Below are 57,671 nucleotides of genomic sequence, written 5' to 3'. Positions count from 1 at the left end.
TCGTTTGATATATCGCGGCAGTTCTGGGCATACCTCGTAAGCAACGATCTGATCCGGCTCCCGCTTAACTTTATCAAAAGTATACCGCACATGAGCTTTGTGTGGGGAGATAAAAATGTAGATTTCCTGCGTAAACGCTACGATGAGATGCAGGAATGCCATCTGTTTAAGGGGATGCTTTACTCTGAGGATAAGGAACAGTTAAAGCAATGGATGCCGCTTATTATGAGCGGCCGCGATGATGCGGAGAAAGTAGCCGCAACTTACATGCCTATCGGTACGGATGTAAACTTTGGCGCTCTTACCCGTGGCATGTTTCATTATCTGCAGCAGCAGCCTGGGGTTAATTTATACTTTGGGCAGGAGGTACGTAAGCTGCGGCAGGAGGATAATGGGCGCTGGAGACTAAAGATAAAAAGTGTAGCTACCGGAGATAAAAAGAAAGTGCATGCCGGCTTCGTTTTTATAGGAGCTGGTGGTGGTGCACTGCCACTGCTTATGAAGACGGGTATACCGGAGGGAAAAGGCTACGGCGGTTTCCCGGTAAGCGGACAGTGGCTGAAGTGCACCAATCCTGAGGTGATCGAGAAGCACCATGGCAAAGTATACGGCAAGGCCGCTGTGGGCTCTCCTCCTATGTCGGTACCGCACCTGGATACCCGCTTCATCAACGAAAAGAAAGAGCTGTTATTCGGGCCTTATGCAGGCTTTACTACGCGGTTTCTGAAGCAGGGCTCCTACCTGGACCTGCCTCTCTCGGTTAAAGTAGGCAACCTGCGCCCTATGGTAGCAGCCGGCCTGAAAAATATTCCGTTAACCAAATACCTTATAAACCAGGTAAGGCAAACACCCGAGGATAAGATGATGGCCTTGCGGGAGTATATGCCGGAAGCAAAGCAGGAAGACTGGGTGCTGGAGCATGCCGGTAAACGCGTGCAGGTAATAAAAAAACATCCCGACCATGTGGGCGTGCTGGAGTTTGGTACAGAGGTAGTAAGCGCAGCTGACGGCTCTCTGGCAGCCTTGCTGGGTGCCTCACCGGGGGCATCTACGGCTGTGTCTATTATGCTTACCTTGCTGCATAAGTGTTTTCCGGAAAAGGTAAAAACGACTAAGTGGGAAAGTATGCTGAAGGAGATGATCCCGTCGTATGAACAATCGTTGGCTGATAACCAGGAATTGTTAAGAGAGGTAAGAGCCTATACAGCAGATGTGCTTGGGCTGGAAACACTACAGCATACAACATAACACTACTTATATAATAGCCACAGTTGCCCCTCATAAGGTGCAACTGTGGCTATTATACTTTACAGCTTATAAAGCAGCATTCGAGACAACGCTTGCCTGTTCTACTTCGTAAAGTCAATCCATAAAACACCCTTAACTTACAGTTTATGCAATACATCTTCCAGGACTGGGAAGCGAACAAAGGCAACTTAAAAGGCCGTTTAGTAATGGTACTTTTCCGGTTAGCCCGACCTGCTTCCATCAATAAATTTTTCAGAATCCTCTGGCTGCCATACCTTGCTTTCTATAAAGTGTTTGTAGAGTGGTTTCTCTGCATCGAACTACCCCACTGGACAACTGTAGGCAGTGGTTTTTACCTTGGCCACGGTCATGCACTGGTTGTAAACGGTTGCTCTATAATTGGTAAAAACTGCTTTTTCAGGCACTGTACCACACTTGGCAATGTACGCCGAGAAGACGGTTCTTATTCAGGTTCGCCAATAATCGGAGACAATGTAGAACTTGGGTCTAATGTATGTATCATCGGCGAGATAAGAATTGGTAACAATGTGCGCATCGGGGCCGGTTCTGTTGTAGTAAAGGATATTCCAGATAACTCAGTAGCTGTGGGAAATCCTGCCCGTGTGATCAAAACACTTTCACCAGTACCAGAAGTGACTCACCCGCAGCCAAATTCTCTTGAGCAAACACTACAGTTAAGCTAAGCTTGTTGCTCATTCAGAAAAAATCGCTACTTTTATATATATGCCACCATTGTAAACAGAGAAGGCGATAACTATAGTCTTAAGGTATACAATAGTTAAAGGAAACAATATTAGTAAGTTCAAGAAGTATTTTTGTATGAGGGAACACTAGGATTGATTTTTAGTGTTTAAACATTTATATCATTGTCTATTCTATTTTTGCTTTGCTGCTATAAGGCGGCATAAGCGTGTTTAAAAGCAATTATGAGCTTACAGCCAGAAGCTTTATCTGCGAAGATACAAGCCACTAACTTACCGGAAAACTACTATAAACTGATGATCGAGAACCTTACCGATTACGCAGTTTTTATGTTAGATACTACCGGCCATATTGCCAGCTGGAATGCAGGAGCCGAACTAATTAAGCAGTATAGTGCAGAAGATATTATAGGTAAACACTTTTCCACCTTTTATACGAAAGAGGATATTGATCGGGATTACCCAGCTACAGAGCTGGAAGAGGCAATTAGGTTAGGACGGTACGAAGACGAGGGCTGGCGCATAAAAAAAGATGGCTCTGTTTTCTGGGCGAACGTTATCATCACACCTGTTTATGATCATGATGGTGTGTTAGTCGGTTTTTCGAAAGTAACGCGAGACCAGTCTGCCAAAAAGAAATCGGAAAGCGAGTTATACGAAGCCTTTAAAGGGCTGCAGGAAAGCGAAGAACGATTTAGACTTTTAATTGAAGGCGTAACGGATTATGCCATCTACATGCTGGATCCTGCCGGTAACGTAGCCAGCTGGAACGAAGGAGCCCGAAGAATGAAGGGGTATGAGTCGGAAGAGATCATCGGGAAATATTTTGCGAGGTTCTTTGGCCGTGAAGCCATCAAAAACGGATTTCCGGAGTATGAGCTGAGCAAGGCAAAAGCCGACGGACGCTTTGAAGATGAAGGTTGGCGCTATCGAAAAGACGGGACTGCTTTCTGGGCTAACACCATACTCACTGCCATTTACAACGCTAAAAAGGAACTGGTAGGCTTCTCTAAAATTACCCGCGACCTCTCTGAAAAAAAGAAACTGGAGCAGCAGTTGTTCCGGATAAATGAAGACCTGAAGGAAAGCGAAGAGAAAAGCCGCCTGTTGATCGACAGTGTGAAGGATTATGCTATACTGATGCTTAACCCGGATGGGATTATTATGAGCTGGAACAGCGGCGCAGAGCGTATAAAAGGCTATAAAGCCAGTGAGATAATCGGCAAACACTTTTCTACTTTTTATAACCTTGATGCTGTTAAAAGTGGTTTCCCAGAATTTGAGCTCAGAACAGCACTCGCAAACGGGCAATTTGAAGATGAAGGCTGGCGAATACGCAAGGATGGAACAGCGTTTTGGGCAAATGTGGTGATATCGCCAATCTACAACCAGGATAATCGCCTGCTTGGTTTCGCCAAAGTTACCCGCGACCTTACCGAACGCCGCCGGAACGAAGAGCTGATGCGCCGTAACAAAGAGCTGATGCGCATTAACAACGAGCTGGATAGCTTTGTGTACACAGCCTCTCATGACCTTAAATCACCGATCACAAACCTGGAAGGCTTGCTTACTGCCCTGGAAGAAGACATGGGAACTGATGTTCAAAAGTACAGCCAGATTATAGGTATGATGGGAGGAGCTATAAAATCCTTAAAAACCGTAATCACAGACCTGACAGATATTACAAGGCTACAGCAGGAGGAGCGCTATATAGAATCTATTCATTTGCCTGCACTAGTGGTAGAGGTTAGAGAGACCCTGCGTGATATGATAGCAACAAGTAAAGCAGCTATAACAGTAGATTTTAGTGGGTTTACTAACCTGAGCTTTTCCCGCAAAAACCTACGAAGTATACTTTACAACCTGGTATCTAATGGTATTAAGTACTCTGATCCTACGAGGGCACCAGAGATAAGTATAACTACTACAGTTGCAGAGACAGGAGAATACGTGCTATCCGTTAAAGACAATGGCTTAGGAATTGCAGAGAACCATCAGGATAAGATATTTGCCATGTTTAAGCGAGTGCATGACCATGTGGAGGGCTCAGGAGTTGGTTTATACTTGGTTAAGAAGATACTAGATAACTCAGGAGACAGGATAACTGTGGAAAGCGAATTGGGTAAAGGCTCAGTTTTTAATGTATACTTTAAGCATTAATGAAGGCAGGGCAGGAGGCAAGTTTAAAAGTCCTGCCCCAGCGAGATTTGCCCGATGTGTTTGATTTCGTTCAGGTCTTTGTAAAATTGCTTTACCCGCAGCCCTTCCGGCACAATTACATAAAGCTTTATTGTGGAGTTCTGCTTGTCTTTGGCCTGTACTACGTTTATACTTTTAGTCATCACATCATGCTTCTCCAGTACCGAGATGATCTTACTGGTCTCAATCTTAGCCGACTGAAACCTAATTTTTAGCGTTTTCAAAGACCCGCCGGTAAAGAAGCGTTTCCCCACCTTATCTAAAATAGCGAGCACAAACAGCAGCAGCAGCGTAGCCACCACTGCAGCACCATACATACCCACACCAACCGACAACCCGACAGCTGCCACAGCCCAAATAGTAGCTGCCGTTGTTAAGCCGTGCGTATTGCCTCCCAACCTAAAAATGGCGCCAGCACCCAGAAAGCCTATGCCAGAAACAACCTGGGCAGCAATCCTGCCGGGGTCAACGTTAGGGTAATTATAAAATGTTTGAGGTATATAAATAGAAATGAGCATTAGCAGACAAGAGCCGACACAGATGATCATGTGTGTTCGCAACCCCGCCTGCTGCCGCCTGCTCTCTCTTTCCCAGCCAAGCATACCTCCAAGCAAAGTGCTTAGCAGTAATCTGACAACAACAGTAGTAGTAGTTACTTCAGTAGAATCAAGGGCGAGTAGATCCATAAACATTTTTTAACGCAAGTATTCTGTTAGCATTTACTGTTGCTGCAGCTGAAGGTTGTGCTTAAAAGATGTGTTGAAAAGGCTGTTTTAACAGATAAACGCACAGTTATTTAATGTAGTGCAGCGTATGGTTTTGTAAATGGTTGATACATTTATACTTAATAAATTTACTACACAAAAGGACTGATTTAATTAATTTACTGCCTTCTGTAAGATTTTTAGGTAGAGCGGAGTCTACTGACAAGCTGTTCATTCGTATTTAAATTGTAGGAACTGATAGGGCAGCAAAAGTATGAAGGCAAATATAGTTCACAGGCGCAGGTTGGGTAAAAGCGGAAGTTTGGCCATTGCGTTACTGGCTGGCTATGTTACTGCGCTGTTTGTTTTCCGAAGGGCTTATAAGCAATGGGGAGCCAGTGATGAAGAGGTTGCAAAGCGTTTGCCCGGTGATGAGCTGATGGCCCATGCTTCAGCTAATCATGCCGTCACTATACAAGCGCCGGTAGATGCAGTGTGGCCCTGGCTGGTGCAGATAGGGCAGGACCGTGCTGGTTTTTACAGCTATTCATTCCTCGAAAATCTAGTGCTGGCTGATATTCACAATGCTAACAAGGTAGTGCCCGAGTGGCAGCACCTAAAAGCCGGAGACACAATCAGGTTGGGATCAAAGGAAGTATACGGTGACATAACACTGCTTAAAGTTGTAGCACTTGAGAAAAACCATTACTTCATACTAAAAGACTGGGGTACTTTTATACTTGAGCCTGTAGATGCTAACACTACCCGTTTCCTCATCCGATCGCATGGGCAAAAAGAAAACTGGTTCAGGCAAATATTACTCTTCCTGCTTTTCGATCCGATTCATTTCTTGATGGAGCGAAAAATGATGTTAAGCATAAAGAAACTGGCAGAGCGGAGTTATAGAGGTCATCAAATATAGTAAAACCAGGTTTACCTAAAGCTTAAACATTATAAAAGAGTATCAAAAAGCTATCAGGCACATAGATAGCATCTACTGCAGTATTCTTGTAAATGACAAAGAGTTTTATACTTTAAGCTAATTTTGAGTGGCAGCCAGCTTGTTTTTAGCTGCTTCAGTTGGCGCGTCTTTATCCTGTTCCGGGTACATAAACTGTTGCACATCCTTTAAATACCTTAAGCTACCATTAGGTACGTTGCTTAGCACGATAAGGGCGCTGTGGTCTTTGGGGTTTCGGAGCAGGTAAGTAGTGTAGCCGTGCCACAAGCCAGCATGGTAAACTACGGTGTCGCCGTTATCAACTTGTTTAATGCGCCAGCCAAAGCCATAGTCTTCGTCCCCTTTTTTGTCTTTGCGGGAGCCGGCAAAAGCTTCTTTCAAAGTTTCCCGCTTTACCAGTTGCTGCGTGTATAGTGCCTGATCCCATTTGTACAGGTCATCTACAGTAGAGTACATGCCTTTATCGCCTAGCACAGTATCCAGATAATCAGGCCATCTTTTGCGCCTGCCGCCAGTGTGGCCGGTGGCAACTTTTCCAGTCATCGTGGCTACATCCGGGCTAAAGGTAAAGGTGTTCTTCATTTTAAGCGGACCAAAAATATGCTGCTGCATGAAGGTAGCAAAAGGCATCCCCGAAGCTTTTGTTACAATAGAAGCAAGCAAGGCATATCCGGTGTTACTGTAGTTAAAGCGGGTATCTGGTTGCAGGTAAACAGGTGGCTGGTGTTCTGCCATTAAGTCCAGTACATCCTCGTTAGTGATGGGCACTTTTCGATCTGGCCAAAGTTCATCACTAAAATAAGTATAGTTAGAAAGGCCGGAGCGGTGCGTCAGCAGGTGCCTGATGGTAACGCCGTTGTAAGGGAAATTAGGAATGTACTGCTGCACACTGTCGTCGTACTGAAGTTTGCCCTGCTCTTTTAACATCATGATGGCCATGGCTGTAAACTGCTTCGATACAGATGCTAGCTGGAAAGCCGTTTTTGTGTTGAGGGTGTCTTTGCCAGTAAAATCAGAATATCCGAAAGCGCCTTTGTAAATAACCTGGTCATACTTGGTAACGAGCACGGTGCCGTTAAAGCCTTTTCTCTTGTGGAGGTATGTAAATATAGAATCAAGTTGGTGGCCCATTTGCTGAGCTTTGGCCGCTGTAAAAGAGGCAGGGATCACCACCTTTTCCCTTTCGTCGCGTTGTTCTATTTCTGCCCGGCTTTCTTGTTTGTCTTTTTGGGCATCCTGACAAGAAAAGAGGACAAGAAAACAAAATGAAAAAATAAGACTAAAGATCGTACTTTGTACTTTTTTATGAATGGCCATACTTCGAACTACCAACACAGATTCAAGCTATAAATATAAGCTTTCAACGGTGTGGGTTCAAGGTAAATTATGTGAATATCCAGATTTCTGTTAAATCAAAGGAGTACCTATCTCTGACTTTCTCTTGTAAAAGGTACAAATAACACTGGCATCAGGTTTTTAGTGATTATCTTCCCTTTTCTTTTCTCAATAAGCTTTAGTGTTTGCGTCATGTAAGGAGAGCCTACAGGGATCACCATTTTTCCTCCTTCTTTTAGCTGCGCCAGCAGGGGAGGCGGCACAACTTCGGCACCAGCTGTTACCACAATGGCGTCGTAAGGGGCGTGTTCTTCCCAACCCTGGTACCCATCGCCAATCTTTACTTTAACGTTGCTATAACCCAGGTTCTTTAATTTTTCCGCAGCCATTTTTCCATGCTCCGGCACAATTTCGATGGTAAACACCTCTTTTGCAATATCAGCCAGCACTGCGGCCTGGTAGCCGGAGCCAGTGCCAATTTCGAGTACACGCATATTTGGGTGAGGCTTTATTACAGAGGTCATGTAAGCGACCATGTAAGGCTGCGAAATAGTTTGTCCGTAGCCAATAGGCAGCGGCCTGTCGTCGTAAGCATAAGGCACCTGGTCTGATGGAACAAACAGATGACGTTTTACAGAACGCATAGCATTCAGGACCATGATATTTTTTACGCCTCTGCCTTGTATCTGCTGCTTTACCATGTTCTCCCTCTTCACTTTATAGGCATCATTCTGTGCCGGGAAAAGGATCAGGGCGAACATTAACAATATGGAAAAAGGAGCTAACATAACATGCTTTATCGAATCTAAGGCAAATTAAGCAAAAGCATTTTCTGCTACAAGCTAATTGATGTTACCACTAACTTATACTTTTGTTGATAGATTTGGTTGATGCCTAGAGATATCTGTATTATAACATTTAGATTTATTGAGAAACTACAAATAAGTTTTTGACGGCATAACTCAATGGCTAACTTATGCGGCTGTTACAGGATTATTTTGTTATAGTTAAAGTTAGCTGAATTAATGGCATACGTGATGCATGGATGATTGCCCGTCATTTTAAGAGTTGTAAATAACCTTATCTTAAAATTCTCACTTTACCTACCTGACTGGCTTAAGCATAAAAAAAGAATACTGCTGTGTTTACTCGCGCTGCTTTTTTTAGTAAAGGCACAAAGCAAACCTGCACAGAACCTGGTTAAGTATGTTAATTCGATGATTGGCACTGCGAAAATGGGACACACTTACCTCGGCGCGACAGTACCTTTTGAATGGTGCAACTTAGTCCCGATACTGATACCATACCTTACGAAGTAAACGGTAAGTATAAAAAGGATGTGTACAAGTACTGCAAAAGGATGTGTACAAGTACTGCGCCGGCTACCAACACAACAATAAAACCATTGTAGGCTTAAGTCATACTTACTTCTGCGGCACCGGGCACTCTGTCTGGGGGATTTACTAGTTGAGCGCATCACCTGCTCTAGATAGTGCTGAACTGCCAGAGATTAATCATATTGTGTTAAGAGATGGTACTATTTGGTTTCATACTTATACAACATTAAATATATGAATTGTATTGCTATAGTCAGTAAAATCATTTTGAGATTAACTTTGACTAAATGTTTATGATTTATAACTAATTATATAAGAGTCTTAACTTTCTATTTAAAATAAATATCATTAAAACACAACGTTATAAATTTTGAGTTAGTAAAAAGTAGTAGTACTTAGTTTTTAATCATTATCTTAAGTACTTGTCAATCACATGCTTGTAACTGTGATTGCTCATTTGTTAGTCCACCCGCTGTAATATCAAGATAACTTAAGGTAAATAACTTATTGGTTGATATTTATAAAGTTATATTTCTTCTGTTTGTGGCAGAAGGCTGAAATTGTATTGTTTTAGATTTTATCATTTACCAGATAAGTATGCTATAACCAAGCTTAATGTAAGTTTTAATCCATAAAATACAAATGCTATGAAACAGTTATTACTATTGATTTGCGTATTGTTCGCAACCAATGTCTATGCGAAAATTATCCGGGTTAACAACCAGGAGCCTACAAACCCACAGCAAAGCACTTATGCCAGCTTGCAAGATGCCTATGATAATGCACAGGCAGGAGATACGATTTATATTGAGGGGTCAACTGTAAGTTATGGAAGCTTGACAGTTTCTAAAAAACTTACACTTATAGGACCGGGATACTTTCTGGCAGAGAACGTCAATACCCAGGCAAATGTACAGCCGGCTGTTTTACACCAGGTAACAGTTCAAAGCGGTGCTGAAGGCTCGAAACTTATTGGTCTATCTATTAGCCAAAGTGCCTCAGCTTGTTACGATTGGAAATTGGTGATATTGAAATTGAAAAGAGCTATTTTGGAAATGGAGCAGAAATAGATATTCGCCGAGGTTCACTTAATAATATTAGCATACGTCAAAGTTACTTCGTTTCTCAACCTATCATATGGAACTCACTAACTGAAGCTGCTATAAACCTATTTTTTGCCAACAACATTGTATTAGGTGAATTTAAATTACAGAATAATACAACTGGCACTATTGTCAATAACATATTTGTGAACAGCACTTTTAATGTTGGACCCAATTCTGTACTGGATATGCACAATAATATTCTTTTGGGCACTAACACTTCCGAAGTAGTACTACCTGCTCCACAGTCCAGCATTACCCATAACATTGCTGCTCTCAGCCAGTTCGGTACTGAAAATAATAACCAGGCAAATGTAGCGCCTACAAATATTTTTATAGGAGGTGAATCTCCGGACGGGCAGTACCAGATAAAGGAAAACGGACCAGCTGACAATACCGGCAGAAACGGAGTAGATATAGGAGCCTTTGGAGGACCAGCCCCTTATCGCCTATCTGGTATTCCGAATATCCCTCACATTTACGAGCTTACTACCGATGGTTTTGCCACTGAAGCAGGTGAGCTAAAAGTTCAGATTAAAGTTAACGCTAACTAATATGGCCATGAAAGGATTATTTTTTACACTAGCTGTAAGTATCCTTTGCCATTGTTTCGCCTTAGCACAGCCTAACATAGTTAGCGGGGAATACTTCTTTGATCAGTACGTAGACATTGGTAAAGGACAGCCGCTGCAGGTAACACCGCAGCAAGATCTAACGCTAAACGCCACAATAGATGTTTCAGCCCTCGAGCCAGGTTTACACCAACTTTACCTGCGTTTTAAGAACAGCGAAGGCAGTTGGTCACAATCTTATACTACTGCATTCTTTAAACCAGCACAAAGTATACAGGCTGATGTAATGGGATTCGAATACTTTTTCGATGAGTATGTAGATTTTGGTAAAGGTACGTTTATGGCCGCTAAGGAAGGTGATGAGATGTATACGCTCTCAACAAATGGTTTGGAGCCCGGACTGCATGTGCTGAATATGCGTGCAAAGTCTTCTGAAGGCAACTGGTCTTTTGTTAACCAATCAGTGTTTTATGTACCTGAAGAAGATGAAGTCGTAAATATCGTCCGGTTGGAATATTTATTTAAAGATGCAGCAGGAAATTCTACAGACACTTATGCATTTTCTGATTTTACTCCCGCTCCAACAATAGAACTTACCGGCAACGATTTTAAAGCAAATACCTCAGCCTTAGCAGATGGCCAAACTTATACTTTGTATGTAAGAGCATTCGCCGATAACGGTAAGTCAAGTATGGCAAGTACCACTACATTCACGCTAAAACAAGTGGTTGGGATCAACATAAATGCAATAGAGGTAACAGAAGTGGGTTGTGGAGAAAGCGCAACAGGTAAAATAGTTGTGAATGCAAGTGGGGGACAAGGCACACTGCAGTACAGCCTCAATGGAGTTAATTATGTTACGTCTAACACTTTTGAAGGCCTGGCAGCCGGTGAGTATACTGTTTATATAAAGGGTGACGCAGCAGGTTATGTTGAGACCAGACAAGTTGATGTATCTGCTAAAGAGATGCCTGCAACTCCTAAGGTAGAGTCACGAGAAGAGAAAACCAGATTAATCCTTTTTGTAACCAATCCTGAAGGTACGATTCAATGGTATAAAAACGGTGAGCCGATAGAAGGTGCCACTACACAGGAACTAGAGGCAAGAGGGGATGGATCTTATCATGTTACTGTAACGAGTACTGACGGATGCTCTGTTACATCAGAAGCATTTAGTATTACAGGTAAGGAGGATCTCACTATATCTAATGCGACGATGGTTTATCCTAATCCAGCATCTAAGGAATTATTTATTCAGTTTCCTGAAAAGTTTTCTGAAAAAGGGGCTGTTAAGCTTTCTATGTTTAACATGCAGGGAGCTTTAGTAGCGCAGTCAGATATCTATGTTGGTGTGAATAATACTATTAATTTCAATCTCCCGCCATTAGGAAACGGTGTATATATTTTGCTGTTGCAGGGGGAGAAATACGTCGTGCTTAAGAAAATTCAAAAAGTGGAATAATAAAAATAGCATATTCTTAAAGGTCAAACAGCCGCTTCCTTATCTAAGGAGGCGGCTGTTTTGCTATACTTGCTCAAGTCTGGCAATTATTGGTTCTTTACTAACAGGCTTTGGAAAATGTTTAGAACTAAAAACAGAAGCGACTAGCTATACGAAAGTCTAACATTTGTGATATTACACACGAGTCATCAATTTGTATGACTGCAATTGACTAGTTTCTACTTTCTCATTTGCTGACTGGCTTCATTTACGACTAAATAAGTTAAGCTCTTACTAAATTTGTAGCAAATCACAGCGAATAGCAGTTATTCTTTACTCTGCGCAATTATCTGTTTCAAGTCATTAAAAAAGCGCCTTAGTTTTATACTAAGGCGCTTTAACATTCCCATTAAAGCGGGATGAATTATGGTTTAATTGCTTGAAAGATACCTGCCAACTATTTCCCGTTAACCTCCAACCACTTTCTGGCATTCACAAAGGCTTCCATCCATGGCGATACTTCATCGTGACGGCCTTTCGGGTAATGTGCCCATTGCCACTGCAGGAGTGAACGCTCGATATGCGGCATCATTACCAAGTGGCGGCCTGTCTCATCGCATATCATGGCGGTGTTATAGTCGGAGCCGTTAGGACAAGCCGGATAGCCATCGTACGCATACTTTGAAACGATCTGGTATTTGTCCTCGGTGTGTGGTAAGCTAAAGCGACCTTCACCATGCGATACCCATACACCCAGCGTGCTTCCGGCCAGGCTGGAAAGCATCACAGATTTGTTTTCCCGGATGGTAAGCGACGTGAAAATGCTTTCGTGTTTTTGGCTCACATTATGAAGCATTTTCGCTTTTTGATCATGACCCATTGTGATAAGCCCTAACTCCACGAAAAGCTGGCAACCGTTGCAAATACCTACCGATAGCGTGTCTTCACGGTTAAAGAAGTTTTCAAGGGCTGTCTTCGCTTTCTCGTTGTACATAAAGGCACCCGCCCAACCTTTGGCCGAACCAAGTACGTCCGAGTTAGAGAAACCACCTACAGCGCCAATAAAGCGGATATCTTCCAGCGTCTCTCTTCCGGAAATCAAGTCAGTCATGTGCACGTCCTTCACATCGAAGCCTGCCAGGTACATGGCATTCGCCATTTCGCGCTCAGAGTTACTACCTTTCTCCCGGATGATCGCGGCCTTTATTCTTGGCTTTGAGTTATCAATAACTGGTTTTTTGCCGTCGAATCCTTCCGGAAACTTATACTTCAGTTCCTGTTTTTTGTAGTTATCAAAACGCTCTTTTGCACTTACCGGTCCGCTTTGTTTGATGTCGAGCAAGTATGAAGTTTTAAACCAGGTATCGCGCAGCTGCGCAACATCAAAGCTGTAAGCGTCTTCTCCGTTTTTCAGTTCAAGCGTTGCTGTAGAAGTGCTGGTACCAATCTTGTGGAAAGGAACATTATTTGCTTTTAGAGTTTCTTCTACATCTGGTAATGCCTGAAACACTATACCAATATTTTCAGCAAAAAGCACTTTTATACTATCGGATTCGCCCAGAGATGTTATGTCAACGGATGCGCCCAAGTTGTTGTCAGCAAAGCACATCTCCAGCAGGGTCGTTATCAAACCGCCACTGCCAATGTCATGACCTGCTTCTATCTTACCTTCTTTAATTAAATCTTGCAGTGTGTTGAAGGTAGTCTTGAATAGCGCAGCATCAGTGATATCAGGCGTTTCGTTTCCTATTTTATTGACGATCTGTGCAAAAGAAGAACCTCCTAGTTTGAAGGCATCATTAGACAGGTTGATGTAGTAAATGTTACCGCCATCCCGCTGCAGTACAGGCTCCACCACCTGGCGAATATTGCTGCAATTTCCTGCTGCTGAAATGATCACCGTACCAGGTGCTATTACCTCCTCGTCTTTATACTTCTGCTTCATCGACAGAGAGTCTTTACCTGTCGGGATGTTAATGCCCAGGGCAATCGCAAATTCCGAACAGGCTTCCACTGCTTTGTATAAACGGGCATCTTCACCTTCATTCTTGGAAGCCCACATCCAGTTGGCAGAAAGCGAAACGCTCTTCAGACCATCCTTCAGCGGAGCCCAAACGATGTTCGACAAAGACTCACCAATGGCATTGCGGCTACCAGCTGCCGGATCAATCAGGGCAGAGATAGGAGCATGACCAATGGAAGTAGCAACACCCTCTTTGCCCTGAAAGTCCAGTGCCATCACTCCGCAGTTATTTAGCGGCAATTGCAGCGGACCAGCACACTGCTGTTTCGCCACGCGGCCACCCACGCAACGGTCCACTTTGTTAGTCAGCCAGTCTTTACAAGCTACGGCTTCTAATTGCAACAGCTGCTCCAGGTAAGTATAAAGTTGGCTTTTATCGTAAGTCACTTCCTGGTAATTTCTGGAAACGGACTTATCGTTCATCACCACTTTTGGAGAGCTTCCGAACATATCACTTAGCTCCAGGTCCATTGGTTTTGCGCCCGTAGAGGCTGACTCAAAAGTAAAGCGGTGGTCTCCGGTAACGTCACCCACAGTATACATTGGCGCGCGCTCACGATCTGCTATTTTTTGCAGGGTTTCAATATCATCTTCACCTATCACCAAACCCATTCGCTCCTGCGACTCGTTGCCAATAATCTCTTTGGCAGATAGGGTAGGGTCGCCAACAGGAAGTTTATCTAAATCAATTTTACCGCCTGTTTCTTCAACTAACTCCGAAAGGCAGTTTAAGTGGCCGCCGGCACCATGGTCGTGTATAGAAATGATGGCATTATGCTCGCTCTCCACCATACCACGGATGGCATTAGAGGCACGCTTTTGCATTTCCGGGTTAGAACGCTGGATGGCGTTCAACTCGATGCCTGTTCCGTGCTCGCCAGTGTCGGCAGACGAAACAGCAGCACCACCCATGCCAATGCGGTAGTTTTCACCGCCAAGTATAACAATCTTGTCGCCGGTTTTCGGGTGCTGCTTCTGTGCCTGACTTGCTTTGCCGTAGCCAACGCCACCGGCAAGCATAATTACTTTATCGTAGCCCAGTTTTCTGGGAGACTCAACGGCATCAGCTTTTTCGTCATGCTCAAAAGTAAGAACAGAACCAGTGATCAAAGGCTGTCCAAACTTATTACCGAAATCAGTAGCACCGTTAGAGGCTTTGATCAGAATATCCATTGGCGTCTGATAGAGCCATTTTCTTTCCTGCGTAGCCTTCTCCCACGGACGGTCTTTTTCAAGGCGCGACAAAGCCGTCATGTAAACCGCTGTTCCGGCCAACGGAAGCGCGCCCTGGCCACCAGCCAATCGGTCGCGAATCTCACCACCAGAACCAGTGGCGGCACCGTTGAAGGGCTCTACTGTTGTCGGGAAGTTATGCGTTTCTGCTTTGATAGAGATAACCGATTCGAAATCGCTTACCTGGTAAAAGTCAGGAACATCGGCACGCTTTGGTGCAAACTGCTGCACCACCGGCCCTTTCACAAAGGCCACGTTGTCTTTGTAAGCCGAAACAATATCGTTAGGGTTGGCCTCGGATGTTTTGCGGATTAACTTGAACAGAGAAACCGGTTTTTCTTCGCCATCGATCACAAATTTGCCATTGAAGATCTTGTGGCGGCAGTGCTCTGAGTTAACCTGCGAAAAACCGAATACTTCAGAGTCGGTAAGGGGCCTGCCTAATCTCTCGGAGAGCTGGTTTAAGTACTCAACTTCTTCCTCGCTAAGCGACAGTCCTTCCTGCTTATTGTAAGCGGCAATATCCGTAACCGGTTTCACAGGCTCCGGCTGAATATGGATATCGTAGATATCCTGATCAAGACCGTTATACTTCTGCGAAAGCATCGGGTCAAAATCACTAAAATCTTCTGCTACTATCTTAAACTCCTCTATGCGTATGATTCCCTCGATGCCCATGTTTTGGGTGATTTCCACGGCATTGGTACTCCATGGAGTGATCATGGCAGCACGAGGTCCAACAAAAAAGCCACTCAGCACAGTTTCCTGCTTTAGAGTGGCGTTGCCGAATAACCATTCAAGCTTTTGAATGTCGGTAGGGGTTAGTTTGCCCTCGGATTGTAGGGCATAAACCGTATCTGGGTGGGTATGAAAGAAATGAAGCATGCTTGTTTTTATTTCAAGGCACAAAGTTAAGGTTTATATGTTGGATATGCTTGCTTCTAATGGTAAAACATTTCTTCTGTCTCTTTATAGAAGTATATAGATAAACTAGATTTTAGAAACGAGAATCTATCTAATGGGAGAGTCATCTAATCGTTGTAAGTTTTCTTTAAAATGCGCTTTAGGAATGGAGTAAATTGAGCGAGCATTTAATAAAAGTGCCTGAATCACTAATAAATGTTTAATATTATGTAAGTTATATACTGCAGATTTATACTTAAAAATGGTGTTCCCAATTTGTATAAGAGAAGTTCCTGCTACATAATCAAGAACTAAAAATGCCAGAAAAAACCATGACTATGAAAGTAAAACTGTGGCTGTTTATCTGGATAGTAGGCATTATGCCACTAAAGCTAACAGCCCAAAATAACGAAAAGCAGTTTCCGGCTTCTGCTGTGAAGGCTGACCTTGCCTATATGTACGATCAGATGGAGAAGTCGCATTACAATCTGTATGCGTATGTAGATAAGACAGCGTATAAAGCGACTTTCAACAAGATACTTCAGTCGGTGCCCCAGGACACTATTAGTCTGTTAGACGCAACCAAACTTTTTCAAAGAGTAGCCGCCATTGCAAATGTAGGGCACAACGAAGTTGATTTTCCTGCTCCATCATACATAAATTACCTGCAGCAAGGCGGAACAGTTTTTCCGCTGGAATTAGCGTTGGAAGATGGTAAGGCTTATGTGAGCAGATTATACACAGATAACCCTAATGTTAAATTGGGGGAGCAGGTACTAAGCATTGATAATACTCCTATAAAACAGCTACAGCAAAAAATACATCCTTACCTATCTGCAGAGCGGCCATACTTCAAAGATGTAAAACTAGAACTCTGGTCATTTCCGAGGTATTATTGGTCTGTTTTTGGAGAGAGGGAGGCTTTCAATGTGAAAGTGAAAACACAAGACGGGCAAGTAAAAACTTATACTATCAAAGCCATCCCGGCCTTAGACTATGAAACAACTCGAACCGATGTAGTCCTGAATGAGGATCGCTCTTATAAATTTAACAATGGCGTAGCTTACCTAGACCCCGGCCCATTTAGTTCTTCAGCGGAGAAGGGCGAAGAAAAATTCAAAGCATTTATAGATTCAGCCTTCACAGACATAAACGCTAAAAATAGCCGCACCCTTATTGTAGATTTACGGAACAACAGTGGAGGGCACAACGCCTTTAGCGATTACCTCATTGCCTACTTTGCAGATAAGCCTTTTAAGTGGTATTCTGCATTTAAGCTAAAGACAAGTGAGTTGCTAAAAAAGCAAACAAGGCAAACAACGCCTGGATTAGAATTAGATGATTATGCGCAAGCTATTCTAAATCACCAGAACGGGGAAATATTCGATTTTTCATTTCCTGTACAGGAGCCAATGCCTGAGCAGAAATGTTTCAAGGGAAAAGTATATGTGCTGGTAAACCGCCATACTTATTCTATGGCCGCTGTGAGTGCAGCACTGATACAAGACTATGGTTTTGCAGAGCTTGTGGGAGAAGAAACCGGAGATGTGCCCACGCTATATGCTTCTCAATTTTCTTTTCCTTTACCGGAGACAGGAGTAATTGTGAAAGTGCCGAAAGGTTATATTATTCGCCCCAACGGAGATACACAGCTAAGAGGTGTTGTTCCTGATCACAAAGTAAGGGACCACCTACTGGATGAGCAGGATGAAATACTGAATTATACTTTGCAGAAATTAATTCAGCCCACCCAATCAAGGCACTGATCACCACATCAAATCAGAACGAATGTATAATACAACCACCTTTTCATTGCTAGTCTTATTGGTAGGGGTAAATGATTAATAAAGCTCCTTAGCCAAAAGTAAAGAGTTATATATCAAAAAGCCGCTTTAGTTTACCTGAAGCGGCTTTTTGATGTGAATGAATTAGAGTAATGCAGCCATGTATTTATAAATATCTTAACGATACAGTCATAATCAAAAACCTGCAGTTATATTTCAATTATTCCCAAATACAACCTTAAGCAGCAGGTAGTGGTTAAATGCTATGTACAGGATAAAACTGGTAGATAATCAGGCACTCCTATAGTTAATAAGATAAGTATAAATAGGTTGAGACATGGCAAGTTTACATATGATGCTCCCCTTGCTTCGGTATTCCTAATATTGGTTTGGCCTACCGTGTGGCTTTTTATCTTAATGGGCTTATCCGGATGCTCACCTAGAGTTGCGGATGTACAATTACCCTTCGAACCTGAACAGAAGTTCTCTCTTACTGGCGAAACCGAAGTGCCCGACAGGTGGTGGCAAGCTTTTAACGACTCAACATTGAACATACTCGTCGATTCTGCCTTACAGGCTAACTTGCCTTTGAAAATCGCTTGGTATCAGTTTGATGAAGCGCGGGCATTGGTAGAGATTACCTCATCAGCAAGAGTGCCTGATATATTCTTGCAGTTACAGTCAGGTATTAGTCGGCCGGTGCCTGATTTTGCCGGTGGAGAAAACACGCAGCTCGGTTTGGGTGCCAGGTACGAAGCAGATTTGTGGGGCCGCATCAGGTATAGCATTCATGCAGAAGAGTACCGGTTCAAAGCCAGTTATTACGATTACAAAACGGCAGCCGTTACCCTTACCAGCGAGGTGGCGCTGGCTTGGTTCAGACTAAAGACCAATAGCATTCAGCTGCAGCTGGTAGACGAACAGCTGGAAACTAACCAGCAGGTGCTGGCGTTAATCCGCAACAGATTTGCCAGCGGACAGGTGCGGGGCGTTGACGTGCTGCGGCAGCAACAGCTCATAGAAAGCACCAAACAGCAACGAATTATACTTGAAACGCAACGAGCGTTGTTATATAATCAACTTTCCATACTTCTCGGTCAGCCACCCGGCGAAATAGTTGAAGCGACTCCACAATTACCCAGCTTACCGCCTTTGCCACAAACTGGTGTTCCGCTGCAGCTTGTCAACCGAAGGCCCGATGTGCAAAGCGCTTTTTACCTTCTCCAGGCAACCGACAGAGAAGTGGCCGCAGCCATCAGCAATAAATACCCACGCCTGACTATCTCACTAAATGCCGCCCTCCGGTCTAATGACTTGATCGGCCTATTTGAATCACAAGCCATATCGCTTGGCAGCAGCTTGCTGGCACCGCTTTTTTACGGCGGCAGGTTAAGAGCGCAGGTAGACCAGGCAGAGGCCATACGGCAACAGCAGCTAAACGACTACGGCCAGACGGTGCTTATCGCTTTTCAAGAAATAGAAAATGCTTTGGTGCAGGAAACTAAACAAGTGCAGCAAATCGAAGTATTAGAAAAGCAGGTGGATTTAGCAGAAAAAACCTTTGGGCAGCTTCGAATAGAGTACCTCAACGGCTTTACTCCCTACCTGGATGTATTGGTTACCTTAAACCAACTGCAGCAATTACGCAGGGACTTGGTGAATGCCAGACTGGACCTGCTTGAGATTAGGATTGAATTATACAGAGCTCTGGCTGGTGGCTTTGAAACGGCAAGAGAAGAGCAACTGCAGGGAGAGGTAAAAGATTTATAAAACAGAAGCTGACAGCATTTAGCGCATGTAAATGACCAAAAAGAAGACGATCATAATTAGTGCCGCCATACTTCTGGTTAGTGCCGCTATCACCTTTGTGGTGTTCAGAACGGCCCCGGAAGCGGAGCGTGAAGGCGCAAGTATAATCACGGCCATGCTGGTAGAGGTGGTGCCTGTAAACAGAGGCAACTACACACCTACCGTAGTGGCAACAGGCACCGTGCAGCCAGCCAAAGATATTACCCTAAGTACACAGGTAGGCGGAGAGGTGCTTCGTATTTCTGATAGATTTACCCCGGGCTCTTTTGTAAAAAATGGGGAAGTTCTGCTGCAGATCAATCCTGCTGATTACCGTAACACGCTGCAGCTCCGAAGAAGTGATTTGCAACTAGCCAAAACGGAGCTAAGCGTAGAGATGGGCAGGCAGGAAGTGGCCCGAAAAGACTATGAGCTGATCGGGGAAGATCTTCCAAAAGATAATCAGGAGTTGGTACTACGTAAACCACAGCTGGATGCAGCCAAGGCACGCATAGCTGCTGCCCAGGCTGCCGTAGATCAAGCCCAGCTAAACCTGCAACGCACCACAATTCGGGCACCTTTTGACGCTCATATCATCAGTAGAAATGCCAATGAGGGTTCTCAACTTGCGCCGGGTACGGAGCTGGGGCGCCTGGTCGGGATGGAAGAGTATTGGGTGGCAGCCAATGTTCCCGTATCTAAAGTTAACTGGCTCACTTTTTCTGAAGATGAGGCCAGTACCGGCTCTGATGTTAAAGTGATTAATACCACCAGCTGGCCATCGGGACAGTATAGAAAAGGAAAGCTGTTCCGCTTAGTAGGCGCGCTGGACGCGCAAACACGGCTGGCAAGGGTGCTCGTTTCTGTGAAAGACCCGCTGGTACGCCAGTCAAACGCAGATTCTATTCCACCCTTGATCATCGGCACCTTTGTGGAAGTGCACATTCAAGCAAAAGAAATTCCTAACGTTATCCGGCTTAATCGTGATTATTTAAGGCAGGGTAACACAGTGTGGGTAATGAAAGACGGGAAGCTTAATATTCGAAAAGTAGATATCATTTTTGATGACGCCGAGTATGCCTACATCAGCAAAGGACTTTCTGATGGAGAAATGGTGGTAACAACTGACTTATCAACGGTAGTGGAAGGCTCTAAATTACGTACAGATAGAGGAGGAGCTGCACAGGATACTGCTGCAAGAGAAGGAGATAAGGAGTAAACAAGTATGGCAGACGAACAAGAAAAACCGGCTGAAGACACACGTAAAGGAGCCATCGCCTTTATGGCACGCAATCGCATCATCACTAACCTGCTGATGTTTGTACTTGTAGGTGGTGGTATCTGGACGATGTATAAAGTTCAGAAAGAGGTTTTTCCGCAGTTCCAGCTCGATTACGTAGAAATCAGTGTGATATATCCGGGTGCTGCCCCAACAGAAACAGAGCAAGGCATTGTGCTGCCAGTGGAAGAAGCCATTAAAGGGGTGCAGGGTATAAAAGAGGTTGTCTCTGTCGCCAACGAAGGTTCTGGTAGGGTTACGGTAGAGCTGGTGCCAGGCTCCGACAGGATGAAGGTTTTTCAGGACATTGATCAAGCCGTTAGCCGCATCCAGACTTTTCCGGATGATATTGAGCAGCCACAAGTAACGCTCCTGGATCAGCGGCAGGACGTGATGCAGATAGGGTTGTACGGCGATGTGGATGTATGGACGCTGCGCATATTAGCCGAACGGCTGCGAAACAGGCTGCTGGCGAACGACGAGATTACACAGGTTGAAATAGGCAACGTACCCGATTTTGTGACGCACGTGGAGATACCGGAACACACGCTGCGCGAGTATAATTTTACCCTAGGCCAGGTAGCAGACATTATCCGCAACTCAAGCGAAGATGTGCCGGCAGGCTCCATCGAAACAAAGGCGGGGGAAGTGCTACTACGAATGGAGGAACGGAAACTATGGGCCGAGGAATTGGCCAAAATTGATATCATTTCTTCAGAGTCGGGAGCCACAGTTACGTTAGGTGACATAGCCACGATAACAGATGGATTTGAGGAGACAGGTTTTCATGGGCAGTTTAACCAGCAAAACACCGTAGACCTGGAAATTTTCAGAACCGGTAAGCAGTCGCCGCTTGAGATTGAGGAACTGGTTAAGGAAATTATAGTTGACTACGAGAAGTCTTTGCCACCCAATGTAAATGTACGGATAGACACGAACAGGGCAGAAGACTTTCGGGAGCGTTTGTCGCTTTTAACAGAAAATGGTTTGCTTGCCATTATTATCGTGATGGTAATCCTGGGATTATTCCTGGAGTACCGACTGGCGTTCTGGGTGATGATGGGCATGATCATTTCTTTTATCGGAGCAATGGTGCTGCTGCCAATCGTGGATATCAGCATTAACATGATTTCGATGTTTGGTTTCCTTATTGTGATGGGAATTGTGGTGGATGATGCCATTGTAGTAGGGGAGAACGTGTATGCTTACAGGCAAAAGGGATACAACTACATGGATGCAGCCATACTTGGCGCTAAGGATGTTTCTAAGCCGGTAATTTTTAGTATCCTGACAACCATCATCGCTTTTGTGCCGCTGCTTTTTATGCCCGGTGAAACCGGTAAATATTGGTGGCCTTTGCCGGTAGTTGTTATTGCGGTGCTGGCTGTTTCGCTTTTCGAGGCGCTGTATATACTTCCTCCACATGTGGCGCACAAGCCAAAAGAAAACAAATCCAAAGCCCTACGAAAATTGGAGAGCTGGCAAAATTCCATTGCCGATGCTTTTGGCCGGTTTGCTAAAAAGCGCTACGATCCCTTTCTGGACCTGTGCCTGCGCAACAGGTATATTACCTTGGCTTCTGCGGTTGCCTTGTTGCTTTTGGTTGGCGGCTATGGTTACAGCGACCACATGGGTATGGTACTGATGCCTGAATTGGCTGCTGATGAAATAGAATGCGCCGTAAGATTACCGGTAGGCACCACCACCGATCAGGCCGCTAAAGTGGCCATTGAAGTCACTAACTCGACGCGCCGCATGTTTGATGAGCATAACCTGTACGAAGTAGCTGAAGGTATAAAAACGAACGTGCGTGGCAAAGACTTCATAGACGTGGAGATCGTGATGAAACCACCGGACGAGATAGACATGACAGCAAAAGAAGTGATTGAGCTGTGGCGTGCTGAGATCGGTGACATAGAAGGCGTTGACCAGATTACGTTCGAAGCAGAGCGGGGGCCTGGCGGCGCGCGCCAAGACATAAGTATAGACCTAAGCCATACCGATATAGAAATGCTGGAGAGGGCCAGCGAAGCCTTCGTGGAGCGGCTGGAAACGTTTTCCGAAACCCGTGACATAAGCGATAATTTTAATATGGGCAAAGTACAGCTCGGCTTTGAGCTCTTGCCGGAAGGTAGAAGCCTTGGGTTTACACCGTCCGGGGTAGGGCAGCAGGTAAGAGATGCATTTTTCGGTGCGCTGGCTATGCGGCAACTCCGTGGTATAAATGAAACAGAAGTACGGGTGAAGCTGCCGGAAATGGAACGAAAGGATATGTATAACCTGGAAGAATTTATCGTTCGGGCACCGGATGGTACATCCGTACCCTTGCTCAATGTCGTGAAAGTGACAGAAGGTGAGACCTTCACGAACATCAACAGACGGGATGGCCGCAGGGTAGTAAATGTGGGGATGGATGTAGAACCAGCAAGCGCTCAAACCCGTGTCCTGAAATCCTTGAACGCAGAAGTCCTACCTCAACTGCGTGCTGATTTTCCGGGCCTTACCTGGACCTATGAAGGGAGCCAGGCGGATATGCGGGAGTCTACGCAGGCGTTGTGGTCTGGCTTTATCATCGCCATGTTGCTCATTTTTTCTTTACTAGCGGTGGCGCTAAACAGTTATGTGCAGCCTGTTATAGTCATGCTGGCAATACCGTTTGGCGTGGTAGGCGCAGTAATCGGGCATATACTCCTGGGCTACGACCTCTCGCTGGTGAGTTTGATGGGTATAATCGCGCTATCGGGGGTAGTGGTGAACGACTCGCTGATCATGATCGACTATGCCAACAGGCACAGGGGTAGCCACACTGCATACGAAGCCATTCACGAAGCCGGTATACGTAGGTTCAGGCCAATTGTGTTAACCACCCTTACTACCTTCGGCGGTTTAACACCAATCATTTTGGAGACCTCAAGACAAGCGTATCAGCTTATACCAATGGCTATTTCACTAGGCTTCGGGATTATCTTTGCTACCGCTATTATTTTGGTGATTGTACCATCCCTTTACATGATCTTGGATGACCTTGTGAAGGTGATGAAAACCGAGCAGGTTTCCAGTAGTGGTAAAATAGCTGATCTTAAGAATTAGCTATTCTATATTATCTAAAATAACCTACCTGCTTTGTGAAGTGTTTATGACGAAAGAAAGCAAATACGAGCTTGTATTTATTTGTCTTATAGTTAGGAAGCTAAGATTGTAGCGGTAAATTAAGTATAAAATCAGACGCCGCTTCAGTTAAACCCGAAGCAGCGTCTGATTTTATACTTAAGATTATATAAGTTCTTACTTTATTTAGGATAGATAATATGAAGAATGATGCCTAATTATGTCCAGTATTTAATGGGTGCGTTTGGAAAATGAGTTTTTAACTCACTATAGAAAAAGCTACGCAGCATATTCATAGTTACAGGAGGATAAACATACTTTTTACCACCAAATTTGTTGAACTTAAGAGATCGGCTGCTTTCGTCGAAGTTTACTTGGGTATTAGGGTACCACTCCTGCAAAATAGCCTTAGAGCCAGGCGTAAACCGGTGGCTTATCAGTTCAAAGGTTACTTCACACTCGAAATCAAGCGCTTGTTCCAATCTATCTAAAAGGTCAGTATACTGCTCCTCCCAATCGGGTAAGGGCATAATAGGCGCAATAACTAACCCCACTTTGTAGCCGCCACCGCCTGCAGCCTTTGGCAAGGCGAGTTTGCGGATAGCAGCCAGCCTTGCTTTTAAAAAGGAAGTGCCGCCTTCCACTCTTTTCGCTATAAAATCGGTGTTTATACTTATTCGGGGTTGTGTATTACCATTGTGGGGTAATTGCAGCAGGTTATCTACCTGGTCAAATTTTGTAACCCAACGCAAATGCATACCCTCTTGCTCGCCAAAAAAGCGTATCGTCTCAGCCAGACTTCCAGTTAGGTGTTCTATGCCCAGCGGGTCAGTATAGCAACTCGCTTCAAATGTCGTTACTTGGCCAGCTTGCTTATACTTGGGCAGGTTCTCTAATATGGTTGGTAAATTGGCAAAGGCCCTTATTACTGGCGGCCCTTGCAGGCTACCGGCTAAATAGCAGTATTGGCAATGGGCAGGGCAGCCTTCTGCCAGGTGAAACTGGTAGTCAGCAGAGGGTGGGATAGGTTGCAGCCTTAGGGCACTGGCCGGAGCAGTTACAATGGCCAGCGTACTTTTGGCTTTGCGATAGGTTTCTCGCTCATCTTCACCGCGCAGGCCAGTAATCCTGTTTTGCTTCAGCTCCTGTACCGGAAGCCCCAAAGCTTTCACACGCTCATATATCTGCTGTCCCCATGGCTCATCTAGCGCGGCGGGTGTAATAAGTACCTGCTTCGGCATCCATAGCTTTGTCTTGGGTTGGTTTGTAGCTGTGCTTGGCTTTTTATTAAAAGCTATTTCCATACTTTTTCTCTGTTATTTAATTCAAAAAAAGTCTCCTGCTTTACCCACTGAAAAAGTATAACAAGCGCTATAAAATAAACAAAAACACAAGCTATATAATTCATGATGAAGCAGTTGTAGTTTAGATTTAAGTAATTGATAATCAGGTATTTAAAATAATTTATTTCTGAACATTAAAGGAGGTGTAGCTGTTATAATTAATATGCAGAAATTCAATCCTTCTACTATTTTCTATACTCCTGATGCCCTAAATGAACGGGGAAAAAAGGTATTGCTGTCTTACCCTGATGCGGGTCATACGGAGATCGCACAGCACAATAGATTACCTGCCCTGGGGGTAATCATTATCAGGTAAAGTCAGATGTGCTGGTACTAGGTCGTTTGAAGTCGCTGGTCTGCAGGGAGAGTGGCCGAAGTTCAGATTTTATATCTCCTAGCCTTGCTAATGGCTGTTTAGGTGCCTGTGCCTATTGCTACGTGGATAGGAACAAAACTGTAAATCCTATTACACTGTTTACCAATACCGAAGAAATACTTCTGGCTGTAGATAAGCACGTGCAGAAGCAGGCGTGGCCAAAAATACCCAACCAGACGCACGCGCGATATTATACTTATGACATCGGCTGTAATTCTGATGTTTCCGTGGATGCCGCAATTTCTGACAATGTGCGAACAGCGGTTGATTTTTTTAAGGACCATCCGAAAGCTTTTGCCACTTTTGCGACCAAGTTTGTAAACCAGCAAATGTTGGATTATGATCCGCAGGGAAAGACCCGTATCCGCTTTAGCCTGTTACCTCAAAGGGTAAGCAAATTAGTGGACGTGCGTACAGACAGCCTCGCCAAGCGTCTGGCCGCCATCAACGATTTTTATCATGCTGGGTATGACGTACACGTTAACTTCTCACCAGTTATAGTTTACGAGGGTTGGCTAGAAGATTATAGGGAGTTGTTTGAGCAGCTAGACCAGGTAGTACACCCGAAGCTAAAAGAAAGTATGAGTTGCGAAGTAATTTTCCTGACTCATAACCAGTGGCAGCACGAGCTTAATTTATCAATCAACCCAAAAGCTGAGGAACTCATCTGGGCGCCTTCCATTCAGGAGACAAAGAAAAGCCAGTTTGGGGGCATAAATGTGCGGTATCAACACCAGTTAAAAGCATACTGGATCAGCCAATTCAGACAGCTACAGCAGGAAGTGGTGCCGTGGTGTACTATCCGTTATATTTTCTAAGGCAGATTTTTAATTATTAAATTCGTAAGGTGATTGAAGTAGTTACGGAACAAGCAAACGAAAGTATGAGCACCAGATCCAGAGACCAGCAAAAAAAGCAACGCCAAAAAGAATTCCAAGAAAGAAAGGAGCATCAGGAGTTTCTTAAAGCTGCGGCAAAAAAAGCCAAACGCAATTCATCTAAAAAGGATGATGAAAATGACAGTATATCTAAAACTGAAGTATAAGCTTATCTCTTTCTTTTTCAGAATACTGTGCGGTTCCTCCCTTTATACTATAAATCATATTAAAGAATAAGATTGGTGATTTAGAATCTTATCCACCATCTTAAAACTAGGCAGGAAATTATATTTTCTACTACTTTGTATTTTATATACTTACCTAAAGTAAATTTATGAAAGATAGTAACGTGCTAAACTATATTAAAGCTGTATTAGAAAGTATGCCAACTGACTGGTTGAGGCTAACAACTCATCGTTTGGATATTTATAATGAGCAATTAGCCAAGACCCAGTTTCTAGAACAATTTGAAATCTTATATAAAGAAGGAAATACGCAAGCGTCAGCACTCAGCGAATTACCCACTGCTTTCGATTATATTCGGTTAGGTCATCCGTTATCTTCTTTATTAGAATGGACTATTGCTAACTTAAATAATCTAAAACCAGAAAATGTGATCAGCTTTTCTTCCAGAACGGCTCCTATTTTAGCAGTTTTAAGAAAAAACTTACTGGATCATAATAATACCCAGATAGTCTATACTAATCAATTGCCAGATTATTTTGATGCTGAAGTAGTAAGGTGTGTTTATGGTTATAAATTTGACTTAAAGCATATAAAGAAAACAGAAGCGATACCGGATTTTAATGGTACTACCATTTTTGTATCACAAGAAGATGAATTTGGTAACGTAGAACTTAATCCAAGTATCGACTTCTTTGTCCAGATGCATCCTCACCTTGGAAGTATAGTTTTGGTTAATGGTGAGCATAACGAAGGCTACATCTCAGAAATTCAGCATGTCAGGAGAAGAGAAACAATTGCCATGACACCGGCCAATTGTTTTGCTGCCCTACAGCATCTGGTAGGAAATTCTTATCCTGACTATGAGGAAAGGGATGTTGAGAAAAATAAAGCACTTGTATCAAAGTCAATCAAGAAGATTACGGGTACAAATACAAAAGCACTTGTAGGTTCTTCTGGCCTCTCCATTCAATATGCGATCATGATGGGGCTAGTTCACGATGCTTTGGAAAAGCACAAAGGAAAGGCTGTTAAATTTATTGTTCCTCCAAATTGCTATGGTGGAACAAACGACCAGGCAAGACGGGTAGCAGCCTGTATCAGTAATGTTGAAGTGGTTGACTTACTCGTTGACGGGGATTATGATATGGTCCAAAGCATTGATACAGTGCTTGAGAAGATCTCTAATGAAGAGGCCGTTCCTTATATTATCGCTGAGATTCCAACTAACCCAAGGGTTGAAGTTCCGGATCTTGAAAAGTTAAGAGAGGTATTAAGTAAAGAGCGTAAAACTGTTACCGGTGAAGTTGCCATTGATCCGGTTTTCATCTTAGATCAAACTTTTTGCCCGAATGTGCAATTCGTAAGTGAAGAAAGTATACTCTCCACGATCAGAACCATTTCCTATGTTAGCGGATCGAAGTTCCCGAGTGGCGGAAAAGCTACAGCTGGTTACTGTGTAGCTAACACAAAAGCCGAAGCCTTGCTGGATAAAATAGAACAACACCTGAAGCTATGCGATAATGAAGCTACAGATCTTCAAATGGAGATCTTGGCAGAGCAATTACCTTCCATGAACCAAAGGATTGAAGATGCTTACAGGAACACACGTGCGTATGTAAACTTTATAAAAGAAGCTTTACCAACGGCCAAAATTAATTTTGTTTCCGAAGAATTGGCTCAGCAAGGATTTACCCCATCTGTATTTTCACTGGATCTTCCTACTAAAGGAAATACTCATGAAGAAAGAGAATCTTATAAAAGAGCATTGAACTTAAAATTGATCAACTTGATGATCAAAGAAATTCCTCATGAAAGTAAGTATTGTGTGAGCTATGGTCAGTTAAAAGGATCCTACTGGACGATACCAGCAACATCTACACAAGGTACGACGAAAGAAGACGACAAAGATTATATTGCCCGTGTAGCACTTTCTCCTGAGATGGATCTTGAACTCCATAAAAAAGTCTTTTTAGATTTTGTTGAGCAAATTTAAGCCCTTTACAACGCACCATTGCCACCTGTAGCAATGGTGCGTTGTTCTTTTCTGGCTGATGAATCCAAAAGAGCAATTTTATATGTTCAGTATTTGATCGCGACCCGTCCGCACAGTAGCCGAAACACAAAAAAAGTCGCTTAAGGTATACATGAAGCGACTTTCAAGTAGACCAAAGGAAGGAATTATCGAACTTTATCCACTGGGATTATATTTTGATTGTAGAGTGGCTACAAAGAATAGATAAATAGGCAGCAATCCTCTGATTTAAAGAAGAAGGTTCCTGCTTAAACTATAATATGCTGAATCTCACCATGAATAAAATAGTTGCCGCCGCACATTAGACATTATTGCTATTCAGGCATATGAGGATCCTGCTGCCATTAGGGCTGGCCCGATGTTGAGCGGCACAGTCACCCGCTCAGCTTGGTTTTTCCATCTTCTTATCGTTGGCAGGCGTGCAGCCGGGGTTCTTCCGCGTATTCAGTTAAGTGCGCCTGTTCCTTTTGCAAGTTAACTGCCCCCAGCAGCTCGTTTGTCTGTTAGCTCCCGCTCAAAGTATACCTGCTCCTTTTCTTGCGGATGCTCCAGGTTAGTGCAGTAGTAGATGCGTTTTACGTAGCGCCTAACCCCCAGCTTAAGGCGGGGGTTAACATTGGCGTAAACGATGGATCCCTCGGAATATTTATTTTCCATGGCTGAATAGGTGAATTAGTTTTTGCCTGACTTCTCGGTTGCTTGGGCAGCTTTCTTAGCCTGCTTGTCGGCCTCAGCACGGTTTCGCTGCGCCTTTGCCTCCATTTGGGCGGCGCGTTTGGCATGCTTGGCCGCATAGGCAGCCTCCTTGTCGATGCGTTTGGCTTCTTTTGCGTTCGCCTTAGCTACACGTGCGTCAGCTTTTGTGTCTTTTCTCAGGTCGGAGGCATCGTCAAGGCGCTCCTTGTCTGCTTTCGCTTTGGCTTTCTGCTGTTCGGTTTTACTCTCTTGCCCGGATTGCGTAGTCTGAGCAAAAGTATATGTGGAGGCTAATGACAGCAGTCCGGTGAACAGCATAAGTAACAGGGTTTTGTTTTTCATATTGGCAGGAAAAGGTTTATTCTATTATCCTACTTAGTTATACGAGTGATTAATTTTGTTAACCGTAAATGCTTAACTATAAGAAGTTTAAGTTTGAATATGTCATGCCAGACCATATCAGGGTACTTTTATAGATTGGCATTAATCTTTTGCGAAGCAGTAAAGTACAGCATTAGCTTATTAATGGAAAAAACCCGCTGATTTCTAAACCATTAATGACTCAGCGCTTGTTATAGAGGCGTAACACCCACCCGGCCCGATGGCCAAAACCGACCAGCTGATTGGCTGCCCCCGCTTTTATTCGTCCCGCTGTTAAAACGTCAATCATGAAGAATGCCTACACTAACTACAGCAACTATGCAGCCTACCTTACACATTTCTTTGGAAGGGAGCCAAGCCCTGCAGAACTAATTAGCTTTGAGAATAATCAGAATTTGATACTGATAAACAGGCGATCACTGAAGAACAATGCCTTCCAATTTCGCTTCGTTAACGGCACAGCTCTACAGTTGCTTCCTGACGAGATTATTCTCGGCGGCTCCGTACAGTTGCACAGCCAGGAAGCGGGGCACCGGTTCTACTCAGTCATGTTTGAGGAGCAGGACACGGTGGAAGAGCATTACCTGATATTGGATGCCACCGTAGAATCAGTAGTAGTAAACGCAGTGAGAATTATGCTGGTGCAGAGCGTGCGACTGATCACTATCGAAGACCTGGTGCTGTATTACAACCCCATTATGTATAACCTTACCTAACTGATTAAAAATGACACAGGAACAGTTTTACTATTGCCTAAACAGGATTCTGGAGCTTAGAGAGAAGATCGATAAGGCCTATAATGTCCGCAGAAAAGCGCAGGCTACAGAGTCCTCCTTGTATGAAGAGCAGCAGGTGGACTTCGGTTCGTTGAGGAGCTTTGCTGAAAGAAAAGAAAACGCAGACAAGAATACTGCAGAAGCCCATGCTTTGATTAAAGAGTTGGCGGCGCAAGAGGCGAAGATCAGGACTTTTGTACCTGTAACTTATTATGGCACCAAAATATCAGCCGCTCAACCTGGGCTGTCGCCACTGTACGTGGTGGTAGAGCCCCAAAGCATAAAAATTGGCAAAAGCACTTAAGGTTATTCGTATAAACTGTATGCTATATGCCTAGTTAAGTTTGCCTATAAAGTTTGAAAGCGACTTTGTATAGCCTCCTCTAGTCAGGCAAAGCATTTCTCCGGTGTCATCATTTCTTAGCCAGGTAAGCATGTTGTCTTGTTTTCCGTTTTGGGAAATATATTCCTGCCAATATTCATGAGCGGCTGCAAAGGCATCCTGCTCAAGTTTCTTTAGTTTGTCCTCCTTCATGTCTTTCACCTCTTAGTCATGTATGGTATACGCCACTTTCCTGCATGTTATCAAAAACCAATTAAACATTCCAAGAAATAAGTATCTCGGGTCAAGTATAGTGCATAAAAAAGAGTAAGGGTTTAAGCCTATACTTTTAAACATTCATGTTCCAGTGAAAGAGTTATAAGCTTATACCGACAGAGGTCTGGTAGAAAATACCCCTAACTGCTGCATCCCGTAAAATACAAAGAGGCATCATTAATTGTCTCACAGTTCCCTGAATATTAAGCATGCTATGTCAGAGCCAGCATTATCCGGCTTGGGCCGGAAAGCCTTGAAAACTGCAGGTATTGTAATTGCAGGTATGGCTGTTTTGGTACTGGTGGCGGTAGTGGCGCTGTATTTCCTGGCAGAGCCATTGGTGGAGCATTATCTTAAAAAACAGGTTGTAAAGCAGACAGAAGGGCTTTACCATATCAATTTTGACGATTTGCAGCTGCACCTGCTCACCCGCAGCATCACACTGAAGGGGGTGAGCCTCTATCCGGATACCGCTGCGCACCACCGGCAAAAGGAGACCGGTCATGGCAGTCGAACCCTTCTTGACGTGCAAAGCCCCAAGATAAGCATCACCCGCATTAACCTGGCGGATATGCTTTTTAGGAAACGCTTAAGTATAAACTCTGTCATAGCTGAACGCCCGGTGATTACGCAGTTGCTGGACGAATCGGTGGCGAAAATAAGAAGCCCTGGCAAGGAGAGTTCTGGTAACCTGAATGCCGTGAGTATACAGGGGTTCTCCGTAAAGAAGGCAAAATACCAGTACCTGGTGCTGGGGCAGCAGAACAGGCCCCGCCATGAAGTATCCCAGTTTTCGCTACTGGTGCATGACCTGCGGCTAAACTTACAGGAGCAGGAGGGCCTCCTCCAAATGCTCCATGCGGGTGCGCTTGATCTGAGTCTCCAGGATTATACCTTCCAAACCCCTGACAGCGTTTATACCGTCCAGGTCAGGCGGCTTTTCTACTCCTCCCGGCAGCAGGTGCTGAAGGTAAGGGATGTGGCCGTGCAGCCTGATTTCTATGCAAACATGGAGCTCCCTAGAAGTAAGCGGCACCGCATACTTTACCAGTTCAGGACACTCCTGCTAAGCCTGCAGGGCCTAGACGTGGCAGCGGCTTGGGGCACAAAGCAACTGCAACTCGACCGGTTACTCCTGGAGCATACCAATCTGAATATACTTGAAGACCTTACTATACCTGATTCTGTTGCATTTCCTGGCCTGGCCAAACTATACGCCGACCTGTCGCCTTACCTGAAAGAGATTAGCATAAAGCAACTTTGCCTGACGGATGGCAGCTTCAAGTACAGGCAGAAAAGCACTGCCATTCAAACTATTCATAGTCTCGAAAGGGCAGATATTTACCTGCAATCGCTGCAACTAGATTCTGCCACCCTTTTTACACCGAAACAAAAATCCTTCGCAGCTGCAATAGGGATTACCACAAAGAACTATACCTACAGCCCCCGGAATAGCCCTTATACCCTGAAGACAGGAAGCATGGAGCTGTCTACACAAGACAAATCCCTGCAGGTAGGCGCACTGCATTTGACCGGCGACTGGAACAAGAACGACAAACTGAAAAGACTGAACAAGGCCAGGCGCACATTTTACAATATTTCCCTGCCACACTTGCAATTCAATGATATGGACCTGTTGCAGGCGCTGCGTACATCCCGGCTGGCTATAGGAACTATAACCGCAGAACAGCCAGTCATTGATGTGCGGACGGACCTACTGGTGCACACGCAGGATGCAGGGCCGGATCTGGAGGCAATGTACCGGCAAGTTTCCGGTTTGATAAACAAACTGCAGGTTGGAGAGATTAGCATTACAGATGCCGCACTAACACATCACAACAAAGCCAGAAGCTTGCAGCTTTTGCAGCAGCTGGACCACGCTTCACTTTCAGCGACTGGTCTGCTAGTAGATTCTGCTTTTATTTTCCAACCGGATCTAAAACTGCCGTTGCAGGATATGGTCATAAGAGCTAAGATGTACCGCCATCAGATGCCTGACCATACTTACACTTTTGTCCTGGCCGACCTGCGTTACTCTACCCGCCGTCAGGAGTTTTCTGCCCAATCTATAGATTTAATCTCCAGTACCGGGAAAAATGCCCGGCAAAGATCAATACAAAACACCAGCCGCAACATCTTTAACCTATCCGCTAACGCACTACGGGTAACGGGTTTGGATCTGGTTAAGGCGATCAATACCCGGCGCTTGGAAGCAGACCAGTTGCTGCTCCGGCAACCACACATGGCTATCCTTTTAAACCGCAAGGTAATTGAATCAAAACCGGGACAGAAGGAGAGAAGAAAGGGACTCTTCAAATTTATAGATATGATCTCCGTAACAACCATCCAGTTGGAAGATGGTTCCTTTACACTAAATGAAAAGCTGGAACCGGTTATGCGTACGCATTTGCTGGAGCATGCCACCGGCACAGTTTCAGGGTTACAACTGACGTCCGCCAGTTTTGAAAACTTGAGCGAAGCGCTTCCGATACAAGAGCTAGACTTGTTGGCAAAAAATTATACTTACCGGACTACGGACAGCCTTTATGTTATTAAGCTGGATAGCCTGCATTATTCCAGCAGGCAGCAGGAGGTTATTGCTCATACTTTTACCGTAAATGCCGACAGGGGAGTGAACGAACGCCTGAAAGCTGAGAAACCGCACCTGGCCAGCCGTAACATGATCGATATTTCAGCAAAAAGATCCCGTATTACCGGGTTTAATTTGATCCATGCCTATGCTACAGGGCAGTACCATATGAGCAAGCTGCTGCTTGCAGGTCCTAAGGTAACTATTTTGCAGGACCATAATGTTACCCCTGCAACCGTAAGAGCACCTGCCGGGCAGGATACGGCAGTCACCAGCAACGCTATGCAACAGCTTACTAATTTAGTAACCACCTTCCGTGTGGATCGCCTGGAGGTAGCAGATGGCACGTTTGATTTTCATATACTGGAAGATACGATCCGCATAAGCCAGACCCTGGAACATGTAGCATTGGAAATAGATCAGTTACAGCTGGTGTCACTGGAAGCATCTGATCCACTAGAAATTTTTGATGTGAACAACATTAATATACTGGTGCAGGGCTATACCTTCTTCACGGGCGATAGCCTGTACGCGGTCGAGGTTAAAGAAATGAGAGCTTCGATGAGCAACAGATCACTCGCTGTAGATAGTCTTCGCCTGCGGCCGCTTTTTAGTAAAGAGCAATATGCTACTCTGTTCCGGTATGCCCGTGACCGAATTGATTTAACTGTACCTGAGATTGAGATGCAAGGCATCAGCTTACGGGCATTGTTCAACAACCAGGATATAGTTGCGCATAATATGTTGATCCGGAATCCGGTAATGGAAATTTACCGCGACAACCGTTTAGGGTTTGATCCCGATATAAGGCCTCCTACGCTGCAAAGTGCGTTACGTGGTGCTGGGGTTTATATTAATCTGGATACCATTCAGGTTGAAAAAAATTACCTAGTACACCCCGTTATCGGTATTGATGGTATGAAGCCTGCAGTATTTATGTTGGATGATATTCGCATGCAAGCTTATAACATCACAAATGATACAACGCTCATCCGCCGGAACAATATGTTAACTGTAAATGCTTCCGCACTATTTATGGGCGTTAGTACCTTGCAGGCTAATTTTCAGTTTCAGCTGGACCATCCGGAAGACCGATATACCTACGAAGGCACCTTGGAACCAATGGATTTTAAGGCTTTAAACCCTTTGTTAGAGAACTTGGTATTTATTCGGATAAAAAGCGGCCAGATACATAAAGCGGCTTTCAAGATAGAGGCTACCGGAAATGAAGCCACAGGCCAGGTACACTTCCCTTATAATAACCTGAAGGTGCAACTCCTCAGCAAACATGATCCGAATAATCCTGGATTGGTTTTAAAGGCAGGTACCAGGTTGATAAATATTTTTGTTATCAAATCTAATAATCCTTCATCCTGGGGTAAGTTTCGGGAGGGAGATGTTAAAGAGGCGCGCGACCCAAAGCGATCAGTATCCTACCACATAAGCCAGTCCATGCTTGATGGTGTTACTTCCAGTCTGATGACAAAACTGGTGCGACGTATAGTTTCCAGATTTGTTGACTTTTAACTCTTTAATGCGAGTTGCGAAAGTAAACGTGCTTATAGGCCGCTACTAAAACTAGTTAATATTAAGTTAAAGGGGGAAAATATTAGAAATACTTATAAATGGTGGAGCTTGGGACAACAGTCGATAAAAACATTTTGTTACTTTTCAGTTATTCTGGAAACAGAAGACCTGCTTATTTCGTCTCATGACTTGTATTCAAATATTCAGACTAAGATGGCAATAAGATTAGCAGATGAAAGGCAAGGGTAATTTTAATGCCGGAACTGTAAGCATTCAATGATAAAGAGTTCGATAAGCTTAACCGAAGGGGAATTATATCAAAACAAAAAAGCCGCTCCAGTTTTACCTGAAGCGGCTTTTAGTAGCCCGTAGGGGAATCGAACCCCTGTTACCAGAATGAAAATCTGGCGTCCTAACCCCTAGACGAACGGGCCGTTCTGTCTAATTGTGGTGCAAATATAGTGGGTGTTTTTTTAACTGCAAGGGGTGTTGATTAAATTTTTGACAATTATTTTAAAACTGTCTGAATCTCAGTCAGAAAAATTTTGATTCGGATATTGGGATTGCAAATTTTAACTTATACCCTGTTCTTGCGTTAGATTAATTCTAGGATTTAAGACTAAGAAGTAAAGAGAAATGAGTAAAAGAATGCAATATAGTGGTGTTAAGCCAGAGGCTTTTGAAGAAATGAAGAGCAGGCTAAAGCAAATGGGATTAACCTTAAATGCTAACAGTGGTAGCTTTAATGAGAAAGGCGTGTCCGGCAAGTATAACTATAACCAACAAGACGAAACACTAGAGATTGCTGATCTGTCGGTGGGATTTCCGGCAAGTATGATGTTTAATTCTGATAGCCTGCAAAAAAAGATGACAGATTTAATTGAACAGTATGGAGGCACACCAACAGCTTAATTCGTAAGCCATTAAAGTGTAACATCCGTATACTTAGTTAAAACTATAACGCTCTAATTAATAAGAAAAGATAACTATGAATAATACAAACTCTGAAAACCAGAACAAGCAATCTGAGCAAAATAAGCAAAACCAAGGACAGCAGAAAAATAAAAGTGGAGACGAGAATATCTTGACGCTGTTGCAGCCGCATGATATGTCTAAAACTGTAGAGTCTGCGATGCACGTAGTACAAGGACGCCACGAAAAGCTGCCAGAACTGATGCACGATCTTGGAAACATTATCATAAAGGCGGCCCGACGCATGACTACTACTCAATTGGTACTTGCTGCCGGAGCTCTTACAATAGGGGCTGTGTTACTTGCTCGCTATAACTCCGAAGACGAAGAATTTTCATACAGCTAAAAGCTATCTTGCTGATAGTCTATAAATTAAATGCCTTTTGGATGATAAGTCCTGAAGGCATTTTTATTTTAATCTTATTTTGGTACGACATTTGATTAGCGATAAGCTATATAGGCAAAACTTATACTTTTACCCTTTACAACTACCAAACAAATTGAATTATGAAAAAGACGAATCTAATTACCTTATTGTTATTGCTATTCGCTGTGTTTCAGGTGCAGGCTCAACAGCAAAACTTGCCTCCCTTAGTAAGTGTTACTGGTACAGGCGAGGTAAGATTACAGCCTACGGAGGTGCTCGTAAGCCTGGGCGTTGAAACGAGAGAGAAAACGCTAGATGCTGCCCGTAAGGAAACCGACAAAAAGGCCGCCGCAATTATTAATTATCTTAAAAAGAACGGTGTGGATGCCAAAGATATACAGACTTCCTTTGTAACGGTACAGCCAATTTACAACAGGGGAGAGTATGGCGTAACAACTCCGGATATGTATATGGCCATCAAAACTATGACTGTGAAAATCAAAAAGCTGGATAAATATGATGAGTTGCTGTCTGGTTTGTACGGCGTTGGTGCTAACCGCATCGATGGTATTCAATTTCAGGTAGCCGACCTTGAGAAGTATAAAACCGAGGCACGTAAGAAGGCCGTAGCGAATGCAAAGCAAAAAGCTACATTGTTAACAAATGAGCTCGGAGCCAAAGTAGGCAGAGTTTATGCCATCAATGAAACTACATCAGGCGGTGGGCCAAGACCAATGTATAAAGTTGCCATGATGGAGTCGGCGGCAGCTGATATGAACGGCGGACCTTCTATAGCCGGAGGAGAAGTAGTTATTACAAGTAATGTAGACGTGAGCTTTATAATTGAGTAAAAGTCTTTAGCTGTTTAATAGAAAAGGCTGGTGTTGTGCACCAGCCTTTTCTTATTTTATACTTTCTCTACCTGCTTAAAGGTGTTCTCTTCAGTAAGCAAGAAGCTAAGTGGATTCTTCGGGTCCTTCAGAATCTGTGCTTCCCGTATACTCCAGGGCTTTAACATTTCCTCCAGCATGTGGGCGTAGGCCACCATTTCCCAAGGGTTAAAAATCTCGTTAGTCACATCATCAATCAGCGTGTCCAGTACCAAATGATTATCCTCAGCCTTTTGTGGGCGGATAAAGTACTCCGGCACCACGTTAAAGATGTAAGCAGCATAAAAAACACGTGCCTTAAATTCAGCAAGCTGAATCGGGTGCAGTTGGTGGCCTTGGGTTACATGTGTTAGCCTGCTCATTGCTTTTTCGATGATGCCGTTATCCAACAAGGTGCAAATAATTGCCACAGAACCTAACTTAACGCTAAAGCACATCGTCGTCAACTCGTCCTGATATTCGAATGGCAGTTCGTCTGTTTCGGGATTTACCTCTAGTATGAAAAATGAGCAGGGTAAAAAGTCTGAAAACTTCATTGGCACACGCAGCGACTGCAGCACCTGGAAGAATGAACGAAACTTGCCAAGCATTTTAGGATCTTCGCTTACAGCATATTCCGGCATCACAAGCGGACTCATTTCTTTTATCAGCTCTGTTACAAGCGTGCCATAGTACATTTTTCCTATCCATTGGAAGAGTTTCTGGCGGTCTAGTGTTTTTATACCTTCTAAACCTTTTGCGGCAGCATGTTCTACTTCGGCCTCTAGGGGCAACAGATAGTGCGTATGGCAGCGGTCGCAGCAGGGGATACTAAGCTGATTGAAGGTGGTGACGCTTTTATCTAAGAGTAAAAGTTCTTTGTTTTCAAGATTATACTTTCGTTGTAGCCACTCGCCAAACACAGGAGCCCTGTGCTCGGTAGTAATGCTGGTGCCGCACAAAAAGCAGTTTGTGTCGGTGAACTGCATTTTCTCAAACGGATCGTATAGGGTTAGGTCAAGCATGGTATTCGTATTATTGCGCCGCAAAGATAAGGAAGATGGCCGCCAGTTCCGAATACAAGTCTGTTTTATCTTTAGTTAATTAATTATGTTAAGTATAGTATTGAGTTATACTTTTGAATATGAGCGGGTGGATATGCATAAATATGCTTAAGCCATACAAGCAGGGGAGAAGAGGATCAAAAGTATAAGTATAGGAGAAAGTATAAAAGTATACTTTAAAGCAGATAGAGAAAGTATAAAAGTTAACAGCAAGCCTATAAGCCGGGTTCTGTCGCTACGCCCAAAGGCGTGCGTCTTATCATTTATCTAGGCCTGCACTCGCGCACAGGCTCCATCGACCTACCCACTGACATCGGACGAGCAGCCCTTAGCCCTACCGTAGTAAGGCGCTGTCAGCCTATTTGGTCTTTCAACTCCTAAGGTTTACCCAGCTGGGTCAGTCACCTGCCCACTGGTGCGCTCTTACCGCACCTTTTCACCCTTACCACTTTTGCAAGTGGCGGTAATTTTCTGTGGCACTAGCTGTAGCCTTTCCGTCTCCAGAAAAGCCCCTTCCCGTTAGGAAGTAGGATGCTCTGCGCTGCCCGGACTTTCCTCTCCTCTAAAAGAGCAGCGATAAGACGGCTTGCTGTTAAGTTTTATAATGCAAAGTTAGTCTAAGTTTGGGAGTTAGAAAGTTAGAGAGTTAAAAAGTTATTAGCCTTAACTCCTAAAATCTCTAACTCACAAACTCTCTAACTCACTTGAGTCTCACCAAAGTGGCGCCGTAGCCGAATTTTTCCTTTTTGGCATCTTCAAAATATTTAATGCCTGGGATACGGCTAAGCAGCTTCTGAATTTCTTTGCGAAGTATACCGTTTCCGGCACCGTGTATAAATACAATTTCGTGCATGTTAGTCGCCAGAGCGCGGTCCAGTGCGTCCTGAAACTTCTCCAGTTGCAGTTTAAGTATAGCGCTGTTACTTAAACCGCTATGGTCATCGGTTAGTTTCTCGATGTGCAAGTCAACCTCGTGCTCCGGGGCAGTTAATTTAAAATTAGGATGCTGCTCTGTTGCCTCTGCCAATTGTTCCTTTATTTTATCAGGATTTACAGCGACCGGCTTCTGGTCGAGGTGGAAAAGATAAGCTTCTTTGTTAATGACTGGAGCCGTTTTTTTGCTCTTATAGAAAGAGTTAGCCCTAAACTGCACCCGCTTTGTTACTGGTTCAAATAGGGTAGGGCTGCCGTTACGGTGCTGCATAAACTGGACCAGCAGGCTTGGCCATTTTTCGAAGTCCTTTAGGTGGTAATGCGTGATTACACGTGTAGCCTTTGGAGCCAGTTTATCGTTTTGCAGGCCACGATACTTGTTTTCACGCACTTCGCCGGAGGTAAACAACAGGTCGTAATCAGAGTTGTTGATAACAGTTACTGCCAACAGTTCTTCTGACTGATGCACCAGTGCCAGGTAAATGCCTTGCGTGGCCAGTACAGGCGCTAATGGTTCTCTTTTTGAGATCGGCTTAAAATCTTCCTCTTCTTTTTTGAGGTATTTTTCTTCTTCAGCGGCAATTACTACTACCTCACGGCGTGCCACCGGTATGGTAAAATCGTTGTCGATGGCAACCTCTACTATATTATTATCTAAAATGCGGGTAATAATGCCTTCCTCACGTCCTGACATTAACCGCACACGGTCTCCTACGTTCATTTTCTTATTGTTCCTTGTGTTTTATTTCAAATCGCACTGCTAAAGGTATAGCAATAGGATTAGCTTCTATAGCAAAGATACGAATCTTTAAGCAGGCAGTGCTGCATTAAAAGTATAGCGGATGTACCTTAAAGCCGTTTTTGCGATTATACTCTAATGCCGGTGCCGGTACCTTAATAATGCTTAAAACATATAGTGCTGTATTCCATACTTTGCTCTTGCCTTTAAAGTGCATCAGGTTAAGGTCTGGGCTTAGGTAAAACTGCCGGTGGGCATCAAAACCAGCTGCACGGTTTCCGTTGCTGCTATTGTATACTGTTTCTTCTGCACCATAACCCACTGCAATACTTAGCCATTTCGGATACTTGCTTTCCTCTTTCAGAAAATCTCCAACATTTACCGATAGCCAGTAAGTTTGCCCATTATAATCCTTCAGGGCCTGCTCGGCAAGAGTACTACCTAGTACATTAGGCCGCACGGCAGCATAGCGGGTTGTATGGAACGAATATTTAGGCATGATGCGTACTTCCTGCCACGCCAGCTCCTGGGCAACAGCAGCTGCAGAGCCTATAGTGTTTGCTACCAAATCGCCTACAGATGCACCGTAATCCGACTGATATCCATCAAAAATTTCAATCGGAGTTTGTAAAATAATACCGGTAAGGCCGCCGTAAAGTATGGCTTTCTTGTCGGGGACGCCGGCCCAGCGCAATAAATCTATACCTGCACGGCTCTGCTGAAAAGCGCCCCAGAAGTGTCCGGCTTTATCCATCTGCTTCCATTGGCGGTTATCGTTAAAAAAGTGGAAATCTGTACGCTCCTGATCTTTGTACCAAGCATTGTTCAGCGACACCAGCATACCCGTATAGCCTGCGGCAAAACCACCACCTAACAGGTACAATCTACTCCGGTTGATTTCAGTGGTTGTAGTGTCAGGCGTTACAGCTGCACTATCAGCTCTTGTAGTGAAGGGCAACATCAGGAGGGCTAACAGAGCCAATATGTTTCTGAACCGGGGCATCAGCCAAAGATACACAGCTCCAGCTACAATTCAGGAAAAACATAACATGAAAGCTTTGAAAACTGTGCAGCGTATATCGTATTAAATAGAAAAAGAACGGATGAGCTTATACACCTGTCCTATGAGAAAAATACCGCAAGCTGCGGGATTAAACGGCAGCTGTTTCGGCAATTGCTTTTTTATAAGCAGTGATGGCCCGATCGCGGGCAAAATTATGGTCTACTATAGGATTGGCGTAGGCCGCTGTACCAAACTCCGGTACCCATTTTTTTATATAGGCATAGGTTTTGTCAAACTTTTTAATCTGGCCGTCAGGGTTAAAGACACGGAAATAGGGTTGTGCATCAGCGCCGGTGCCAGCGGCCCATTGCCAGTTGCCGATGTTGCTGGCCTGCTCATAGTCCAGCAGCTTTTGGGCGAAGTATAGCTCTCCCCACCGCCAGTCTATCAGCAGGTCTTTTATCAGGAAACTGGCCACCACCATACGCACCCGGTTATGCATAAAGCCGGTAGCACTCAGTTCCCGCATGCCGGCATCAACTAACGGAAAGCCGGTTTTGCCTTCGCACCAGCGGGTAAATTCTTCTTCATTGTTGCGCCAGGCAATGCCTCTATACTTTGGGTAGAAGCTTTCTTCGGCGGTTTCTGGAAAATGGTAGAGCAGCTGCATAAAGAATTCGCGCCAGATCAGCTCCTGCAACCAGACTTCGCTGTGCTTAAATGCCAATGCCACCGCCTCTCGTACACTAACGGTGCCAAAGCGCAGGTGCGGTCCAATACGTGAGGTGGCGTCCTGTGCCGGCAAATCTCGCTTCTCAGCGTACTGTTGCAGTAGTTCCGTGGCTAGCTTAGGATCGGGTGTAGGTATGAGAGAGGGAATAAAATTCATCTCCTGTAAAGGAACAGGGTTTGGGACACATTGATGAAGGTTGCTGAAATGTTTCTTCATTGGATATGACGTCACCATTTCAGGTTTAAAGGCACTCTTCCATGTATTTTTATAAGGTGTGTATATCTTATAAGGACTGCCTGATTTGGACATAATCTCATTCCGCTCAAAGATTACCTGGTCTTTAAAAGATTTATAGTGAATAGCTTGCGCCTGCAGCAACTCATAAATCTCCTTGTCGCGCTGGCGGGCATAAGGCTCATAATCACGGTTGGTGTATACTGCCTGCACCTGGTACTCCTCCATCAATTTTTTGAAAACCTCTTTTGGTCGCCCATACTTTACAAGTAATGAACTGCCGTATTTATGTAGGTCTTGCTGGAGCTTTGTTACGGTTTTGTGGATGAAGCTGACACGGGCATCGTCACGGTCCGGGAGCTCGTCTAGTATATCGCGGTCGAAAATGAAAAGCGGCAGCACAGGGTGCTCCTGCTGCAGGGCATGGTAAAGGCCAGCATTATCATGCAAGCGTAGGTCACGGCGAAACCAAAAGATTGAAATCGATTCCAATAACAGTCAGGTAAAGTATAAGTACAACTACAAAAGTTTTACGGAGCTCATACCGCCATCCAGGTGCAAGATCTGTCCTGTCATCCAGGAGGAGGCGTCGCTGAGCAGGTAAAGCGCAGCTTCTGCGGCATCCTGCGTTTTTCCTATGCGGCCCAAAGGGTGGCGTTTAGCGGCAGTCTCCGATTTCTCCGGGGTGTTGAGGAGTTGACCGGCTAGTGGCGTATCGGTTAAGGAGAGCGAAAGGGCATTAAAGCGTATGTTGGCGGAAGCATATTCGGCAGCCAGGGAAACCGTAAGACCTTCTACAGCGGCTTTGGCCGTGGCAATGGAGGTATGGAAGGGCATTCCTAGCTTGGCAGCAACCGTGCTGAAGAGGACCACACTGGCACCTTCAGCCTTCTTGAGCAAAGGAACTGCCGCCTTGATAACCTGTATAGCTCCCAATACATTTAATTCCAAATCTTTGCGGAAATCCTCCAGAGGCAGGCGTTCGAAAGGCTTCAGGCGGATGCTGCCGGGGCAGTAAATCAATCCGTGCAGTTTGTTTGGTAGTTGCTCCTGCAGCTCGTTGTCTAGTTGTAGTACATCTAGGGGAATGTGCTTTGTGCCCAATTGTTTCAGCTCATCAGACACATGTCTGGAAGCAGTGATAACCTCAGCCCCGGCCTTTATTAAGGCTTGCGCAATGGTAAGGCCGATGCCTGAGGAGGCACCTACCACAAGTATAATCTTATTTTCTACTGGCATACTTTGCAATTTTTGAAATAACCGGTGCAGGATGAATTTGTTCGGGAGAGGTTTTGTATAAGGTGCTAAAGATAAAATAACAGAGGCGCTCCACTTCTGAACGGTCACTTTCTTTGCAGTTTTTCAAGGCTTCTGCTGCACCTGATGTTGTACATTTAAAAGTGTAAAAGTATAGCAGAAATTGAATTATAACCTTATAAGGAAAAATGCTGTAAGAACAGGTGTTTTTAAAAGTGATCTATTATCCCGGGCAGGCGCTGAAAGGCGCTGCTGTTTTCCCTGCGGATTATCATCACAAAACCCTTTAATCAAAAAAAACTTACTTCATCTCACCTTGTATGAAAATAAAAAAAGTACTTGTTGCTAATCGTGGCGAGATAGCGATTCGTGTTTTGCGTGCCTGTACGGAGCTTAATATCCAAACAGTGGCAATTTATACTTACGAAGACCGCTATTCGCTGCACCGCTACAAAGCCGACGAAGCTTATCAGATTGGCAAAGACAATCAACCGCTGCAACCCTACCTCGACATCGATGGCATTATCAGAATTGCCAAAGAAAATGGTGTGGATGCCATTCACCCTGGCTATGGTTTCCTATCAGAGAACCAGCATTTTTCGCAGAAGTGTGCCGATAACGGGATCATTTTTATAGGTCCTAAGCCTAAGGTAATGGCCTCTTTGGGAGATAAGATCGCTGCCAAAAAAGTAGCCGAAAGCTGCGAAGTGCCAATTATTCAAAGCAATACGCTGGATCTAAACACCTACGAGACTGCCCTTGAAGAGGCGCACCGCATTGGTTACCCGCTTATGCTGAAAGCGGCAGCGGGTGGCGGTGGTCGTGGTATGCGCGTGATCCGGGATGATGAGCAGCTGGAAAGAGGCTTTTTTGAGGCTAAGAACGAAGCTCTAAAAGCATTTGGCGACGACACGGTTTTCCTGGAGAAGTATGTAGAGAACCCGAAGCATATCGAGGTACAGATTGTGGCTGATAATTTTGGCAACATAACACACCTGTTTGAGCGTGACTGCTCAGTGCAGCGTCGTTTCCAGAAGGTTGTGGAGGTGGCCCCGGCCATTACCCTGAACGAGGAGACACGGCAGAAACTCTATGACTACGCCATCAAAATATGTAAGGCTGTAAACTACAACAACGTAGGCACAGTAGAATTTCTGGTGGAGCCGCATACGAACAACATCTACTTCATTGAGGTAAACCCACGCATCCAGGTAGAGCACACGGTTACGGAAATGATAACCGGCATCGACCTGATCAAAACTCAGATCTTTATTGCCGACGGCTATCCACTAGACAACGAGGAGGTACTGTTGGGACCGCAGCATAAAGTGCGTGCCAACGGGGTGGCTATCCAGTGCCGCATTACCACCGAAGATCCGGAAAACGACTTTAAGCCAGACTATGGTACTGTTATCGCCTATCGTAGTGCAGGTGGTTTCGGTATACGTCTCGACCAGGGCAGTGTATACCAAGGTGCCAAGATCAGCCCGTTCTTCGATTCTTTGCTTGTAAAAGTATCGGCTCATGCACCTACGCTGCGCCATGCCGCCATGAAAATGTCGCGTACACTGGATGAGTTCCGTATCCGGGGCGTGAAGCAGAATATACAGTTCCTGCAGAACATCATTAACCACCCTGAGTTTATTTCCGGTGAGTACACAGTAGATTTCATCAAAACACATCAGGAGCTATTTGTATTTAAGCAGCGCAAGGACAGGGCTACGAAGATGCTTACTTTCCTAGGTAACGTGATCGTGAACGGTAACCCGGATGTGAAAAAGGTAGACAAGGACAAGGTGCTGCGTAAGCCGGATTTTTTTGGCCAGCGACTGGCTCAACCTTACGAGAAAGGCACCAAAGACCTGCTGACGGAGCTAGGGCCGGACGAGTTTTCGAAATGGCTGCGCAACGACCCGCTTATCCATTACACCGACACCACCTTCCGGGATGCGCACCAGTCGCTGCTGGCAACTCGTATGCGCAGCTTCGATATGCTGAAGATCGCAGAGGGCTTTGCCAAAGATCATCCGCAAACTTTTAGTATGGAAGTATGGGGCGGCGCTACCTTTGATGTTTGCCTGCGCTTCCTGCACGAAGACCCATGGGACCGACTGGCTCAAATAAGGAAAGCCGTACCAAACATACTGTTGCAAATGCTTATTCGTGGCTCTAACGGGGTAGGGTATAAGGCTTACCCAGACAACCTGATTGAGTCTTTTGTAGAGAAGTCGTGGGAGACGGGGGTGGATGTTTTCAGGATATTCGACTCACTGAACTGGATGAAAAGTATGGAGCCATGCATCAACTTTGTGCGCAAACGCACGCAAGGTTTGGCAGAGGTGGCCATTTGCTACACCGGTGATATCCTGAATCCTGCCAAGACAAAGTATACTTTGGATTACTACTTACAGCTGGCAAAGCAGATTGAGGAGTCCGGGGCGCATATACTTGCCATTAAAGATATGGCTGGCCTTTTAAAGCCTTATGCGGCTACGGTTCTGGTAGAGGCGCTGCGCGATACGATAAAACTCCCGATCCACCTGCACACGCACGATACAGCATCTATTCAATCTTCTACTTACCTGAAAGCCATCGAGGCTGGCGTAGACGTGATAGACGTGTCGCTGGGTTCTATGTCTGGTTTAACATCGCAGCCTAACTTTAACTCAGTTGTGGAGATGATGCGTTTCCAGGAGCGCCACCGCGAATTTGACCAGATTAGCCTGAACCGCCATTCCAACTATTGGGAAACAGTACGTGAGTATTACTATCCTTTCGAGTCTGGCTTGAAAGCAGGTACAGCTGAAGTATACCACCATGAGATTCCGGGAGGGCAATATTCTAACTTAAGGCCACAGGCAAATGCATTAGGCTTGGGTGATAAATGGGAAACCATCAAAGAAACTTATGCCGAGGTAAATGCCATGTTCGGGGATATTGTAAAGGTAACGCCAAGCTCCAAAGTAGTAGGGGATATGGCTTTATACTTGGTATCGAATAACCTGACGCCGGTAGATGTGCTGGAGCGCGGCGATCAGATATCCTTCCCGGATTCGGTGCAGTCGTTCTTTAAAGGCAACTTAGGCCAGCCAGTGGGCGGATTCCCTAGAAAGATACAGGAGATCGTGCTGAAAGATGAAAAGCCGTTTACCGACAGACCAAACGAGCACCTGGAGCCGATTGACTTTGACAAGGAGTTTGAGTTATTTCAGGAGAAGTTTGGTAAGGAAACTACTTTCCTGGACTTCCTGTCGTACCAGCTGTACCCGAAAGTATACGAAGATTACCATAAGCACTACGAACTGTACGGCGATGTTTCCAAGATCCCGACACGTTTGTTCTTCTACGGCATGCAGCCCGGCGAAGAGGCCATTATAGACATTGCGCGCGGTAAATCTATCGTTATCAAGTTCCAGTCGATGGGGCCGGTGAATGAGGACGGTATGCGCACTGTGTTCTTTAAACTGAACGGCCAGACCCGAAACATTGAGGTACGTGACAACTCCGTGAAGGTAGAGCGCGTGCAGCACCAGAAGATCGAGAAAGGCAATCCGAAACATGTGGGAGCACCGCTGCAGGGAATGCTGTCGAAGATCCTGGTTGAGAAGGAGCAGAAGGTGAAGAAGAATACACCGCTGTTCATCATCGAAGCCATGAAAATGGAAACCACCATTACCGCCACAGAGGATACTATGGTTGGTGCCGTGCATCTGCCGGAAGGCTCGCTGGTGAATACCGATGACTTGGTACTCACCTTGAATTAAAAAGTATAAACTTAAGTATAGAGCCGTAGCTGCTGGTTTGCAGTTGCGGCTTTTTCTTATAAAGAGGTATGACTTTTTTACAACTTTATGAGTAATGATACTTATAATCTATCTACGTTTATACTTTGTGCCCTTACTTTATCTTACTTAGTTTTATTCCCTTACCTTTATAAAACTTCGGGCCTACTTTACGGTAGCTTGAAGTATACTTTTACTTTAAATTAATTACATGTTTATAGCCCTGAGTACATTTACCATAGCCAACGATATGGCCGCAGAGGTAAGAGAGGCCTTTAAAAATAGGCCACACATGGTTGATGATGAAGCCGGTTTCCTGAAGTTGGAAGTAATGTATCCGCAGGATAACGAAAATGAGATCTGGTTAATGACTTACTGGACCGATGAGGAAAGCTACAAAGTATGGTTTGCAAACCACTATAAAGATTCACACCACGGCATACCTAAAGGATTAAAACTTGTGCCCGGCAGCACAAAGGTTAGATTTCTGGAGCATGTTTGCGGATAAGTATAAATTAAAAGAGCAGCCTGTAAGGGCTGCTCTTTTAATTTACAAGGTATAGTTTTAACCGTTTTATAGGGGCTTATTCGGTTTGTTCTGATAAAATTATACTTCATGGCACTAACTAGATGTGTATACCCTAGAGGAAATCCTGAAAATCCTGATTTACATAAAATTATTCGCAACAAAATAAAGCTACAACAGTTTTATAAATAGTACTTGTAAATATGCTGCATGCATACTATTTTTGATGCAAGCAGACGGGGAATACTAGTCATCCTCGTAATCCAGGCCCATCATTTTATTGTAAGCCTGCTGCAGTTCAGAGAAAGCGTGTAGGTTGCCTTCTTGCCGGCTAATCTGCATTCCTTTTTTATAAATGCGTTCTGCTACATCGTTCTGTCCAAACTCTTCGTATAGTTTGGCTGCGTGGTAATACGTACCTACGTAGTTCTCATGTTCGGCTAGCAATTTTTCATAGTACTCCATGGCTTTCTGTTTATCAATGTTGCGATACTCGGTTGCTATGGCATACAACGTGAAGGCGTCATTCGGGTCCTCTTCAAGGAATTTGAAAAGTTGTTCTAATCTGTTTTGAGACATTTCGATTTGGCTATATTTTAACTAACTTCGCACAAATTTAACTTTTAATAAGCTAACATTTCTAACCATGAAAATATTAGTTTGCATCAGTAACGTTCCCGATACTACTTCGAAGATCAACTTCACAGGAGATAACAAAGAGTTCGACAAAAATGGCGTTCAGTTTGTTATCAACCCATGGGATGAATACGCACTGACCAGAGCCATCGAACTAAAAGAGGCTAAGGGCGGCAGCGTTACCGTTTTGAATGTAGGAGAGGCCGATGCTGAGCCGAACATCCGCAAGGCGCTTGCAATTGGAGCAGACGACGCCATCCGTGTTAACGCACATCCTAAAGATGCTTTCTTTGTAGCACAGCAAATTACTGCCGTTGCCAAAGAAAACAACTACGATATGATCCTGATGGGCAAAGAGTCTATCGACTATAACGGTTTTCAGGTACACAACATGGTAGGCGAGATGCTGGGCATCCCGTCTGTAACGCCAGCCTTTAAACTGGATATGGTAGACGACAGCACTGCACGCCTGGAGCGTGAGATCGAGGGTGGCAAAGAAGTGGTGGAAGTGAAGCTGCCTTTCGTGGCCAGCGCACAGCAGCCAATGTCGGAGCCAAGAATCCCGAACATGCGCGGTATTATGACGGCCCGTACAAAGCCTTTAGCTGTAAGAGAGCCAGTTGGCGCTGAAGCAAAAGCAGATTATGTAGGCTTCAGCAAACCTGAGAAAAAAGGTGGTGTTAAAATGATTGACGCCGAGAACGCAGGAGAGCTGATTAAATTATTAAGAAACGAAGCTAAAGTACTATAACCATGTCTGTATTAGTATTTGTAGAAGGTCTTAACGGAGAGATCAAAAAATCCTCGCTAGAGGCAGCCTCTTACGGCAGCCAGGTAGCGCAGCAAATGGGCACAACAGCCACCGCCGTAGCTATCGGAGAGGTACACGAAGATGCCCTTACCAAACTTGGTGAGCATGGTATAAGCAAAGTATTGTATGATGCCGATGACCGTTTAAAGCAGTTTGTGGCTGATGCCTATGTTAAGGTAATCGCTAAAGCAGCCCAGCAGGAAAGCGCTAAAGTACTGGTGTTCTCTAACTCGAACATCGGTGCTGCTGTAGGTTCTAAGCTGGCAGTGCGCTTAAATGGCTCGCTTGCCACGAACGTAACAACCCTGCCAAACACGGATGGCGGCTCGTTTGTAGTAACGCGCGGTGTGTTCTCAGGTAAAGCGTTTGCTGATGTAAACCTTACTTCTGATGTGAAGATCATCGCTGTAAAGAAAAATTCATTTGAAGTAGCGCACACAGGCGGTGCAAATGCTACAGTAGAAAAACTATCTGCCGACCTTGCCGACGCTGATTTTGCTGCTGCCCCGAAAGAGACAGTAATGCAGGATACAGACGGAGGTATACTTTTGCCAGAGGCTGAGATCGTTGTATCTGGTGGCCGTGGTTTAAAAGGTCCTGAGAACTGGCATTTAGTAGAGGATCTGGCGAAGGCACTTGGTGCTGCAACAGCCTGCTCTAAGCCTGTGTCTGACCTGGACTGGAGACCTCACCACGAGCACGTTGGCCAGACAGGTATCACCGTTAGCCCTAATTTGTACATTGCCATCGGTATTTCCGGTGCAATTCAGCACTTAGCGGGGGTTAACTCTTCTAAAGTGATTGTCGTTATTAATAAGGATCCGGAAGCGCCGTTCTTTAAAGCTGCCGATTATGGCATCGTTGGAGACGCTTTCGACGTAGTTCCTAAATTAATTGAAGCTGCCAAGGCTTTAGACAAATAGACTTAGAAGAATACTGTGAAGAAAATTCAGTTAGAGATACTCGGGCTTTCATCAAGCCAATCGCAGACGGGTTCGTTTGCTCTTGTTTTAGGTGAAAGAGACGGAAATAGAAGGTTGCCAATCATTATTGGCATGTTTGAGGCACAATCTATTGCCATACAGATCGAGAAAATTAATCCAAACCGGCCACTAACGCACGACTTGTTTAAGTCGTTTGCTGAGGAGTTGGATGTAAGGGTAACTGAGATCCTGATCTCAGACCTGAAAGAAGGGGTGTTTTATTCTAAAATAATGTGCACCAATGGCTCCAGAGAGTTTGAATTGGATGCCCGCCCTTCTGATGCCATCGCTATTGGTTTACGTTTTGGAGTTCCGATCTATACCGTGGAAAGTGTGCTTTCCGAAGCTGGCATTATACTTAGCGATCTGGAGGAAGAAGAGGAGGAGAGCGAAGAAATGGCTGTAAAAAGCAGTTCTACCCCAACCTCAACTACGAAAGAGTCTCTTAGCCAGACTTCTGTTGATGATCTGAACAAAATGCTGACCGATGCCCTTGAGAAAGAGGACTATGAACGTGCGGCTAAGATTCGCGACGAGTTGAACAAACGAAACTGATTTTAACAATATAGGAATTACAAAAAGTCCTGTGCCTATCTGGTGCAGGACTTTTTGTTTTAATAGATATTAGGCTTACTTTTGGCAAATTTTTAGCCACAGCATGTACGATATTTTTAGAGGGGTCATCGGGTTACTCGTCCTTTTGGCCATTGCCTTCTTGTTCTCAAAAAACAAAAAACGAATTGACTGGAAGCTTGTTGGTTTCGGTGTTTTTCTTCAGCTTTTATTTGGCGTACTGGTTACTCAGGTGCCTCTGGTAGCAGATGGTTTTGCAGCAGTTAGCCGTGGCTTTGTAACGTTCCTGGATTTTTCGCAGGCTGGTGCTCAGTTTCTGTTCGGTAACTTGGCCAATCCATCTCAAAATGCTGGCTTAGGTTTCATTTTTGCCTTCTCTGTACTTCCTACAATCATTTTCTTCTCTACAGTATCGGCTGGTTTGTACTATCTGGGTATACTTCAGAAGATCGTGTATGGTATTGCCTGGGTTATGTCGAAGGGTATGCGTTTGTCAGGTGCTGAGAGCTTGTCTGCTGCAGGTAACATTTTCTTAGGTCAGACAGAGGCGCCATTGCTCGTGCGTCCGTTTATTAGCCGCATGACGCGCTCTGAGTTGATGTGTCTTATGACTGGCGGTATGGCAACACTGGCTGGTGGTGTACTGGCAGCTTATGTTGCCTTTTTAGGTGGAGATGACCCAGCGCAGAAAGCCATTTTTGCAGCCCACCTGCTTACAGCTTCAATCATGAACGCACCAGCCGGTATTGTACTGGCTAAAATTCTGGTACCTGAAACAGAGGCCGATAAAATACATACAGAGCTGGAGATGAACAAAGAGCAACTGGGTGTAAACCTGGTGGATGCACTATCAAGAGGTGCTGCTGACGGCCTTAGACTAGCTGCTAACGTTGGTGGTATGTTATTAGCCTTTATTGCTGTGATTGCACTTGTAAATTACCTGTTAACAGACGTGGTAGGCGACTTGACAGGTCTTAACGGATGGGTAGTTGCGAGCACAGATGGCCGGTTCTCAGGTTTCTCACTGCAGTATATTTTGGGCCAGATCTTTAGAGTATTTGCTTTTATCATGGGGGTGCCATGGCAGGACACGCTGCTAGTGGGTAGCTTGCTCGGACAGAAAACTGCTATTAATGAGTTCGTAGCATACCTGGACCTGGCTGAAATGAAGAATAATAACCTGCTTTCTCCTAAGTCGCTGATCATGGCTACTTACGCACTGTGTGGTTTCTCTAACTTTAGCTCCATTGCCATACAGATTGGTGGTATCGGAAGTATGGCTCCTAGCCAGCAGGGCAACCTTTCTAAATTAGGCTTTCTGGCGCTGTTAGGTGCATCTTTAGCTTGTATGATGACAGCTACTGTATCAGGTATGCTGTACGGCTTATAAGCTGATACTAGATCCATAAAAGCAGAAGCCCCTGCCGTGATAACGGCAGGGGCTTCTGCTTTTATGCTAAGGTCTTACTTTCAGGCTTCTCCTTCCTCCACTTTCTTGGCATCGCGCATCAGGCGGTTAGCAAAAATAAATTCATTCAGCTCAGGTACGTCTGAATCCAGTATGTTGTCGCGGGTGCCTTCCCAGAGCTTTTTACCTTCGTACAGGAACATGATCTTATCACCGATCTCTATCACGGAGTTCATGTCGTGAGTAACTACTATGGTTGTGATGTTATACTCTTCCGTGATCTCCTTGATGAGGCCATCTATTTTGAGTGCTGTAAGTGGGTCCAGGCCTGAGTTTGGTTCATCACAGAACAAATAAGTACAATCTGGGGCAATGGCGCGGGCAATACCTACACGCTTTTTCATGCCACCGCTTAATTCAGAAGGCATTTTTTTGTTCGCATTCTCCAGACCAACACGCTTCAAACAGAAATTCACCCGGTCCAGGCGCTCGTCTTTAGGCATTTTGGCAAGCATCTTTAACGGGAACATCACGTTTTCCTCTACTGTCATAGAGTCGAAGAGGGCAGAGCTCTGGAACAGCATACCAATTTTGCGACGAATCTCCTGGCGTATATCCAGCTTGTTATTGGTAAAGTATGTGCCATCGAAGGTCACACTTCCAAGATCTGGTTTAATCAAGCCAACAATGCACTTTAACAGCACACTTTTACCCGTACCGCTGGCTCCTAAAAGCAGATTGGTTTTACCGGTTTCAAAAACACCGCTAATGCCATCCAGCACTTTCTTATCGCCAAAGGTTTTATGAATATTATGTATTTCTATCATTGATCAAATTGTAAAATGCTACACGCTGTTACAGCAGCAACTGGGCACAAACAAAGTCTGCAATAAGCACGGCAATTACACTGTTTGTTACAGCGGTTGTACTGGCTGCTCCTACCTCCAGTGCTCCACCCGAAGTATAGTATCCTCTGAAAGAAGAAATAGAAGAGATAAGGAAAGCAAATACAAAAGATTTGATAAGAGCAAAAGTTATGTTGTAGGGTACAAAATCTCCCCGGATACCCGTAATATACTCCTGGGCTGTTAAGGCATTTGTTACAGTGCCTGCCACGTAGCCGCCAGCAATAGAAAGAAACATAGCTAGAATTACAAGTAACGGAAATACAAGCAGCGCAGCAATTAATTTTGGTAGTACCAGGTAAGAAGCAGAGTTTATACCCATTACTTCTAGTGCATCTACTTGTTCTGTAATTTGCATTGTGCCAAGACCACCCGCTATACTTGAACCTACTTTACCAGCCAAAACAATGGAGGTTATGGTTGGTGCGAGTTCCAGAATAGTCATTTCCCTCACCATAAAACCGATAGTTGATCGCGGGATAAAGGCATTGTTCAGGTTATAGGAGACCTGCACGCAGGTTACGGCGCCAATAAAGGTAGAGACAATAGCCACAATAAAAATAGAGTTTATACCTATAAGTATGGCCTCGTCAATGGTTCTGTTAAATAGTATCCTCGGCGATTCTGTTCTGGTGAACAGGCTCGTCATAAACAGCAGATACTTTCCGAAGTGTTGCAGCATAAAGGGTTCAGATGCGGTTTAAAAGCATGTTGTTAAACAAAAATACGGTATTAATAACTATATTACGTTTAAAATCGCAAAACATATAAAACGGTACATATTTATGCAACGATACATTCTGGTTACAGGTGGTACAAAAGGAATTGGAAGAGCTGTAATAGAGCAGTTTGCCAAAGATGGTTTCCATATTATTACCTGTTCCCGAAACGCATCAGAGCTGCAAAAGTTAAAGATTGAGATAGAGCAGGGCCATACTTTTTCCAAAGTATTTTACAAAGAGGCAGACCTGAGCAATAAAGAATCAATGAAGGCTTTTATCGACTATGTAAAAGGGCTTAAGGTGAAGATTGATGTGCTGGTAAACAACAGCGGCCTCTTTATACCCGGTAAGATTACAGAAGAAGACGATGAGGCGCTTCCGTTTATGATCAACACCAACCTCTACAGTGCTTATTACATAACAAAAGCCTTTGTAGGAGATATGATCAAACGCCGTTCTGGCCACATTTTTAATATGTGCTCAACGGCAAGTATAACTCCATATATAAATGGAGGCTCTTACTGCATATCAAAGTATGCCATGTATGGTATGACCAAGGTGCTGCGCGAAGAAACCAAAGAACATAATGTACGAGTAACAGCCATACTTCCGGGGGCAACCTTAACGGCCAGCTGGGAGGGTGTAGACCTGCCGCCGGAGCGTTTCATGAAATCTGAGGATGTTGCCATGGCTATTCATAATGCCTATATACTTTCTGAGCATAGCGTGGTAGAGGAGATGCTGATCAGACCGCAGTTGGGAGATATCTAAGTTAAGAGTTGAGAGTGAATAGTTAGAGATTTAATCTACCAGCTGAGTAAAACTATTAAACCTATTATCTAACCAACCTATACTTTATGAAAGCATCTTTACCTCTTTTTATTCTCTGCTTTTTTGCAACAACTTATACTTTTGGCCAGAAGCTGGAAGTTGGCGTGCAGCTAAACTCTGGGGTATCTTGTTTCGGTGGCGAGTCTGCTGCAAGCGAAACAAGGCTGATTTATTATCCGAACTATCCGGGGCCTAAAGGTATAACTGAAAAATCTTACGGTAGTAAGCTGTCAGCCACTTACGGTATTTCAGCACAGGTGCAGCAGGTTTTCAGCAGTAACTTTTTGGTTGGAGCACAGGCAGGAGTAGAGTCTCTGAGAAGCAATGTTAATATTAACAGGGTAGAAGAGTACAGAAACAACTCACTGAGGGTGTTTGAGGCAGAGGGAAGTACAGAGCGCCGCTACGACCTGATAAATGTAGCGCCATACGTTGGGCGCAGGGTTAATGCCGGAGCTTTTGATGTGGACGTAACGCTTGGTACCGACCTGGGTTTAGCTTTCCATGCAGAAGAAAATGCAAAAGCAACCTATGCTAACGGAGAAGAGGCAAGTTCGAAGTATGAATTAAGCACATCTAAGCTTGATGTAAGGCCTAGAATTGGTGCTGCGGCATACTATCACAGTTTTGGTTTGTCGTTGAGCTATGCACATGGCTTAACAAACTATATGCAAAACTACGATGGGGCAAACCCTGAGGTATACATGCGTGTACTACGTGTAGGGTTGATCTATAAAATCAAATAAAGAAACTATGAATTTAGAAGGTAAAGTAGCGGTAGTAACCGGAGTTAGCAAAGGAATAGGTTTAGCCACAGTTAAGGCCTTGCTCGATAAAGGAGCCAAAGTTGCAGGCTGGGGCAGAACAAAACCTGACCTGGAGCACGAAAACTTCTTTTTTTACGAATGCGATGTGCGTTACAATGACTCTGTGATGCAGGCATTCGACCAGACATTTTCCCATCTGGGTACGCATATACAGATACTGGTAAATAATGCAGGGCTTGGCATTGCTGGTTTACTGGAAGATATGAGCATAGAGGATTGGCATACGATGTTCGAAACCAATGTGAACGGTATCTTCTACTGCAGCCGTTTGGTGGTGCCGGGCATGAAGGAGTTAGGAGAGGGGCATATTATCAACATTTCATCCATAGCAGGCACAACGGGTATTGAGCAAATGTCGGGATACTGTGGCACCAAGCATGCTGTGCGTGGTATTTCGCATTCCCTTTACAAAGAGGTGCGCGACTACGGTGTTAAAGTTACCTGCATCTATCCTGGTTCTGTGCAAACCAACTTCTTCGATAACATTGATAGCGTTACGGTAAACGAGAACATGATGCGCCCCGAGGATATTGCCTCTACCATACTTCATACTTTGGAGTCGCACCCGAACTATCACCACGTGGATATTGAAGTGCGCCCATTAATGCCAAAAGGAAGGAAGACATTAGGCAAAGAATAATTGTTTGGCGGGATATTTATACCTTTGGGACTTGAATCAGGATTTGGACTAAGATTTCTGGATTAGAAGATTAATAAGATTTTTGTGCCAAGCTGAAAGTATAGGTTTGCCAAATTGCTGCAGTATTAAGTTGTTCACTAAGCGTATCCTGAGCGACTAAATAAGACAGCAGGCTGGTACGTTATAATAGATTACTAATAAGTCTTTTGTCCTTTGTCTAGTATTCATTTGTCAAACATTAGTCATTAATATACTTTGTCTGTTGAAGTAAAGAACCTTACCAAATTATTTGGGACGCAACGCGCCGTAGACGATATTTCTTTCTCGGTGCAGCAGGGGCAGATACTAGGTTTCCTGGGGCCAAACGGTGCCGGCAAGTCTACCACCATGAAGATTGCCACCTGCTATCTTCCGCCAACAGCTGGCACAGTAGTAGTGAATGGCTTTGATGTAGTGCAAAACCCTATCGAAGTACGCCGCCATGTTGGATACCTGCCAGAGCACAACCCGCTTTACCTGGATATGTACGTGCACGAGTATTTGGCGTTTGTGGCATCGGTTTACGGACTTAAAAGCAAACACGCCAAAGCACGGGTGCAGGAGATGGTAGAACTGTGCGGCCTTACGCTGGAACAGGGAAAGAAGATAGGAGCCCTCTCGAAAGGTTACCGGCAGCGTGTTGGCCTTGCCCAGGCATTGGTGCACGACCCGCAGGTGCTTATACTCGACGAACCTACTACTGGCCTGGATCCTAATCAGATTGTGGACATCCGTGCTCTCATAAAGCAGATTGGGCAGAACAAAACTGTTATTTTCTCGACACACATTATGCAGGAGGTTGCCGCCATCTGCGATAGGGTCGTGATCATTAACCGGGGCAAATTGGTGGCCGACAGCGATGTGGCGAGCCTGCAGGCAGGAGGCAAAAACGAGAAGGTAACGGTGGTGGAGTTTGAGGCAGATGTAGATATCGCTATACTTCAAAGTATACCGGGTGTGTTGCGGGTAGAGCCGGTGCAGGGATATACTTATCGCATCACTTCAAGCAAAGAGGCCGATGTGCGTTCCAACGTATTCCGGATTGCTGCCGAACAAAACTGGCCGCTGGTAGGGCTGCGCCAGGAAGAAAATTCACTCGAAAAAATATTCCAACAACTTACTAAGAATTAAGAATTAGAAAGTATGAATCATGAATTAAGTGAGGGAGCAAAGTATACTCATTCATAATTCAGCATTCAGCATTCAGCATTCATAATTAAAATAGAATGTTCGCAATACTTAAAAAAGAATTTAACGGCTTTCTGAACTCCCTGATTGCCTACATCGTGATTGCGGTGTTTCTGGTGGCGATTGGCATGTTTATGTGGGTGTTTCCGGAGAGCAGTGTGCTGGAGTATGGCTTTGCCGACATGCAGACGCTGTTTAATATGGCTCCCTGGCTGTTCCTGTTCCTGATACCGGCCATTACCATGCGTACCTTTGCCGAGGAGAAAAGAGAAGGCACCATCGAACTGCTCCTGACCAAACCCATCTCTGACCTGCAGCTTATACTTGGAAAGTATTTTGCCGCGCTGCTGCTGGCTCTTTTTGCGCTGCTGCCAACGCTGCTGTATTACTATTCTGTTTATGTGCTAGGCAACCCGCAGGGCAATATAGATTCTGCTGCTGTGGTTGGTTCATACTTAGGTTTAATCTTTTTGGCTGGTGTTTTCTGTGCCATAGGCGTCTTTGCA

48 protein-coding genes, 1 tRNA gene and 1 other RNA gene (2 of these 50 running past the window's edge) are annotated in these 57,671 nt (G+C 44.6%); 32 read left to right on the top strand and 18 right to left on the bottom strand.

Annotated features, from left to right (window positions below):
- The 3 genes from WG943_RS12070 to WG943_RS12060 form a co-directional block, all read left to right on the top strand.
- A protein-coding gene (locus WG943_RS12070; RefSeq protein WP_340409291.1) for a malate:quinone oxidoreductase crosses the window boundary here: on the top strand, positions 1 to 1,248 show its 3' portion. It extends 270 nt beyond the left edge of the window; only the last 1,248 of its 1,518 coding nucleotides appear in the window; its start codon lies beyond the left edge, outside the window; the stop codon is at positions 1,246 to 1,248.
- Positions 1,249 to 1,394: 146 nt separating this feature from the next.
- A complete protein-coding gene (locus WG943_RS12065; protein WP_340409289.1) occupies positions 1,395 to 1,952 on the top strand; it encodes a serine acetyltransferase in 558 nt (185 codons plus the stop codon).
- A 243-nt stretch (positions 1,953 to 2,195) separates the two neighbouring features.
- A complete protein-coding gene (locus WG943_RS12060; protein WP_340409287.1) occupies positions 2,196 to 4,130 on the top strand; it encodes a PAS domain-containing sensor histidine kinase in 1,935 nt (644 codons plus the stop codon).
- Between the two features lie 23 nt (positions 4,131 to 4,153).
- Here WG943_RS12060 and WG943_RS12055 read toward each other — a convergent pair whose 3' ends face one another.
- Positions 4,154 to 4,855, bottom strand: coding sequence for an MgtC/SapB family protein (locus tag WG943_RS12055; RefSeq protein WP_340409286.1), 702 nt, complete (start codon positions 4,853 to 4,855; stop codon positions 4,154 to 4,156).
- A 292-nt stretch (positions 4,856 to 5,147) separates the two neighbouring features.
- Between WG943_RS12055 and WG943_RS12050 the strand changes: the two genes are divergently transcribed.
- Complete coding sequence (locus tag WG943_RS12050) at positions 5,148 to 5,795, top strand: SRPBCC family protein (protein WP_340409285.1); 648 nt, start codon at positions 5,148 to 5,150, stop codon at positions 5,793 to 5,795.
- 117 nt (positions 5,796 to 5,912) lie between these two features.
- Here WG943_RS12050 and WG943_RS12045 read toward each other — a convergent pair whose 3' ends face one another.
- Positions 5,913 to 7,151 (bottom strand): serine hydrolase domain-containing protein, encoded by a 1,239-nt coding sequence (locus WG943_RS12045; RefSeq protein WP_340409284.1) that lies wholly within the window; start codon positions 7,149 to 7,151, stop codon positions 5,913 to 5,915.
- Between the two features lie 107 nt (positions 7,152 to 7,258).
- Entirely contained in the window at positions 7,259 to 7,957 is a 699-nt protein-coding gene (locus WG943_RS12040; RefSeq protein WP_340409283.1) for a protein-L-isoaspartate(D-aspartate) O-methyltransferase, read from the bottom strand.
- Positions 7,958 to 9,153: 1,196 nt separating this feature from the next.
- Here WG943_RS12040 and WG943_RS12035 point away from each other — a divergent pair.
- The 3 genes from WG943_RS12035 (at position 9,154) to WG943_RS12025 (ending at position 11,643) form a co-directional block, all read left to right on the top strand.
- On the top strand, positions 9,154 to 9,576 hold the full coding sequence (locus WG943_RS12035) for a hypothetical protein (RefSeq protein WP_340409281.1): 423 nt from the start codon (positions 9,154 to 9,156) through the stop codon (positions 9,574 to 9,576).
- A 221-nt stretch (positions 9,577 to 9,797) separates the two neighbouring features.
- Positions 9,798 to 10,163: a hypothetical protein gene (locus WG943_RS12030; protein ID WP_340409279.1), complete on the top strand. Its 366-nt coding sequence runs from the start codon at positions 9,798 to 9,800 to the stop codon at positions 10,161 to 10,163.
- A gap of 7 nt (positions 10,164 to 10,170) precedes the next feature.
- Complete coding sequence (locus WG943_RS12025; RefSeq protein WP_340409277.1) at positions 10,171 to 11,643, top strand: T9SS type A sorting domain-containing protein; 1,473 nt, start codon at positions 10,171 to 10,173, stop codon at positions 11,641 to 11,643.
- Positions 11,644 to 12,079: 436 nt separating this feature from the next.
- On the opposite strand, the gene purL is transcribed toward WG943_RS12025, so the two are convergent.
- Positions 12,080 to 15,763, bottom strand: a complete 3,684-nt coding sequence (gene purL / locus WG943_RS12020) for a phosphoribosylformylglycinamidine synthase (RefSeq protein ID WP_340409276.1) — start codon at positions 15,761 to 15,763, stop codon at positions 12,080 to 12,082.
- 350 nt (positions 15,764 to 16,113) lie between these two features.
- On the opposite strand from purL, the gene WG943_RS12015 reads away from it, so the two are divergent.
- From WG943_RS12015 to WG943_RS12000, 4 genes are all read left to right on the top strand, one after another.
- A complete protein-coding gene (locus tag WG943_RS12015) occupies positions 16,114 to 17,547 on the top strand; it encodes a S41 family peptidase (protein WP_340409274.1) in 1,434 nt (477 codons plus the stop codon).
- Between the two features lie 417 nt (positions 17,548 to 17,964).
- A complete protein-coding gene (locus tag WG943_RS12010) occupies positions 17,965 to 19,335 on the top strand; it encodes a TolC family protein (RefSeq protein WP_340409272.1) in 1,371 nt (456 codons plus the stop codon).
- A 31-nt stretch (positions 19,336 to 19,366) separates the two neighbouring features.
- Positions 19,367 to 20,572 carry an efflux RND transporter periplasmic adaptor subunit gene (locus WG943_RS12005; protein ID WP_340409271.1) on the top strand — a complete coding sequence of 402 codons (1,206 nt, stop codon included), beginning with the start codon at positions 19,367 to 19,369 and terminating at the stop codon, positions 20,570 to 20,572.
- 6 nt (positions 20,573 to 20,578) lie between these two features.
- Positions 20,579 to 23,722 (top strand): efflux RND transporter permease subunit, encoded by a 3,144-nt coding sequence (locus WG943_RS12000; protein WP_340409269.1) that lies wholly within the window; start codon positions 20,579 to 20,581, stop codon positions 23,720 to 23,722.
- Positions 23,723 to 23,958: 236 nt separating this feature from the next.
- Here the strand turns inward: WG943_RS12000 and WG943_RS11995 are convergent, their stop codons facing one another.
- A complete protein-coding gene (locus WG943_RS11995; RefSeq protein WP_340409267.1) occupies positions 23,959 to 25,044 on the bottom strand; it encodes a spore photoproduct lyase family protein in 1,086 nt (361 codons plus the stop codon).
- A 202-nt stretch (positions 25,045 to 25,246) separates the two neighbouring features.
- Between WG943_RS11995 and WG943_RS11990 the strand changes: the two genes are divergently transcribed.
- From WG943_RS11990 to WG943_RS11975, 4 genes are all read left to right on the top strand, one after another.
- Positions 25,247 to 25,399 carry a hypothetical protein gene (locus WG943_RS11990; RefSeq protein ID WP_340409266.1) on the top strand — a complete coding sequence of 51 codons (153 nt, stop codon included), beginning with the start codon at positions 25,247 to 25,249 and terminating at the stop codon, positions 25,397 to 25,399.
- An 8-nt stretch (positions 25,400 to 25,407) separates the two neighbouring features.
- The gene (locus tag WG943_RS11985) at positions 25,408 to 26,277 is read left to right on the top strand and encodes a spore photoproduct lyase family protein (protein ID WP_340409264.1); all 870 of its coding nucleotides are present in this window, start codon (positions 25,408 to 25,410) and stop codon (positions 26,275 to 26,277) included.
- Between the two features lie 29 nt (positions 26,278 to 26,306).
- Positions 26,307 to 26,504, top strand: a complete 198-nt coding sequence (locus tag WG943_RS11980) for a hypothetical protein (RefSeq protein ID WP_340409263.1) — start codon at positions 26,307 to 26,309, stop codon at positions 26,502 to 26,504.
- A 167-nt stretch (positions 26,505 to 26,671) separates the two neighbouring features.
- Positions 26,672 to 28,516, top strand: a complete 1,845-nt coding sequence (locus WG943_RS11975; RefSeq protein WP_340409262.1) for a PLP-dependent transferase — start codon at positions 26,672 to 26,674, stop codon at positions 28,514 to 28,516.
- 513 nt (positions 28,517 to 29,029) lie between these two features.
- Here WG943_RS11975 and WG943_RS11970 read toward each other — a convergent pair.
- Together WG943_RS11970 and WG943_RS11965 are read right to left on the bottom strand one after the other, a co-directional pair.
- On the bottom strand, positions 29,030 to 29,212 hold the full coding sequence (locus tag WG943_RS11970) for a hypothetical protein (protein ID WP_340409260.1): 183 nt from the start codon (positions 29,210 to 29,212) through the stop codon (positions 29,030 to 29,032).
- 15 nt (positions 29,213 to 29,227) lie between these two features.
- On the bottom strand, positions 29,228 to 29,593 hold the full coding sequence (locus tag WG943_RS11965; protein WP_340409258.1) for a hypothetical protein: 366 nt from the start codon (positions 29,591 to 29,593) through the stop codon (positions 29,228 to 29,230).
- Positions 29,594 to 29,919: 326 nt separating this feature from the next.
- Here WG943_RS11965 and WG943_RS11960 point away from each other — a divergent pair, with 326 nt between their 5' ends.
- Both WG943_RS11960 and WG943_RS11955 read left to right on the top strand, forming a co-directional pair.
- Positions 29,920 to 30,348 (top strand): hypothetical protein, encoded by a 429-nt coding sequence (locus tag WG943_RS11960; protein WP_340409256.1) that lies wholly within the window; start codon positions 29,920 to 29,922, stop codon positions 30,346 to 30,348.
- A 10-nt stretch (positions 30,349 to 30,358) separates the two neighbouring features.
- Positions 30,359 to 30,712, top strand: a complete 354-nt coding sequence (locus WG943_RS11955) for a hypothetical protein (RefSeq protein WP_340409255.1) — start codon at positions 30,359 to 30,361, stop codon at positions 30,710 to 30,712.
- A 30-nt stretch (positions 30,713 to 30,742) separates the two neighbouring features.
- Here the strand turns inward: WG943_RS11955 and WG943_RS11950 are convergent, their stop codons facing one another.
- On the bottom strand, positions 30,743 to 30,943 hold the full coding sequence (locus tag WG943_RS11950; RefSeq protein WP_340409253.1) for a hypothetical protein: 201 nt from the start codon (positions 30,941 to 30,943) through the stop codon (positions 30,743 to 30,745).
- A gap of 277 nt (positions 30,944 to 31,220) precedes the next feature.
- Between WG943_RS11950 and WG943_RS11945 the strand changes: the two genes are divergently transcribed.
- Complete coding sequence (locus WG943_RS11945) at positions 31,221 to 35,123, top strand: hypothetical protein (RefSeq protein WP_340409251.1); 3,903 nt, start codon at positions 31,221 to 31,223, stop codon at positions 35,121 to 35,123.
- A 362-nt stretch (positions 35,124 to 35,485) separates the two neighbouring features.
- Here the strand turns inward: WG943_RS11945 and WG943_RS11940 are convergent.
- A tRNA-Glu gene (locus tag WG943_RS11940) sits at positions 35,486 to 35,557 on the bottom strand.
- A 202-nt stretch (positions 35,558 to 35,759) separates the two neighbouring features.
- Between WG943_RS11940 and WG943_RS11935 the strand changes: the two genes are divergently transcribed.
- From WG943_RS11935 to WG943_RS11925, 3 genes are all read left to right on the top strand, one after another.
- A complete protein-coding gene (locus WG943_RS11935; RefSeq protein WP_340409248.1) occupies positions 35,760 to 36,035 on the top strand; it encodes a hypothetical protein in 276 nt (91 codons plus the stop codon).
- Between the two features lie 76 nt (positions 36,036 to 36,111).
- Entirely contained in the window at positions 36,112 to 36,441 is a 330-nt protein-coding gene (locus WG943_RS11930; protein WP_340409247.1) for a hypothetical protein, read from the top strand.
- Positions 36,442 to 36,602: 161 nt separating this feature from the next.
- Entirely contained in the window at positions 36,603 to 37,313 is a 711-nt protein-coding gene (locus WG943_RS11925) for an SIMPL domain-containing protein (protein ID WP_340409245.1), read from the top strand.
- 56 nt (positions 37,314 to 37,369) lie between these two features.
- Here WG943_RS11925 and WG943_RS11920 read toward each other — a convergent pair whose 3' ends face one another.
- The 6 genes from WG943_RS11920 to WG943_RS11895 form a co-directional block, all read right to left on the bottom strand.
- Positions 37,370 to 38,356, bottom strand: a complete 987-nt coding sequence (locus WG943_RS11920) for a hypothetical protein (protein ID WP_340409243.1) — start codon at positions 38,354 to 38,356, stop codon at positions 37,370 to 37,372.
- Positions 38,357 to 38,597: 241 nt separating this feature from the next.
- Positions 38,598 to 38,988, bottom strand: an RNA gene (rnpB, locus tag WG943_RS11915) — RNase P RNA component class A.
- A gap of 107 nt (positions 38,989 to 39,095) precedes the next feature.
- Entirely contained in the window at positions 39,096 to 40,049 is a 954-nt protein-coding gene (locus WG943_RS11910; RefSeq protein WP_340409241.1) for a DUF2027 domain-containing protein, read from the bottom strand.
- Positions 40,050 to 40,155: 106 nt separating this feature from the next.
- Positions 40,156 to 41,070: a DUF2279 domain-containing protein gene (locus WG943_RS11905; protein ID WP_340409239.1), complete on the bottom strand. Its 915-nt coding sequence runs from the start codon at positions 41,068 to 41,070 to the stop codon at positions 40,156 to 40,158.
- Positions 41,071 to 41,218: 148 nt separating this feature from the next.
- Positions 41,219 to 42,529, bottom strand: coding sequence for a cryptochrome/photolyase family protein (locus tag WG943_RS11900; RefSeq protein ID WP_340409237.1), 1,311 nt, complete (start codon positions 42,527 to 42,529; stop codon positions 41,219 to 41,221).
- A gap of 27 nt (positions 42,530 to 42,556) precedes the next feature.
- On the bottom strand, positions 42,557 to 43,276 hold the full coding sequence (locus WG943_RS11895) for an SDR family NAD(P)-dependent oxidoreductase (RefSeq protein ID WP_340409235.1): 720 nt from the start codon (positions 43,274 to 43,276) through the stop codon (positions 42,557 to 42,559).
- A 338-nt stretch (positions 43,277 to 43,614) separates the two neighbouring features.
- On the opposite strand from WG943_RS11895, the gene WG943_RS11890 reads away from it, so the two are divergent.
- Entirely contained in the window at positions 43,615 to 47,058 is a 3,444-nt protein-coding gene (locus WG943_RS11890) for a pyruvate carboxylase (RefSeq protein ID WP_340409233.1), read from the top strand.
- Positions 47,059 to 47,287: 229 nt separating this feature from the next.
- Positions 47,288 to 47,584 carry an antibiotic biosynthesis monooxygenase family protein gene (locus tag WG943_RS11885; RefSeq protein WP_340409231.1) on the top strand — a complete coding sequence of 99 codons (297 nt, stop codon included), beginning with the start codon at positions 47,288 to 47,290 and terminating at the stop codon, positions 47,582 to 47,584.
- 264 nt (positions 47,585 to 47,848) lie between these two features.
- Here WG943_RS11885 and WG943_RS11880 read toward each other — a convergent pair whose 3' ends face one another.
- Positions 47,849 to 48,181: a tetratricopeptide repeat protein gene (locus tag WG943_RS11880; protein ID WP_340409229.1), complete on the bottom strand. Its 333-nt coding sequence runs from the start codon at positions 48,179 to 48,181 to the stop codon at positions 47,849 to 47,851.
- A 67-nt stretch (positions 48,182 to 48,248) separates the two neighbouring features.
- On the opposite strand from WG943_RS11880, the gene WG943_RS11875 reads away from it, so the two are divergent.
- The 4 genes from WG943_RS11875 (at position 48,249) to WG943_RS11860 (ending at position 51,995) form a co-directional block, all read left to right on the top strand.
- A complete protein-coding gene (locus WG943_RS11875) occupies positions 48,249 to 48,989 on the top strand; it encodes an electron transfer flavoprotein subunit beta/FixA family protein (protein WP_340409227.1) in 741 nt (246 codons plus the stop codon).
- A gap of 2 nt (positions 48,990 to 48,991) precedes the next feature.
- Positions 48,992 to 49,972, top strand: a complete 981-nt coding sequence (locus WG943_RS11870; RefSeq protein ID WP_340409225.1) for an electron transfer flavoprotein subunit alpha/FixB family protein — start codon at positions 48,992 to 48,994, stop codon at positions 49,970 to 49,972.
- 15 nt (positions 49,973 to 49,987) lie between these two features.
- The gene (locus WG943_RS11865; RefSeq protein ID WP_340409223.1) at positions 49,988 to 50,587 is read left to right on the top strand and encodes a bifunctional nuclease family protein; all 600 of its coding nucleotides are present in this window, start codon (positions 49,988 to 49,990) and stop codon (positions 50,585 to 50,587) included.
- 103 nt (positions 50,588 to 50,690) lie between these two features.
- Positions 50,691 to 51,995 (top strand): NupC/NupG family nucleoside CNT transporter, encoded by a 1,305-nt coding sequence (locus tag WG943_RS11860; RefSeq protein WP_340409221.1) that lies wholly within the window; start codon positions 50,691 to 50,693, stop codon positions 51,993 to 51,995.
- 80 nt (positions 51,996 to 52,075) lie between these two features.
- Here WG943_RS11860 and WG943_RS11855 read toward each other — a convergent pair whose 3' ends face one another.
- Positions 52,076 to 52,840, bottom strand: coding sequence for an ABC transporter ATP-binding protein (locus WG943_RS11855; protein ID WP_340409219.1), 765 nt, complete (start codon positions 52,838 to 52,840; stop codon positions 52,076 to 52,078).
- A gap of 28 nt (positions 52,841 to 52,868) precedes the next feature.
- A complete protein-coding gene (locus WG943_RS11850; RefSeq protein WP_340409217.1) occupies positions 52,869 to 53,600 on the bottom strand; it encodes an MlaE family ABC transporter permease in 732 nt (243 codons plus the stop codon).
- A gap of 103 nt (positions 53,601 to 53,703) precedes the next feature.
- Between WG943_RS11850 and WG943_RS11845 the strand changes: the two genes are divergently transcribed.
- The 5 genes from WG943_RS11845 to gldF form a co-directional block, all read left to right on the top strand.
- Complete coding sequence (locus WG943_RS11845; protein ID WP_340409215.1) at positions 53,704 to 54,411, top strand: SDR family oxidoreductase; 708 nt, start codon at positions 53,704 to 53,706, stop codon at positions 54,409 to 54,411.
- A gap of 86 nt (positions 54,412 to 54,497) precedes the next feature.
- A complete protein-coding gene (locus WG943_RS11840; protein WP_340409213.1) occupies positions 54,498 to 55,217 on the top strand; it encodes an outer membrane beta-barrel protein in 720 nt (239 codons plus the stop codon).
- 7 nt (positions 55,218 to 55,224) lie between these two features.
- Positions 55,225 to 55,938 (top strand): SDR family oxidoreductase, encoded by a 714-nt coding sequence (locus WG943_RS11835; protein WP_340409211.1) that lies wholly within the window; start codon positions 55,225 to 55,227, stop codon positions 55,936 to 55,938.
- 255 nt (positions 55,939 to 56,193) lie between these two features.
- On the top strand, positions 56,194 to 57,108 hold the full coding sequence (gene gldA, locus WG943_RS11830; protein WP_340409209.1) for a gliding motility-associated ABC transporter ATP-binding subunit GldA: 915 nt from the start codon (positions 56,194 to 56,196) through the stop codon (positions 57,106 to 57,108).
- 95 nt (positions 57,109 to 57,203) lie between these two features.
- Positions 57,204 to 57,671, top strand: the 5' portion of a protein-coding gene (gldF, locus tag WG943_RS11825; protein WP_340409207.1) for a gliding motility-associated ABC transporter permease subunit GldF. The gene runs 261 nt beyond the window's last position; 468 of the gene's 729 nt are visible here — the first part of the coding sequence; the start codon lies at positions 57,204 to 57,206; the stop codon falls past the right edge of the window.

The sequence above is a fragment of the Pontibacter sp. H249 genome (assembly GCF_037892465.1).
GTDB lineage: Bacteria > Bacteroidota > Bacteroidia > Cytophagales > Hymenobacteraceae > Pontibacter.
Note: the sequence above shows the minus strand (reverse complement) of the source record. Positions and strands in the feature narration are given on the sequence as shown.

What these genes read in the sequence shown, in the direction of transcription:
- purL (WP_340409276.1), bottom strand. Translation starts at nt 15,763, where the DNA reads ATGCTTCATTTCTTTCATACCCACCCAGATACGGTTTATGCCCTACAA.
- WG943_RS11955 (WP_340409255.1), top strand. Translation starts at nt 30,359, where the DNA reads ATGACACAGGAACAGTTTTACTATTGCCTAAACAGGATTCTGGAGCTT.
- WG943_RS11910 (WP_340409241.1), bottom strand. Translation starts at nt 40,049, where the DNA reads ATGAACGTAGGAGACCGTGTGCGGTTAATGTCAGGACGTGAGGAAGGC.
- WG943_RS11970 (WP_340409260.1), bottom strand. Translation starts at nt 29,212, where the DNA reads ATGGAAAATAAATATTCCGAGGGATCCATCGTTTACGCCAATGTTAAC.
- WG943_RS11920 (WP_340409243.1), bottom strand. Translation starts at nt 38,356, where the DNA reads ATGCTTGACCTAACCCTATACGATCCGTTTGAGAAAATGCAGTTCACC.
- WG943_RS11875 (WP_340409227.1), top strand. Translation starts at nt 48,249, where the DNA reads ATGAAAATATTAGTTTGCATCAGTAACGTTCCCGATACTACTTCGAAG.
- WG943_RS11925 (WP_340409245.1), top strand. Translation starts at nt 36,603, where the DNA reads ATGAAAAAGACGAATCTAATTACCTTATTGTTATTGCTATTCGCTGTG.
- WG943_RS12065 (WP_340409289.1), top strand. Translation starts at nt 1,395, where the DNA reads ATGCAATACATCTTCCAGGACTGGGAAGCGAACAAAGGCAACTTAAAA.
- WG943_RS11995 (WP_340409267.1), bottom strand. Translation starts at nt 25,044, where the DNA reads ATGGAAATAGCTTTTAATAAAAAGCCAAGCACAGCTACAAACCAACCC.
- WG943_RS12005 (WP_340409271.1), top strand. Translation starts at nt 19,367, where the DNA reads ATGACCAAAAAGAAGACGATCATAATTAGTGCCGCCATACTTCTGGTT.
- WG943_RS11880 (WP_340409229.1), bottom strand. Translation starts at nt 48,181, where the DNA reads ATGTCTCAAAACAGATTAGAACAACTTTTCAAATTCCTTGAAGAGGAC.
- WG943_RS11935 (WP_340409248.1), top strand. Translation starts at nt 35,760, where the DNA reads ATGAGTAAAAGAATGCAATATAGTGGTGTTAAGCCAGAGGCTTTTGAA.
- WG943_RS11840 (WP_340409213.1), top strand. Translation starts at nt 54,498, where the DNA reads ATGAAAGCATCTTTACCTCTTTTTATTCTCTGCTTTTTTGCAACAACT.
- WG943_RS12035 (WP_340409281.1), top strand. Translation starts at nt 9,154, where the DNA reads ATGAAACAGTTATTACTATTGATTTGCGTATTGTTCGCAACCAATGTC.
- WG943_RS11975 (WP_340409262.1), top strand. Translation starts at nt 26,672, where the DNA reads ATGAAAGATAGTAACGTGCTAAACTATATTAAAGCTGTATTAGAAAGT.
- WG943_RS11905 (WP_340409239.1), bottom strand. Translation starts at nt 41,070, where the DNA reads ATGCCCCGGTTCAGAAACATATTGGCTCTGTTAGCCCTCCTGATGTTG.
- WG943_RS11930 (WP_340409247.1), top strand. Translation starts at nt 36,112, where the DNA reads ATGAATAATACAAACTCTGAAAACCAGAACAAGCAATCTGAGCAAAAT.
- WG943_RS11870 (WP_340409225.1), top strand. Translation starts at nt 48,992, where the DNA reads ATGTCTGTATTAGTATTTGTAGAAGGTCTTAACGGAGAGATCAAAAAA.
- WG943_RS12040 (WP_340409283.1), bottom strand. Translation starts at nt 7,957, where the DNA reads ATGTTAGCTCCTTTTTCCATATTGTTAATGTTCGCCCTGATCCTTTTC.
- WG943_RS11990 (WP_340409266.1), top strand. Translation starts at nt 25,247, where the DNA reads ATGCAGAAATTCAATCCTTCTACTATTTTCTATACTCCTGATGCCCTA.
- WG943_RS11965 (WP_340409258.1), bottom strand. Translation starts at nt 29,593, where the DNA reads ATGAAAAACAAAACCCTGTTACTTATGCTGTTCACCGGACTGCTGTCA.
- WG943_RS11950 (WP_340409253.1), bottom strand. Translation starts at nt 30,943, where the DNA reads ATGAAGGAGGACAAACTAAAGAAACTTGAGCAGGATGCCTTTGCAGCC.
- WG943_RS11885 (WP_340409231.1), top strand. Translation starts at nt 47,288, where the DNA reads ATGTTTATAGCCCTGAGTACATTTACCATAGCCAACGATATGGCCGCA.
- WG943_RS12060 (WP_340409287.1), top strand. Translation starts at nt 2,196, where the DNA reads ATGAGCTTACAGCCAGAAGCTTTATCTGCGAAGATACAAGCCACTAAC.
- WG943_RS12030 (WP_340409279.1), top strand. Translation starts at nt 9,798, where the DNA reads ATGCACAATAATATTCTTTTGGGCACTAACACTTCCGAAGTAGTACTA.
- WG943_RS11895 (WP_340409235.1), bottom strand. Translation starts at nt 43,276, where the DNA reads ATGCCAGTAGAAAATAAGATTATACTTGTGGTAGGTGCCTCCTCAGGC.
- WG943_RS12055 (WP_340409286.1), bottom strand. Translation starts at nt 4,855, where the DNA reads ATGGATCTACTCGCCCTTGATTCTACTGAAGTAACTACTACTACTGTT.
- WG943_RS11855 (WP_340409219.1), bottom strand. Translation starts at nt 52,840, where the DNA reads ATGATAGAAATACATAATATTCATAAAACCTTTGGCGATAAGAAAGTG.
- WG943_RS12045 (WP_340409284.1), bottom strand. Translation starts at nt 7,151, where the DNA reads ATGGCCATTCATAAAAAAGTACAAAGTACGATCTTTAGTCTTATTTTT.
- WG943_RS12015 (WP_340409274.1), top strand. Translation starts at nt 16,114, where the DNA reads ATGACTATGAAAGTAAAACTGTGGCTGTTTATCTGGATAGTAGGCATT.
- WG943_RS12050 (WP_340409285.1), top strand. Translation starts at nt 5,148, where the DNA reads ATGAAGGCAAATATAGTTCACAGGCGCAGGTTGGGTAAAAGCGGAAGT.
- WG943_RS12025 (WP_340409277.1), top strand. Translation starts at nt 10,171, where the DNA reads ATGAAAGGATTATTTTTTACACTAGCTGTAAGTATCCTTTGCCATTGT.
- WG943_RS11945 (WP_340409251.1), top strand. Translation starts at nt 31,221, where the DNA reads ATGTCAGAGCCAGCATTATCCGGCTTGGGCCGGAAAGCCTTGAAAACT.
- WG943_RS11960 (WP_340409256.1), top strand. Translation starts at nt 29,920, where the DNA reads ATGAAGAATGCCTACACTAACTACAGCAACTATGCAGCCTACCTTACA.
- WG943_RS11850 (WP_340409217.1), bottom strand. Translation starts at nt 53,600, where the DNA reads ATGCTGCAACACTTCGGAAAGTATCTGCTGTTTATGACGAGCCTGTTC.
- WG943_RS11860 (WP_340409221.1), top strand. Translation starts at nt 50,691, where the DNA reads ATGTACGATATTTTTAGAGGGGTCATCGGGTTACTCGTCCTTTTGGCC.
- WG943_RS11835 (WP_340409211.1), top strand. Translation starts at nt 55,225, where the DNA reads ATGAATTTAGAAGGTAAAGTAGCGGTAGTAACCGGAGTTAGCAAAGGA.
- WG943_RS11845 (WP_340409215.1), top strand. Translation starts at nt 53,704, where the DNA reads ATGCAACGATACATTCTGGTTACAGGTGGTACAAAAGGAATTGGAAGA.
- WG943_RS11890 (WP_340409233.1), top strand. Translation starts at nt 43,615, where the DNA reads ATGAAAATAAAAAAAGTACTTGTTGCTAATCGTGGCGAGATAGCGATT.
- WG943_RS12000 (WP_340409269.1), top strand. Translation starts at nt 20,579, where the DNA reads ATGGCAGACGAACAAGAAAAACCGGCTGAAGACACACGTAAAGGAGCC.